The organism is Pseudomonas sp. CC6-YY-74, assembly GCF_002025205.1.
GTDB classification, from domain to species: domain Bacteria; phylum Pseudomonadota; class Gammaproteobacteria; order Pseudomonadales; family Pseudomonadaceae; genus Aquipseudomonas; species Aquipseudomonas paeninsulae.
Genome location: NZ_CP019947.1, coordinates 4235172 through 4292509, shown reverse-complemented (window position 1 = coordinate 4292509; position 57338 = coordinate 4235172). Strand labels below are relative to the sequence as shown.

Genomic DNA, 57338 nt, shown 5'->3' with positions numbered 1-57338 from the left:
CTGGTGCGCACAACCCGGCACCCCGGCCTCGCCGAATAGGCGCTGCCATTCGTAGGCAGGCTTGGTTTGGAATGCCGCTTTCATCCTGTTGGAGACCAGGTCTGCCCATTCCCGCGACAGCGGATAGGACAAGAGCGTGCATTCGGCGCCATCCGGCCAGTCGGCAACGTCCAGGTAGGGACTGTGGGTCGGTATGCCCGCCGCCCTGACTGCGTCCCAAAGGCCCAATACTTTCAGGCAGCCGATTGGGTGGCGGGAGTGCGAGCAGCAGACGGCATAAAAGGGCCGGCCATCCTGGCAAACATAGGTGCGGTAGAAGGGGTCGAGGAATTCCTGCAGATCGGCATAGTGCAGGTTCAGCGGCAGGTCATTAGTCCGGCGGCGCTCGATCTCGCGTTCCCGCAGCGACTGGTAGCGCTCGGGCAAGCCTTCTATGTGCATGGAGTTGTAGGCCAAGCCTTCCATGAGCGCAGCGGCGATTGGCACTTCGATCCGCTCACCCTGACCCGTTTTGATCCGATCAAACAGCGCCAAGGTCACCGCTGTAGCGCCCAACACCGAGGCATAGGCGGATGCCAGGGGCAGCGGTGAAAACGACGGAGTGATCCCCATCAGTACTCGGCTAAGACCCATGTCGGTGAACTGCCCGACTGCCGCGGCGATAATGCCTTCCCAGGCAGGTAGCCCTGCATATTCGAGGTCCTGCTCGGCAAACCCTGGCAGGGACAGGTAGACCAGTGACGGATTGATCAGCTTCACCTGTTCGACACCCAGGCCCAGCCTGGCCATCACCCCTGGGCGGAAGTTCTCGACCAGCACATCGGCGTGTCTGATCAGATCCAGCGCCAGCTGCAGGTCTTGCTCGCGGTGCAGATCCAGACTGACCCGCTGCTTGCCCCGATTCAGTATGGCGTCCGCCGGGTTATCCCAACGCGGGCCCTGGGGCGGGTCGATGTGCACCACCTCGGCGCCCTGGTCGGCCAACATCATCGCCACGGCCGGCCCGGCAATGTACTGACCGAAGTCGACAACCCGGTATCCACTTAAAGGGCGCTGCTGAATCGCTTTCATATACACCTGCCGCTATCGATGAATTGAACAGCTGCGAGCCTAAGAAATCGCTGACGGGAGGCATATCGGATAGTTTCGGACTGAGTGTTTGATTTTTTTGTACACTCCAACACCGCCAACTTCGCCGACCCTAAAACAGTCGACGCCAGGGGACTCCATTGGACCTGCAAGCGATCAAGACCTTCCTCACCCTGGCCGACCTGAAACGCTTGAGTCTGTGCGCCGAACAACTGTGCCTGACCAAGTCGGCAGTCAGTTCGCGGATCAAGCAGCTTGAAGAACAGCTGGATCAACCGTTATTCGTGCGCAGCAATGAAGGCATGTCATTGACCCCGGCCGGGCGCCAGTTCTATCACCATGCCATCGCCATGCAGCAGCGCTGGCAACGCGCCAAGCGCGAGCTCGCCCAGCAGCAAACCAGCAGCGGTCGACTGCGCCTCGCTGCACATCCCAGCCTGGCCGGCGATCTACTGTTTCGTTGGGGCAGCGTCCTGCACCAATACGATCCACACCTGAACCTCCACCTGGAGGCCGATTATTCGGGGGCCATCGTCCGCCAGATCGCCGCGGGAGCCCTGGATATCGGCCTTATCTTCGTCGCCGACGCCACGGCCGGCCTAGTGGTCGAGCAGGCTGCAGAAGACCGCTTGCTGATGGTGTCCAGCCGCGCCACATCGCTGGACCAAGTAACCGCCGACAACTACCTGTATATCGACTGGGGCTGGGGCTATAACGCGGCGCACTCGGAGCGCTTGCCGCAGCTGCAGAGCAGCCGACTGACCTGCGGCTTTGCTGCGTTGGGTCTGCCCTGGCTGCAGCGCAACGGAGGGTGCGCCTACCTGGCGGAGCGCCAGGCGGCACCCCTGTTGAAGTCCGGCGAGCTGCACCAGGTGGCGGATGCGCCGGAGTTCAAACGGCCCATCTTCGTCACCTATGCCAGCGATGCGCAGGACCCACGGCTACTGCAGGTGGCCCTGACCAGCTTGCGCGAGGTTCTGGCGCAGCCCTGAAACGGCACGGGCCTCCCGTAGGAGGCCCGTGCCTTGCAGCGCACCGCTAAGGACGCTTAGGCGTTATCCGCCTGGATCTTAACGTCTGCGCCTGCGACTTCGCCCGAGTCCATGATCAGCGACTTGAGCACGCCAAGGGTCATCAGCAGGATCACCACACTGAGCGGTAGCGCCGCTGCGATATTGGCGGTCTGCAGCGCACTGAGGCCGCCGGCGACCAGCAATACCCCGGCGACGAAGCCGATCACGGTGCCCCAGAAGATGCGGAAGATCTTCGGCGGTTCCTCGTTACCCAGGGACAGGATGGTGGTCAGCACCAGGGTGCCGGAGTCGGACGAGGTGACGAACCAGCTGACCAGCAGGAACACCAGCATGGCCGACAGCACCCAACCCATGATGCCGGTACCGGCGATGCCGTCGGCCGTGGCGAACAGTGCGGCCGGCAGGTTCCAGGCATTCACCAACTGGATCAGCTCGCCAGTGCCGGCACCCCCCGCGGCATTCAGTTCCTGATAGAGCGCCGAACCGCCGAAGATGCCCAGCCAGACGAAGATAATCAGGGTCGGTACGCAGACCACGCCGATGACGAACTCACGCAGGGTGCGGCCACGCGAGATGCGCGCGATGAACAGCCCGACGAAGGGTGCCCACGCCAGCCACCAGCCCCAGTAGAACACGGTCCAGCCGTTCTGCCAGGCCGCCGGCCCTTCTTCTTCGGGGAACCACAGGCCCATCGGCATGAAGTTGACCAGGTAGCTGCCCAGCGACTCGCCGAACATACTCAGCAGCCAGGCGGTAGGCCCGCCGAACAGGAAGAAGGCCACCACCAGGGCGGAGATGATGATGTTCCATTCGGAAAGGATCCTGATGCCGCGGCCCACACCGGACAGCGCCGACATGATCGAGACGATGGAGATCAGACCGATCAGCACCAGCTGGGTAGTGGTGCCCGGGTCCACGCCAATCAGGCGCTCCAGGCCCACGGCCATCTGGCTGACGCCCAGGCCCAGGGAGGTGGCGATGCCGAATACGCAACCGAGCACGCCGAACAGGTCGACGATATGGCCGATCGGCCCGTAGATGCGATCGCCAATGAAGGGATGCAGCGCCGAACGCAGGGCCAGCGGCAGCTTCTTGCGGTAGGCGAAATAGGCCAGCGACAGACCGACGATGGCGTACACCGCCCAGCCATGAAAACCCCAGTGAAAGTAGGTCACCCGCAGGGCATCCACCGCCCGCGCATGGCCGATGGCAGTAGCGCCGGCCAGGTCGGCGTAGGGGTTGTTCGGGTAGCCGAAGGCGCCGCTGTTATCCAGGTAGAAGATCGGCTCGGCCACGCCGAAGAACAGGATGCCGATGCCGATGCCGGCGGAGAACAGCATGGAGAACCAGGCAAAATTGCTGAAGTCCGGCCTACTGTCATCGTCGCCGAGGCGCACGCTGCCGTAGCGGGTGAACACCAGCACGACACAGATCGCGATGAAGAACACCATGACCACCAAGTAGTACCAGCCGAAAATCCCTTCGATCCAGCTGCGAGTGGCACCGAACAGGGTCCCGGCCAATTCGGTATTGAACCCGGCAAACAGCACGAAGGCCAAAACCATGACCGCGGACACAATAGTCATGCCCTTGTGCATGCCTTTGAACAGGCCCGTTTTACACAGCAAATCTTCTTTGAATACGGTGGTGCCAGGGGCGCCACCGAATTTTTCTTTTATGGTCGACATTTACGTGTTCTCCACGGAGAGCTACGGCTAATTTTTGTATTTGTTATGCGTGTCGCTATTTCTTCAATTCACTGAAGAGATTCTTCTCAGCCGACGGCTGATCCGCCTGGCGCCAAGTTTCGCCGCCCAGGTTGTTGATCTTTCCGCAGTACTTGGTGTCGTTCGACGCGTTCCATTGCGGCCTGAATAAACACGTGCGAGGCATTCGCTGCTAGTCACGCGTGTGCGTGGTTTGGGTAATCCGTCCTTCAAGTCTGCGGCTGCAGTTCGAAGCGGCCGTATCAGGCAAAATTCGGCCAAAACGATACGAAAAGCATTGTTATGAAGCGGCAACGTCAGCGAAAGCAATAAAAACACGGCCTTTGCCCTCGGTATATTTATCCGTTTCTGGCCAGAGTCATAAACGGGCGCCGCTGCACGCAGATCGCAGGACAGGGTTATGCCTGGCCTGCGCGTTAGCGCCCTAGCGTTGCAACACATGAATCCGCGAGAGCAGCTCGTCGCGATCGACATAACAGCCCTTGAAGTGACGGGCACCGCTGGCCGGGTCGAATTCAGTGCGGGCATGCAAGGTACGGCGGTTGTCGAAGCACCAGAGTTGCCCCGCATCCAACCTGCGCTGCACACGGAAACGCGGTTCGCGGGTCATCTCGATGAACCGCCGGTAAGCGCTATACAGCGCCGGCATGCGCTCTGCCGGTGCATCGAAGGCGCCCCGCAGGAAGTTGCCCATGCGGATCTCACTGATCACGCCGTAGGCGTCCAGGCCGATGATCGGCGCCATACGGTGGTAGTCGCTGGTGCGGCTCCTGTTGCGGAACTCGATGGGCGTGTCACAGAGGATTTGGAACAGCTCAGGCGCCTCCTGCTGTAAGGCCGCGGCGATGGCGAAACCGTCGACGAAGACACTCTCGCCGCCCGTGGCATCGTTGACCAGGCAATGCAGAAACTGCAGACCCGGCTGCAACTCGCGGGTCGGCAGGTCGGTGTGCAGCGGCAGGTTGAAGGAGGTGTAGGCATTGCTGTCGGCGTCGGCCTTGGACTGCACATCGAACAGCACGCCGAAGTTGCTCTGGCGAATGAAGGAGATGCGCTTGGCGAGCACTGGCAAGACGTCCTCGGAGGTCGGCACACCGCGTAGCTGGGTCAGGCCGATGTCACGCACCGCCAGCAGCCACTGCAGCAGCGCGGCGTCATCTTCCATCACCGCCTGGTAGTCGAACTGCGGCAGTTGCTCGCCCATCTCGGCGCCCCATAAACGGCTCTGTGGGCGCAGCGCGCGACGCTCGGCCCGAGAGGCGTCGTCGTAGGCATGGGCGCGCAGCCAGCCGGGATGGAAGCGACTGTGGTGACCATCCTGCCAGTCGATCAGCAGGTGCCCCTGTTGGTCGATGCGGGTGCGCTGGGGATGCAACTCTGGCGGCACATCGACGATCTCGAACAGCTGCTCGCGGGTCACACTGTAAACGCACTGGCTGCAGGTGCAGTTATCACGCAGCCACTGGTGATGGAAGGGGCTGGTTCGAGCATCGCTCCAGGTGACCTCCAGGCTGTCGCTAGTGGAGCTAAGGCCAACCAGGCCGGTACTGATCGGGTAGCTGCGCCAATCGGCGATTGGCGCAGCGTCGAGGGAGGGGTCTACAGCGTTCATGGCGATCTCCGGGCGGGATGCTTCAAATAGTGTGGTTGTTCACGCTGCTGGGATAGAAGGACTCAGGCTCGATCGCGGGTCTATGCCCTGGCCGGCGGCAGGCCGATCACCCGGCCAACGCAGGCAGGGGACGGCAGATCACGATGGGTCTCGGCCAACGCCAGTACCTGCTGCAGCACCTGCTCGTCGAAGGTCGCCGAGCGCGAAGTGCGGGTGTCGATGTTCATCAACATCTGCTCGCTCTCGGCCAGCGCAGCGGCCACGCCTACCCGGTGCAGGCTATGGTGGATGTGCATACGTTTACGGTCGTGAGCCAGCAGTTGAGTGCGCACTTCGACCGCCTCACCGAGCTTGACCTCGTCGAGGTAGTTCAGGTGGCACTCCAGGGTATACAGGGTATGCCCGGTGCGCGTGCGACCCGCTTCGTCGAGGCCCAGCTGATCCATAAGCGCGTCGGTGGCGAAGCTGAAGACCAGCAGGTAGAAGGCATCACGCAGATGGCCGTTGTAATCCACCCACTCCGGAAGAATCTCGGTCTGGTAAGTGGTCAGGGGTTGAGCGCTGGACATCGGTTAGGCTCCTGGGCCGGCGGCGGCTTGCCGCACGGCGTGGTAATAGTTGGACTAAAGCCGGTGCGGGACTCAGGCATTGGCCAGGGTATGGGTGTCACCATCGACGCTCAGGGCTTGGCCGGTGATCTTGGCGCCAGCCTTGGAGCTCAGGAACAGGATCATGGCGGCGATGTCCTCGGGGTCGATGAAGGTCTTCAGCGAGCATTGGCTGACGTAGGCGGCCCGCACGTCATCCGCGCGCTTGCCACTGGCCTTGGCCTCGCGCTCGATCACCCCGTCCATGCGCGCGCCACTGATCGAGCCAGGGCAGATGGCGTTGACCCGGATACCGAACTCGCCCACCTCCATGGCCAGGGATTTACTCAGCCCGGTGACAGCCCACTTCGCCGCTGCATAGGCCGTGCGCAACGGGTAGCCCATGATCCCGGCGCTGGAGGAAATGTTGATGATGCAGCCGCTGCGCGCGGCCTTCATCAGCGGTAGCGCGAGCTTGCAGCAGTAGAAGGTGGAGTGCAGGTTGACGTCGAAGGTGCTGCGCCAAGCCAGGCTGTCGAGCCCTTCGAGGTGGCCGGCAGGACCGGCGATACCGGCATTGTTGACCAGCACGTCGATTCCGCCCAGGGCATCCAGGCCCTCACTGAAAAAACGCTCGACCTGAGCCTCGTCGCCGACGTCGATCAGCGAGCCGCTGAGCTGCGGATGTTCGCTGAGCAGCGCTTCCAGCGCCTGAGCATTGATATCGCAAAGATGCACCCGGGCGCCGGCGGCGAGAAACGCCAGGGCCGTCGCCCGGCCGATACCCGAGGCACCGGCAGTGATCATCACTCGCTGTTGTTGCAGATCCTCAAACATCACGCCTCCCGCATCAGAAATGCGCGTGGTAGCACCACGCGGCAACTGCCGAGCCGGCCCCTGGATTCAACCCAGGGGCCGCGCACCTTAATCAGCGAAGTCGAAGCCGTGCTTGGCCTTGGTTGCTTTGATCGCGTCCATCACCGCCATCAGGCAATCGTCACGGTAGCGCTCCAGCTCGGCGATGCTGCGCTGGCCCTGCTGCTCAGTGGTGCCTTCCACCACGCTGTCGATCAGGCCGTCGGTCAGCTCCGGCGCTTCCAGGTAGGTCCAGGGCAGTTTCAGCGCCGGGCCGAACTGGGCCATGAAGTGACGCATGCCGGCATTGCCGCCCGCCAGGGTGTAGGTCAGGAAGCTGCCCATGAACGACCAGCGCAGGCCGGCACCGAAACGGATCGCATCGTCGATCTCGCCGGTGGTGGCGACGCCATCGTTAACCAGGTGCAGCGACTCGCGCCACAGCGCCTCGAGCAGACGGTCGGCGATAAACCCCGGTACTTCCTTGCGCACGTGCAGCGGGCGCATGCCCAGGCTGGTATACACCTGAATGGCGGCCTGTACCGCTTCCGGCGCGGTCTTCTGGCCGCCAACCACTTCCACCAGCGGCAACAGGTACACCGGGTTGAACGGGTGACCGACCACACAGCGCTCGGGGTGCACGGCGTCGGCGTAGAACTCGCTGGGCAGCAGGCCCGAGGTGCTCGAACCGATCAGCACGTTGGGCCGCGCCGCGGCGCTGATCTTGGCATGCAGGTCGAGCTTCAACTCCAGACGCTCGGGAGCGCTTTCCTGGATGAAGTCGGCGTTCTTCACACACTCGTCGATGCTGTCGACGAAACGCAGGCGCTCGGGCGAAGCACCGGGCACCAGGCCTTGCTGCTTGAGCGCCGGCCAGGCGTTGGCGATGCGCTCACGCAGCGCCGCTTCGGCGCCAGGTGCCGGGTCCCAGGCCACAACGTCGAGGCCATGGGCCAGGGCGCGGGCGATCCAGCCGGCGCCGATCACGCCGGTGCCGAGGGCGGCGAAGGTTTTCAGTTCGGTGACAAAGGCCATGATGGCTCCTGCTTGGCTTGCCCGAATTGGATTCGGGCGGGGCGATTCAATTTGTTTGGGATGCTATCCGGGCGGCGAATAAGTCCGGGGCGACCGCGATCGCCCCGTCTAGATCAGCTCAGCCGCGCGGCTTGAGCTTCATCTTGGCGCGGCCTTCGGCCGGGGTCAGAACCCTGCCACCGAGGCGCTGGATGATTTCGACGACGCGTTCGACCAGGCTGCCGTTGGTCGCCGGTACTCCTTTGTCCAGCCAGATGTTGTCTTCCAGGCCGACCCGCACGTGACCACCGAGCAGCATGGCTTGGGCGGCCATCGGCATCTGCAGGCGACCGATGCCGAAGCCGGCCCAGGTGGCGCCCGCCGGCAGGTTGTCGGCCATGGCCTTCATGGTGGTGGTGTCGGCCGGAGCGCCCCATGGGATGCCCAGGCAGATCTGGAAGATCGGATCGTCCAGCAGGCCTTCCTTGATCATCTGCTTGGCGAACCACAGGTGACCGGTGTCGAAGATTTCCAGCTCGGCCTTGACCCCCAGCTCGGTGATGCGCTTGGCACCGGCACGCAGTTGCGCCGGGGTGGCGACGTAGATGTAGTCACCGTCGCCGAAATTCAGGGTGCCGCAGTCCAGGGTGCAGATCTCCGGGCGCAGCTCCTCGATATGCGCCAGGCGGGTCAACGGGCCGACCAGGTCGGAGCCGGCGCCAAACTCCATGGGCTGCTCGCCCGGACCGATCTCCAGATCACCGCCCATGCCGGCGGTAAGGTTGATGATCACGTCGGTGTCGCTCTCGCGGATGCGCTCGACTACCTCGCGGTACAAGGCCAGATCGCGGCTGCCCTTGCCAGTCTTGGGGTCACGCACATGGCAGTGGGCGACGGTGGCACCGGCCTTGGCGGCTTCGATGGCGGCGTCGGCGATCTGCTTGGGGGTGACCGGAATGGCCGGATGACGGCCAACGGTATCGCCGGCGCCGGTGACTGCACAGGTGACAATGACTTCGTAGTTCATGGAGTTTCCATCCTTATTCGAGGCGAATGGGTGCCGGGCGCCCAGGAGGGGCGCACGACACGGCGATTGATTGGGGAGTGTGTGGAACGGGCCGGTCTTACTTGAGCGCGGCCTGCACGGCGGCGACGCCATCCTTGCCATCGAAGGTGGTCACCCCGGCCAGGAACTTGCGCAGCTCCTGCGGGTTTTCCTTCAGCCACTTGCGCGCGACGTCCTTGGGCTCTTCGCGGTCCATGATCGGCGCCATCATCTGACCCTCCTGGGCGGCGGTGAAGCGCAGATTGCTCAGCAGACGGTCGATATTGGGGCAGCGCTGGGCGTAGTCTGGCGCGGTGACGGTCCAGACGGTGGCCAGGCCTTCATCGGCGCCGAATACGTCCTCACTGCCGGTCAGGTAGGTAACGTCCATCTTGATGTTCATCGGGTGCGGTGCCCAGCCGAAGAACACCACCGGCTTCTTGCTCCGCGTCGCACGGCTGACCGCGGCGAGCATGGCCGACTCGCTCGACTCGATCAGTTCGAAGCCGCCGAGGCCGAACTGGTTGCTGTCGATCATTTTCTTGATCGTGGTGTTGGCCCCGGTACCCGGATCGATGCCATAGATCTTGCCGTCCAGTTGCTCCCTGAATTTGGCGATATCGGCGTAGGTCTTCAGGCCCGCCTCGGCGGTATAGCTGGGCACCGCCAGGCTGGAGATGCCATCGGAGAGACCCGGTTCGCTGAGCACCCGGACCGACTTCTTGGCGAGAAACGGCGCAATGTTGTCGTCCATCAACGGCTTCCAGTAACCGAGGAAGAAGTCGAGTTGGTCACGCTGGATGCCGGAAAAGACAATCTGCTGTGAGGCTTGGGTCTGGGTGGTTGCATAGCCCAAGCCTTCGAGCAGGGTACTGGCCACGGCGGTAGTGGCGACCACGTCGGTCCAGCCAACCATGCCGATGCGTGCCTTCTGGCAGCTGGCCTGTTCGGCGGCCAATAGCGACGAGCTGAACAGACCGAGCAAACAGCAACCGGCGATTACCTTGAAACTTTTCATCAATGCGCCCTCGTATGGCGTTAGGGTTTTCCTTGTTGTTCTCCCGGAGCGCTGACGCCCCGTCCCGTACTCAGGCCTGAGTGCGCCCGATGGGGTCAGATTACGCAGCGCTACCGGTTAAAAAACGAACTAGAACGACCAGCTGTTGAACAGTAACGACCTTATTGCTTGTACTGAGAGCTCTTCTGCCTTTTAGTAACGACCAGCCTTCGCGGAACCCAGCCATGCCCCAGACCCTGTGCTTTCTCCTGCTGCCCGGCTTTTCCATGATGGGCCTGATGTCGGCCATCGAGCCGTTGCGCGTGGCCAATCGCTTTCGCGGCGAGCTCTATCGCTGGCGCCTGCTCAGCCTGGATGGCGCCGCGGTGGAGGCCAGCAACGGCATGTCGCTCAACGTCGATACCGCCCTGGAACTGCCGGCGGCCGGCGACAGCCTGTTCGTGGTCGCCGGCTTCCAGCCCCTGGCGACTTTCGACCACCGCCTGTCACTGTGGCTGCATCGGGTCGAGCGCGAAGGGGCAACCCTGGGCGGCATCGACACCGGCAGCTTCGTCCTGGCCGAAGCCGGGCTGTTTGCCGGGCAGCAGCTGACCCTGCACTGGGAAGCCATCGAAGCCTTTCAGGAGCGCTATCCACGCTTGGCGGTCACCCAGGAACTGTTCGAAATCGACGGTAAGCGCATCACCAGCGCCGGCGGCACCGCCAGCCTCGACCTGATGCTCACCCTGATCGACCGCGACCACGGTGAAGCGCTGGCGCTGGCGGTGTCCGAGCAATTCGTCCTCGGCCGCATCCGCACGCGCCAGGATCATCAGCGCATGCAGATCGCCAGCCGCTATGACGTGCACAACAAGAAGCTGGTACAGGTCATCGGTGAAATGCAGCGCCACAGCGAAGAACCACTCAGTTCCCAGCAACTCGCCGAACTGATCAAGGTCACCCCGCGCCAGCTGGAACGCCTGTTCCGCCAGCACCTGAACGAAACCCCGTCCAACTTCTACCTGGCCCTGCGCCTGGACAAGGCGCGCCAGTTGCTGCGCCAGACCGACCTGAGCGTACTGGAAGTCGGCCTGGCCTGCGGCTTCGAATCCTCCTCGTATTTCTCCCGCTGCTATCGCGTGCGCTTCGCCACGTGCCCCAGCCAGGATCGTCACGAGCATCCGGCGGCCTCACTCCCTTAAGAGCGGGCTTCAGCCCGCGTTCGCTGCTCGGCTGTCGGTGGGCGAAAGCCCACCCGACACAAGCGGCCTTGCCGACGGCTTATCCGTTCGCGACCTGGCATTGACGCTTTCGGCAATACCCCAGTCGTTTTTGCACCGGGTCGCCCCGCCCCCCAGGGATATGCTCCCCACAAAGCGCCAACACCGGGTTTGGCGACAGCAGACAAAGGGGACAGCCGAATGAGCCCAGCACAAGTGCACGCCGACAGCATCGTTATTGATGGCCTGATCATCGCCAAGTGGAACCGTGAACTGTTCGAAGACATGCGCAAGGGCGGCCTGACCGCGGCCAATTGCACGGTTTCGGTATGGGAAGGTTTCCAGGCCACGGTCAACAACATCGCCGCCAGTCAGAAGCTGATCCGCGACAACAGCGACCTGGTGATCCCGGTGCGTACCACCGCCGACATCCACGCGGCCAAGGCCCAGGGCAAGACCGGCATCCTCTTCGGCTTCCAGAACGCCCACGCGTTCGAGGACCAGATTGGCTACGTCGAGGTGTTCAAGCAGCTCGGCGTGGGCATCGTGCAGATGTGCTACAACACCCAGAACCTGGTTGGCACCGGCTGCTACGAGCGCGACGGCGGCCTGTCCGGCTTCGGCCGCGAGATCGTCGCCGAGATGAACCGGGTCGGCATCATGTGCGACCTGTCCCACGTCGGCAGCAAGACGTCCGAGGAAGTCATCCTCGAGTCGAAGAAAGCCGTGTGCTACTCGCATTGCCTGCCGTCCGGGCTGAAAGAGCACCCGCGCAACAAGTCCGACGCCGAGCTGAAGTTCATCGCCGACCACGGCGGCTTCGTCGGCGTGACCATGTTCGCGCCGTTCCTGGCCAAGGGCATCGACTCGACCATCGACGACTACGCCGAGGCCATCGAGTACGTGATGAATATCGTCGGCGAAGACGCCATCGGTATCGGCACCGACTTCACCCAGGGCCACGGCCAGGACTTCTTCGAGTGGCTGACCCACGACAAGGGCTACGCCCGCCGTCTGACCAGCTTCGGCAAGATCGTCAACCCGCTGGGCATCCGTACTGTTGGTGAATTCCCCAACCTCACCGAGACCCTGCTCAAGCGCGGCATGCCCGAGCGCACCGTGCGCAAGGTCATGGGCGAGAACTGGGTCCGCGTATTGAAAGACGTCTGGGGCGAATAAACCCCTACACATGGCACGAACGAATGTGGGAGGGGCTTTAGCCGCGACTTGCCCCGAAGGGGCAGCGCTCTTGAGAGCAGCGCGGCTAAAGCGGAACGCCGCCCGGCCCCTCCCACAAATCAAACAAGATTCTGGAGTACTGAACATCATGACCACCCACGCACCCGAAATGCCCATCGAAGTCGACAGCGAAACCGGCGTCTGGACCACCGACGCCCTGCCGATGCTCTATGTGCCGCGGCATTTCTTCGTCAACAACCACATTGGCATCGAGGAAGTGCTGGGCGCCGACGCCTATGCCGAGATCCTTTACAAGGCCGGCTACAAGTCCGCCTGGCATTGGTGTGAGAAGGAAGCCGAGTGCCACGGCCTGTCCGGTGTGGCGGTGTTCGAGCATTACATGAAGCGCCTGTCGCAACGCGGCTGGGGCCTGTTCAAGACCCAATCGATCGACCTCGACAAAGGCACCTGCGAGGTGCGCCTGGATCACTCCGCTTTCGTCTACGTCTACGGCCAGTGCGGGCGCATGGTCGACTACATGTTTACCGGCTGGTTCGCCGGCGCCATGGATCAGATCCTGGCCGCCCAGGGCAGCTCGATCCGCACGGTGGCCGAACAGGTCCACGGTGCTTCGCAAGAAGGCCACGACCACGGCCTGTTCATCGTCAAGCCACTCTGATCAAAACAACCGTCCGTGGGAGGGGCTTTAGCCGCGACAGCATCGCCGCTAAAGCGCCTCCCACAGAGACCGCTAGGCCGCTTACCGTGAGGATGCCGTAATGGCTTTTGAAGCAATGTTCCAGCCGATCCAGATCGGTAAACTGACCATCCGTAACCGTATCGTGTCCACCGCGCACGCCGAGGTCATGGCCACCGACGGCGGCATGACCACCGAGCGTTACGTCAAGTACTACGAAGAGAAGGCCAAGGGCGGCATCGGCCTGGCCATCTGCGGCGGCTCCTCGGTGGTCTCCATCGACAGCCCCCATGGCTGGTGGAGCTCGGTGAACCTGTCCACCGACAGGATCATCCCGCACTTCCAGAACCTGGCCGACGCCATGCACAAGCATGGCGCCAAGATCATGATCCAGATTACCCACATGGGTCGTCGCTCGCGCTGGGATGGTTTCGACTGGCCGACCCTGATGTCGCCGTCCGGCATCCGCGAACCGGTACACCGCGCGACCTGCAAGACCATCGAGCCGGAAGAGATGTGGCGCATCATCGGTGACTTCGCCCAGGCCGCGCGCCGGGCCAAAGCAGGCGGCCTGGACGGCGTCGAGTTGTCGGCCGTGCACCAGCACATGATCGACCAGTTCTGGTCGCCACGGGTCAACAAGCGTACCGACGAATGGGGCGGCACCTTCGAGGGCCGGATGAAATTCGGCCTGGAAGTGCTCAAGGCCGTGCGCAAGGAAGTCGGTGACGATTTCTGCGTGGGCCTGCGCATCTCCGGCGACGAGTTCCACCCGGATGGCTTGTCCCACGAGGACATGAAGCAGATCGCCAAGTACTACGATGACACCGGCTTGCTCGATTTTATGGGCGTGGTGGGTTCTGGCGCCGACACCCACAACACCCTGGCCAACGTTATCCCCAACATGAGCTTTCCGCCCGAGCCGTTCCTGCATCTGGCGGCCGGGATCAAGGAAGTGGTCAAGATTCCGGTGCTGCACGCACAGAACATCAAGGACCCGAACCAGGCCACCCGGATCCTCGAAGGCGGTTACGTCGACATGGTCGGCATGACCCGCGCGTTCATCGCCGACCCGCACCTGATCGCCAAGGTCAAGATGGGCCAGGTCGACCAGATCAAGCAGTGCGTCGGTGCCAACTACTGCATCGACCGCCAGTACCAGGGCCTGGACGTGCTGTGCATCCAGAACGCCGCGACCTCGCGTGAATACATGGGCCTGCCGCACATCATCGAGAAGACCACCGGCGTCAAGCGCAAGGTGGTGGTAGTCGGTGGTGGTCCAGCCGGCATGGAAGCGGCGCGCGTCGCGGCCGAACGTGGCCACGATGTCACCCTGTTCGAGAAGAAGGACCAACTTGGCGGGCAGATCACCACGGCCTCCAAGGCGCCACAACGTGACCAGATCGCCGGCATCACCCGTTGGTATCAGCTGGAACTGGCGCGCCTGAAAATCGACCTGCGCCTGGGCACTGGTGCCGATCACGCGAGCATCATGGACCTGCGTCCGGATGTAGTAGTGCTGGCCAACGGCGGTCATCCGTTCCTCGAGCAGAACGAGCACTGGGGCGCGGCCGAAGGCCTGGTAGTGAGCAGCTGGGATGTCCTCGACGGCAAGGTCGCACCGGGCAAGAACGTGCTGGTGTACGACACCATCTGTGAATTCACCGGCATGTCGGTCGCAGACTTCATCGCCGACAAGGGCAGTCAGGTCGAGATCGTCACCGACGACATCAAGCCGGGTGTAGGCATGGGCGGCACCTCGTTCCCGACGGCCTACCGCAGCATGTACCCGAAGGGTGTGATCATGACCAGCGACATGATGCTGGAAAAGGTCTACCGCGAGGGCGACAAGCTGGTGGCGGTGCTGGAGAACGAATACACCGGCGCCCAGGAAGAACGCGTGGTCGATCAGGTGGTGGTGGAGAACGGCGTACGTCCGGACGAAACCCTTTACTACGCTCTGAAGGAAGGTTCGCGTAACAAGGGCCAGATCGACGTTGAAGCGCTGTTCGCGATCAAGCCGCAGCCTTGCCTGTCCGAGACCGGCGACGGCTATCTGCTGTTCCGCATCGGTGACTGCGTGGCCCAACGCAACACCCATGCGGCGATCTACGACGCCCTGCGGTTGTGCAAGGACTTCTGACCTAGCCGCCTACCTCTGTGGGAGGGGCTTTAGCCGCGACGGCTTGATCGCAAAGCGTCGCGGCTAAAGCCCCTGCCACGGGAACTGTCTCCAGCACGGGCTCCGTGAGGACCATCAGATGTTGAACACCCTACTCCCTATTCTGCTGTTCGCCGCACTCGGCCTGGCCGTACTCGGTGCCGGCAAGCGTTTCCTCATGTGGCGCCGCGGCAAACCGGCCAAGGTCGATTGGCTCGGTGGCCTGCTGGCCATGCCACGCCGCTACCTGGTGGATCTGCACCATGTGGTCGAGCGCGACAAATACATGTCCAAGACCCACGTGGCCACCGCCGGTGGCTTCGTCCTGGCTGCCGCACTGGCGATCCTGGTACACGGCTTCGGCCTGCACAGCCGGATCCTCGGTTTCGCCCTGCTGGGCGCCTGCGTGCTGATGTTCGTCGGTGCGCTGTTCGTCGCCAAGCGCCGCCTCGACCCGCCCGCGCGGCTGTCGAAAGGCCCGTGGATGCGCCTGCCGAAAAGCCTGCTGATGTTCGCCGTGAGCTTCTTTATTGCCACCCTGCCGGTGGCCGGGATTCTTCCGGAAGGTTTCGGTGGTTGGATCCTCGCCGTGATCCTCGCGGTCGGCGTGGCCTGGGGCGTGTCCGAGCTGTTCTTCGGCATGACCTGGGGCGGGCCGATGAAGCACGCCTTCGCCGGCGCCTTGCACCTGGCCTGGCACCGCCGCAGCGAGCGCTTCGGCGGCGGCCGTTCGACTGGCCTGAAAGCCCTGGACCTGAACGACCCCAAGGCCTCGCTGGGCGTGGAAAAACCCAGCGATTTCACCTGGAACCAACTGCTCGGTTTCGACGCCTGCGTGCAGTGCGGCAAGTGCGAGGCAGCCTGCCCGGCCTTCGCCGCCGGCCAGCCGCTGAACCCGAAGAAGCTGATTCAGGACATGGTGGTCGGCCTGGCGGGTGGTACTGACGCCAAGTTCGCCGGCTCGCCCTACCCTGGCCAGGCCATTGGCGAACACAGCGGTGGCCCGCACTTGCCGATCGTCAACCTCAACGGCAAGGCGCTGGTCGATGCAGAAACCCTGTGGTCGTGCACCACCTGCCGCGCCTGCGTCGAGGAATGCCCGATGATGATCGAGCACGTCGATGCCATCGTCGACATGCGCCGTCACCTGACCCTGGAAAAAGGCGCCACGCCGAACAAGGGCGCCGAGGTGCTGGATAACCTGATTGCCACCGACAACCCCGGCGGCTTCGCTCCCGGCGGCCGCTTGAACTGGGCAGCGGACCTCAACCTGCCACTGCTGAGCGAGAAGAAGTCGGTAGACGTGTTGTTCTGGGTTGGCGACGGCGCCTTCGACATGCGCAACCAGCGCACCCTGCGCGCCTTCGTCAAGGTACTCAAAGCGGCCAACGTCGACTTCGCCGTACTCGGCCTGGAAGAACGCGACAGCGGCGACGTAGCCCGGCGCCTGGGCGACGAAGCGACCTTCCAGACCCTGGCCAAACGCAACATCGCCACCATGAGCCAGTACCAGTTCAACAAGATTGTCAGCTGCGACCCGCACAGCTTCCACGTCCTGAAAAACGAATACGGCGAACTGGGCGGCCACTATCAGGTGCTGCACCACAGCACCTACATGGACGAGCTGATCAGCGGCCAGAAACTCAATCTCGGCCAACACAAGGGCGGCAGTGTCACCTATCACGACCCCTGCTACCTGGGCCGTTACAACGGCGAATATGAAGCCCCGCGCGCGGTGCTCAAGGCGATTGGCATCGAGGTCAAGGAGATGGAGCGTTCCGGCTTCCGTTCGCGCTGCTGCGGCGGTGGTGGCGGCGCGCCGATTACCGACATCCCCGGCAAGCAGCGGATTCCCGACATGCGCATGGTCGACATTCAGGAAACTGGCGCCGAACTGGTCGCCGTGGGCTGCCCGCAGTGCACCGCGATGCTCGAAGGCGTGGTCGAACCGCGGCCACAGATCAAGGACATCGCCGAGCTGGTGGCAGACGTGTTGCTCGAGGCCCCCGCCCCGGCAAAAAAGCCCGTTCCGGCCAAGCTTGAAGCTCTGGAGGTGCACTGATGAGCGACATCATCCGCCGCGACCCGCGGGCCGAATGGATCGCCCGCAACCGCCTGCATCCGCTACACGCGGCCATGCAGAAGGCTGAGACCAGCTGGATGGGGCCCAACGGCCTCGTCCGCAAGAACCCCCACGCGCTCGGATTCATCGGCCCCAACGGGCTCAAACGGATCGACCGTAGTGGCGCCCAACAAGGCGGCAGCGGCAAGCGCACAACCGCCAGTGCAGTGGTGCAACTACCGCTGCATGTGATCGAGCAACCGGCGTTTTATATCGCCGTGGTGCCGGACATGATCGGCGGCCGCCTGAGCAGCCACGACAAGGACCTGCTCGGCCTGGCCAACAAGCTGGCCGGCAGCGATGGCGCCGTGGTCGCGGTGGTGTTCGGCGAGCACAAGGAAAGCGCCTTCGACAGCGCCGGCGTCGACCGCCTGCTGCACATCGAAGGCGAGCTGTACGAAGGCTATGCCCCCGAGCAACGGGTGCTGGCCCTCAGTGCGCTGGAAAGCCAATTGGCACCACGCCACTGGCTGCTGCCGGACAGCCGCACCGGCGGCGGCGAACTCGGCCGCCGGCTGGCCGCCAAACTCGCCGAGCGTCCGGCCACGCGGGTCTGGCAGGTCACCGAGGGCCAGTGCATCGGTCGCGCCGGGGCCGGCCGCGAAGACCTGGTGCGCAGTGCGCCGCGGCTGATCCTGGCCGCCGTCGAATGCGCCGAGCCGGTCAGCGACACCCGCCATGCAGTGCAGCGGGTCGAACTGCGCGACCCGATCGCGCGCAACCTGCCGCGCATCGAGGACCTCGGCGCCGTGGCAGTCGACCCGGCATTGATCCCCATGGCCGAAGCCGAGTTCATCCTCTCCGGCGGTAATGGGGTCAAGGACTGGACCCAGTTTCACAGCGCCGCCGTCGCCCTCGGCGCCACCGAAGGCGCGTCGCGGGTGGCGGTGGACGACGGCTTCATGCCACGCAACCGCCAGGTCGGTGCCACCGGCACCTGGGTCACCGCGCGGGTCTACATGGCCGTGGGCATCTCCGGCGCCATCCAGCACCTGCAAGGCATCGGCGCCTGCGACAAGGTAATCGCGATCAACCTGGATCCGGGCTGCGACATGATCAAACGGGCCGACCTTTCGGTAATCGGCGATTCGGCGGCGATCCTCGCCGCGCTGATCGAGCGGGTTACCGCCTATCGCCAAGGAGGCGCACGTGATGCTGCCTAACAACCTGAACATCATCACCCTGGTTTCCATCGGCGCGCATCCGACCTCCGGCCGCGCTCGCCGCGCCGAGCAGGACGCGCGCGCGGTCGAGCTGGGCCTACGCCTGGCCGGCGACAAACTGCAGGTGCTGCACGCGGGCGACCCGGCGGACGAAACCCTGCGCGCCTACTTGGGCATGGGCCTGAGCGAGCTGACCGTACTGGAGCAACCCAGCCACGGCGATGCGCTGCCGTTGCTGAGCAGTTACCTGCAGGATGCCGGCGCCCAACTGGTGCTCACCGGTAGTCAGGCGGAAACCGGCGAAGGCTCGGGCATGCTGCCTTTCCTCCTGGCCGAACAACTGGGCTGGCCACTGGTGGTCGGCCTGGCGGAAGTGGAGAAGATCGAGAACGGCATGGCCCAGGTGCTGCAAGCACTGCCCCGCGGCCAACGCCGTCGGCTGAAGGTGCGTTTGCCGTTTATTGCCTGCGTCGACAACGCCGCGCCGGCTGCCCGCCAGAGCGCCTTCGGCCCGGCCCGGCGCGGCCAGCTGCAGGCTTGCGAACAGACCATCGTCGACGATAGCCTGCTCGCCGAAGCCCGCTTCCAACCCGCCCGGCCGCGACCGAAACGGCTCAAGGTGATCAAGGCCAAGACCGGCGCCGAACGGATGAAAGCGGCAACCGCCAAGGCTTCCGGCGGTGGCGGCCAGGTGCTCAAAGATGTCTCGCCGCAAGCTGGCGCCGAGGCTATCTTCAAGCTATTGGTCGAGGAAGGCATGCTGCGCTAAAGCATTGCCGCCACTACCTGCACTATCCAGGATGGGATCGGGCCGCGCAGGTTGAGCGCAGCGCGACCCATGCCGAACCGACGCAGCGCCAACGGAGAATTGAACCATGATGCATGCCGACCTGATCGACCAAGAGGATTTTCGCGAGCGCCTGGTCGCCCTGGGCTTTCCCATCCCGCATGGCGCCAGCGCCGAGCAAGCCTGCCAACAGGCGGTGAGCGGCCTCAACCCGGAGCGAGCGCTGGCCCTGCGCCGTCTGGTCGAGCAACTGCTGGGCGGCAGCGCCACCCTGCTGCCGACCGTGCGCGAGGCGATCTCGCGCACCCTGCTGCCAGCGCTGGTGCCGCGCTGAGAGCAAGGTGCAGACATGAAAAAGGGGCGCTTTGAGCGCCCCTTCGGCTTTCCGGCAAACCGTCATTACATAAGTCGGGACGGCCACACCTATCGCTGACCACCCATCCTACGCAGGACCTCCCGCTACAACCGCACGCTGGCGAAGGTCGACTCGCCCTGGGCGCGGGTCAGTGCCTCCATAGCGCTGGACGAGGAAGGTCGCATCAGGTCTTCCGGCAGCGGCACCAAGGCCACTACGTTGCCCGAGCGCTGTCCGGAGCGCTCGTCGCGCGGCGGGATGCCGAAGTATTCGCGGTAGCACTTGGAGAAGTGCGGAGTGGAGACAAAACCGCAGACCGAAGCCACTTCGATGATCGACATCGAGGTCTGCTTGAGCAGCTGACGCGCGCGGATCAGGCGCAGCTTGAGGTAGTAGCGCGACGGCGAGCAGTGCAGGTATTTCTGGAACAGGCGCTCGAGCTGGCGACGGGATACGTCGACATACAGCGCCAACTGGTCGAGATCGATCGGCTCTTCCAGGTTGGCTTCCATCAGCGCGACTATTTCCTGCAGCTTTGGCTGGTTGGTGCCGAGCATGTGCTTGAGCGGCACACGCTGGTGATCCTGCTCATTGCGGATGCGCTCGTAGATGAACATCTCCGAGATGCCGGCCGCCAGCTCGCGGCCATGCTCACGACCGATCAGGTGCAGCATCATGTCCATCGGCGCGGTGCCGCCGGACGAGGTATTACGCTTGCGGTCGATGGAGAACAGCCGGGTGGTCACGGCCGCACGCGGAAAAGCTTCCTGCATGGCGGCAAGGAATTCCCAATGCACGCTGCAGTCGTGGCCATCGAGCAGGCCGGCCTTGGCCAAGGCCCAACTACCGGTGCACACCGCACCCATTTGCCGACCGTGGCGCGCCTGCACCTGCAGCCAGTGCAGGTGCTCGCGGGTAACGCTGTGCTGGATATCCACGCCGCCGCAGACGATCACCGCATCCAGCACCGGAGCATTGCTCAGGCCGGCGTCCGGGGTGATCTGCAGGCCGTCGCTGGCGCGCACCGGCAAGCCACTCTGGGTCAGGGTATGCCAGCGGTACAGCTCCTTGCCGGAGAGCTGGTTGGCCATGCGCAGGGGCTCGACCGCCGAAGCCAGGGAAATCAGGGTGAAGTTATCCAGCAGGAGAAAACCGATGGCCTGGGGAACAGGGTTCTGGGGCTGCGCCCCTGGAGCGAACTGCGACATAAATCAAACCCTCACGCAAAGCAAAGCACGGTGTTGAGCCTTCAATCATGGCGAGGCTCTATTTTTCTGATTCTGGTAAACGGCAGCCCCAGATCGGCTCGATTAACTACGCAAAGGCCGTGCCTAGATTGTTGGGGCGTTCAATATAAATTCGAGGCTTTATCCAAGGCCCGTGCCACAGGGCTTTGGCAGGAGCGACATAAGCATTCTGTTTGCGACCGCGAGAACCCGTGGGACGAGCCTCATGAGCATTTCGGTAGCACTTGCCGAAACCCTCGATGTCACCGCGTTACTTGTGGGAATAACCGCAGTAACCAACCGGTAACAGGCCACGTGACCTGGCGGTCACGGTGGCCAGCGCACGCGTCCAGGCGGACGCGCACCAAAAGCGCGCAAGCGCCCCTCAAAGGGACGCGAGCGGGCTGGTCATGGCCGACATCGACCCCGCCTAGCCAGCAGGTCGAGCAGCAGCACTCAACACTCGATGGCGCTGACCGCCAGGCCACCGCGTGAGGTTTCCTTGTACTTATCGTGCATGTCGGCGCCAGTGTCGCGCATGGTACGGATCACCCGGTCGAGCGAGATAAAGTGCTCGCCGTCGCCGCGCAAAGCCAACTGTGCGGCGTTGATCGCCTTCACCGCGGCGATCGCATTGCGCTCGATGCACGGCACCTGAACCAACCCGCCAACCGGGTCGCAGGTCAGTCCGAGGTTGTGTTCCAGGCCGATCTCGGCGGCGTTTTCCAGCTGCTCCGGGGTGGCACCGAGAATCTCCGCCAGGCCAGCCGCGGCCATCGCGCAGGCCGAACCGACCTCGCCCTGGCAACCGACTTCGGCGCCGGAGATCGAGGCGTTCTTCTTGCACAGGATGCCCACAGCCGCTGCGGCCAGCAGGTAGTCGACCACATCGGCTTCGCTAACGGCCGGACTGAAGCGCACGTAGTAATGCAGCACCGCCGGGATGATGCCAGCCGCGCCGTTGGTTGGCGCGGTGACCATGCGCCCACCAGCGGCGTTCTCCTCGTTGACCGCCAAGGCAAACAGGTTGACCCACTCCATGCCACTGAGGGTCGAGCCGATCACGTTGGGCTTGCTCATTTCCTGCAGGCTGCGGTGCAGCTTGGCGGCGCGGCGCTTGACGTTGAGCCCGCCGGGCAGAATGCCCTCGTGCTTGAGACCCTGTTCGACACAGTCGCGCATGGCTTGCCACAGGCGCATCAGGCCGCTGCGGATCTCCGCCTCACTGCGCCAGGCCTTCTCGTTGGCCATCATCAATTCGGACACACGCAGCCCATGCTCTTTGCACAGGCGCAGCAATTCGTCGCCACTGGAGAAGTCGTATGGCAACAGGGTGTGATCCTGGTCCAGCTGACCGGTGGCCGCCTGCTCGGCATCGACCACAAAACCGCCGCCGACCGAATAATAGGTGCCGCTGCTCAGCTCGCTGCCGTCGGCCGCGAAGGCCGTCAGGGTCATGGCATTCGGGTGATAGGGTAGGTTTTCTTCGAGCAGCAACATGTCGCGCTGCCAGTCGAAGGCAATCGGCAAACGGCCATCCAGCTGCAAGGTGCCACTGCTGCGCAGTGCTTCAATCCGTGGCGCAATGTTCGCCGGGTCGATCTGGTCCGGCCAGTCGCCCATCAGGCCCATGATCACCGCGGTGTCGCTGCCGTGACCGATGCCGGTAGCCGACAACGAGCCATACAGGCGCACTTCCACGCGTTGCACCCGCTCAAGCTGGTGACGCTCACGCAGCGCGCCAGTAAATAGCGCGGCGGCGCGCATGGGGCCGACGGTATGCGAGCTGGAAGGCCCGATACCGATCTTGAATAAGTCAAACACACTGATAGCCACTATTAATCTCCCGCTCGCATTCCCGCTTTGCGGCCATCATCGGGATTTGCACGAACTACCGACGTCCCACACCGACTCGTTCATGTCCAAAGCCGTCAGGGTGACTAGCCGGGTGCCGAATGGAGGCGCACTCGGCATACCTGACGCAGATGGATTAACCCAGTAACAGCTGGACGCCTGCTGGGCGGCTGCACAACGCCGCGAAACCGCCACCCCGTGACTCGGCGCACAATTTCCGGGCGGCGCATTGCCGAATGCGACAGCAGCGTCCCAGCCGCGACCTGCCACATAGGCAACCATCCGACTCTGGCGTAATGATCCGATGCCCATGTGCCGGTCAGAAGCCGTGTGTTTCACCAGGTGCATGCTCAGGGATCCCGAAGGGACCCCGTCACCCGGCTAATGGATATGCCCATGAAATTGCACAAGCACTGTCTGCTCACGCTCGCATTGAGCACCCCACTGCTGGCCCATGCCGTTGAACCCGTGACCTGCGACCTGGTGCGCTTCGCCGACGTCGGCTGGACCGACATCACCGCCACCACCGCCGTCACCCGCGTGGTACTCAACGACCTGGGCTACCGCACCCAGGTCAAGCGCCTGTCGGTACCCGACACCTACAAAGCCTTGCAGGACAAGCAGATCGACGTGTTCCTCGGCACCTGGATGCCCACCTCAGAGGCCCACATCAGGCCTTACCTGGACAGCGGCGCGGTGGAAACCGTGATCGCCAACCTGGAGGGGGCCAAGTACACCTTGGCGGTCAATCAGCCAGCCTACGAAGGCGGGCTGAAAAGCTTCAGCGACCTGGCCAAATTCAACAAGGAACTCGACGGCACGCTGTACGGCATCGAGCCGGGTAACGACGGCAACAAGCTTATCCAGTCAATGATCGACAAGAATGCCTTCGGCCTGGGCGATTTCAGCCTGGTGGAGTCCAGCGAATCGAGCATGCTCGCTCAAGTCAAACGCGCCGAGCACCTCAATCAATGGGTGGTGTTTCTCGGCTGGGAACCGCACCCGATGAACAATCAGGTGCAGATGCACTACCTGAGTGGTGGCGACGATTACTTCGGCCCCGATTACGGTGGCGCCACGGTCTACACCAGCGTGCGCAAGGGCTATACCGAGCAGTGTGCAAACGTCGGTCGACTGTTGCACAACCTGCGCTTCAGTCTGGCGATGGAAAACCACCTGATGGAGGGCATTCTCAACCAGAGCACCAACCGCAGGCGCGAAGCCAAGGCCTGGCTGGCGGCCAACCCAGAGGTGGTCAGTCAATGGCTGCAGGGGGTCACTCGGCGCGACGGCAGTGCGGTAAAAATGCCGTCGAGTAGCAGCAAAGAGCCATAGTTTTCAAATATTTACGATTCCGCCACAGCCCCCAGCGCATGGTGGCTACCCCCCCCTTTCATGGCTGTAATGCAGGCCCGGCGCGGGTTGTGGCTTGGGTCTATAGTTAATTAGTTGTGGTATGGTTTTTAAAGCGATCGCCATGTCGCCGCGCAACACGTCAGGGTCGCAAACCGACAATCGCGGCGATTCGAAGACTATATCGTTGAGCCAGCCGATTTCGTCACTGTCGACTCTTAGCCGGGTCGACAGACCAGAGCTCCCACACTCTGGACCGAAGATTACATAGCGCTGGCCACCTCAATCGGGTGCCAGCCCAACAAGAAAATTTCGGATGTACGCGCATTTCAGGAAGAGATGTGAAATCCCAACGGATTGGCCTTCGTTACTCTGCCAGAGGGTTTGGAAAGCAGTTTGCGACACGGCACAGCAATGCTCATTCATCAGCATGACCAAGCAACGCCTATGACCTTTCGAGTTCATGGTGTGCCACTTGACGTGCGTCTGAATGCGCAACAGCTAGCCGCGAAACAGAACGCTGTCCAAACCTTGGAACCGCCCACACTCACACAGGCAAGAACAGTCGACATCACCTGAAGAGCGCCGTTCGGCGTGCGTCAGGTCCCGTGTAACTGATCTGGATGTCTACTGAAGGGGAACTCTCCCATGAAAGCTGGAAAAATAGTGGTCGAAAACCTGTACAAGGTTTTTGGCAACAAACCGCAAGAAGCCATCGAGCAGAGCAAGCAAGGCTGGAGCAAGGATAAAGTCCTTGCCGAAACCGGCGCGGTGATTGGTGTTAGCGATGTGTCGTTCAGTGTCGAAGAAGGCGAGATTTTCGTCCTCATGGGTCTTTCCGGCTCCGGCAAATCAACCCTGATTCGTTTGATCAACCGGTTGATTGAGCCTTCCGGCGGCGATGTGTTCATCGACGGTCAGAACGTCGCCAAGATGTCCAACGCGGAACTCATCAGCCTGCGTCGCCGCGACATGAGCATGGTATTCCAGTCCTTCGCCCTGATGCCTTCGCGCACCGTGCTGGACAATGCGGCCTTCGGCCTGGAAGTGGCAGGAGTAGGCCGCAAGGAGCGGGAAGCACGCGCCATGCAGGTACTCAAGGATGTGGGCCTGGATACTTTTGCCCAGATGCACCCGCATGAACTCTCCGGCGGCATGCAGCAGCGCGTCGGCTTGGCCCGCGCCTTGGCCGTCGACCCCTCGATGATGATCATGGACGAGGCGTTTTCCGCCCTCGATCCACTCAAGCGTCGCGAAATGCAGGACTTGCTGCTCGAGCTGCAAAAGATCCACCGCCGCACCATCATCTTCGTCTCCCACGACATCGAGGAGGCCATGCGTATCGGCAACCGTATCGCCATCATGGAAGGCGGCAAGCTGGTGCAGGTCGGCACCCCGCAAGAGCTGGTCGACAACCCAGCCAATGATTATGTGCGTAACTTCTTCGACACCGTCGACACCAACCGCTACCTCACCGCCGGCCAGCTCATGGCTAACAGCGTGCCGATCTTCGTGCATAACGGCGTTGCCCCGGACGCCCAGGTCGTCTCGCAAAAGCTGCAGGAACTGGACAAGCATTACGCCTTCATTGTCGATGAGAACAACCGCTTCTACGGTTCGATCAGCCTGGAGAAAATCGCCCTGCTGGTCGAAGGTGGCCAGTCATGCAAGCTTGACCAAAGCGTGGTGAAGCAGATCACCCCGGTGCCGGAAGACATGCCCCTGGATAAGGTCATCGCGCGCCTGGTGGACAACGAAGGGCCGATCCCGGTTGTCGGTGGCAACGGCCAATACTCTGGCGCTATTAGCAAGGGTCGCCTGCTGACCCGCATGCAGGGAGAATGACATGAGTGAGAAGCAACTCGACCTAGGCACCTGGGTCAACGACGGCGTTGAGTACCTGCTGAACAACTACAGCAACGGCTTCGACAGCATCGGTGGCGTGGTCAGCGCGTTTTCCGAAGGCATCGAGGCCATCCTCATGCTGCCACCGGCGTGGCTGCTGATCGCCATCTTCGTCGGCCTCGGCCTCTGGCGTATCGGCGCCCGGTTTGCCGCCTTTACCGCCGTATCCTTCATTCTGATTGTCCTCACCGGCTTCTGGGAACAGACCGTGGTGACCCTCGGCCTGACCTTCTCCGCGACGCTGATCAGCCTCTTGTGGGGTATCCCCCTGGGCATCTGGGCGGCCAAGAGCGAGCGTGTGGCGACCATCATCCGCCCCATTCTCGACTTCATGCAGACCATGCCGGCGTTCGTCTACCTGATTCCGGCGGCCATGCTGTTCGGCCTCGGTCGGGTGCCGGGGATCATCGCCACGGTGATTTTCGCCATGCCACCAGCCGTGCGTCTGACCAGCCTGGGTATTCGCCAGGTCAACAAGGAAATCGTCGAGGCCGGCCAATCCTTCGGCTGCAGCAAGACCCAACTGTTGCTCAAGGTCCAACTGCCTAGTGCCATGCCGTCGATCATGGCGGGGGTCAACCAGACCATCATGATGGCCCTGTCGATGGTGATCATTGCCTCGATGGTCGGCGCCGGCGGCTTGGGTAACGACGTACTCGCGAGCATCCAGCGTCTGGATATCGGTCTAGGCTTCGAAAGCGGTATGGCCGTGGTACTGCTGGCAATCATCCTCGACCGCATTACCGAAAGCTTTGGCACCAAGCAAAGCGAGAAACGCAGCACCCTGATTAGCTGGGTGAGTGCGAAATTGCAGCGCCAGTAAGACCTTCACCTTATCCATTCACAGAGGGAGCGATAAATGAACAAGTTGAAAACTATTGCTGGAGTTAGCTTGCTGTCCTGCACGCTGCTGCAAAGTGCCTGGGCCCAGGAGCCGGAAAGCTGCAAACAGGTACGCTTCGCCGAAATCGGCTGGGCCGACATCGCCGCCACCACCGGCGTGGCCATGACCCTCAGCGAAGGCCTGGGCTACCAGCCCCGCAAGATCATGGCCTCGGTGCCGATCGCCTTCACCGGCGTGAAAAAGGGCCAGATTGATGTGTTCCTCGGCTACTGGGCACCCTCGATGGATGCGGTGATCGAGCCGTTCACCAAGGATGGCGGCGTCAAGGTGCTGCCGACCGCGAACCTGGAGGGCGCCAAATACACCCTGGCGGTACCGACCTACCTGGCTGAGGCTGGCCTGAAAAGCTTCCAGGACATCGCCAAGTTCAAGAAAGAACTCGACGGCAAGATCTACGGCATCGAACCGGGTAACGACGGCAATCTGCTGATCGAAAAAATGATCAAAGAAGACCAGTTCGGCATGGGCAGCTTCCGCATGGTCGAGTCCAGCGAAGCCGGCATGCTGGTGCAGGTGCAACGCGCGGTACGGAAGAACAAGCCGGTCGTGTTCCTCGGCTGGGCACCACACCCGATGAATACCCAGTTCGACCTCACCTACCTGTCCGGCGGCGATGACGTGTTCGGCCCGGATTACGGCGCGGCCAAGGTCTACACCGTGGTACCGCCAGAGTACGAAGCGCGCTGCCCCAACGTCGGCAAGCTGCTGAACAACCTGCAATTCAGCGTCAAGATCGAAAGCCAGCTGATGGAAAAAGTGCTGGAGAAAGAGGACCCGGCTGTGGTGGCCAAGAATTGGATCAAGGCTAATCCGGAAGCCCTCGACAAGTGGCTGGCTGGCGTCACCACCTATGACGGCCAGGATGGCCTCGCCGCCGTGAAGAAATACGTCGGCCTCTGAGGGTCCGACACAAACTCGGCACGCCCGGCTTGAACGCTGGGCGTGCCTGGTAAAGCCGCAGCAAGCGCAGCCACAACTACCGCGCTTATTGCGCCGGGAGGTTGCGGCACTTGCCCGCGACTGCCTCGCGGCCCGCGCATTAGCAGAGCATTTTTCATTCTGCCCAAGCAGAGCACCGCAAGGCCCGCAATCAGAACGAGCCAGTAACACAGTTGAACTGCCACTCTCACTGATGGAGCACCAAATTTATGCGTAAATTATCCACCTTCTGCCTGAAAAGCCTTGGCGTTGCTGCCCTCGCGCTGGGCATGTCCACGGCCATGGCGGCGGAAAAACCCACCCTGACCATCGGCTACGTCAACGGCTGGGACGACAGCGTCGCGAGCACCCATGTCGCCGGTGAAATCCTCCAAAGCAAGCTCGGCTACAAGGTCGATCTGAAAGCCGTCGAGCCGGCCATCATGTGGCAGGGCGTGGCCCGCGGCGACCTCGATGCGACCCTCACCGCCTGGCTGCCGGTCACTCACGGCGAGTACTACGCCAAGATGAAAGACAAGGTGGTGGTACTCGGCACCAACTACGAGGGCGCGAAAATCGGCCTGGTGGTTCCCGACTACGTCGAAGCCAAGAGCATCGCAGACCTGAACAAGAACAAAGAAGCTTACGACGGCAAGATCACCGGCATCGACGCCGGCGCCGGCGTGATGCGCCGCACCGAAGAAGCCATCGAGAAATACAAGCTGGACTTCAAGCTGATGCCGAGCTCCGGCCCGGCCATGGCTATCGCTCTGGCCCGTGCCGAGAAGAAGAAAGAAGCCATCGTGGTCCCCGGCTGGATTCCACACTGGATGTTCGCCAAGTGGAAACTGCGCTTCCTCGAAGACCCGCAGAATGTCTTCGGTGAAGCCGAGCACGTCGACACCGTGGCCAGCATGGGTATGGAAGCCAAGGCTCCAGAAGCTGCCGCATTCCTCAAGAAGTTCTCCTGGAACGCAGAAGAAATTGGCGCAGTGATGCTGGCCGTCAGCGAAGGCGCCAAGCCGGAGCAGGCTGCCAAGGACTGGGTCGCCGCCAACCCCGAGCGCGTGGCGGGCTGGTTGAAGTAAGCACTGTTACAGCAACAACAGAAAGCGGGCTTCGGCCCGCTTTTTCGTGGCCCGCATTTACCGCACGCCGGCTGGGCAAGGACTCGCTGGCCTCCTCCCTGGCCGTCGCCCGGCTGCTGACCCAGGCATTGCCGCGCATAGCGGTGGTCGGATTCGCGGGCAAGGGACGCATGAGCCCGAGCACCCACCCGCAGCGGGTCAACCAGACGCTCTATCGCGTCCTCGCACGGAGCTGAACAGTATGGCGGTGGAAAACGCTCCGCGGGTTTTTCACCCTCGGCAGCCCGGCAAGCTGTCCGCCCTGCTCCCTGCTCCCTTCAGGAGCGTGGCCGATTCGGCGGTTAAAAATGGATCTCGGCGTGCTTGATCCCCAGCTCGCGCAACTCGTCGATCAAGTCATCCAGATGGATAAATGATTCGACCTCCTCGCGCTCATCGACCAGGAAATAGCTTCTCCCCGCATCTTTCTTGAAGAACACGATCCACTCTTTGAGGTTGGTCGGGTTGGCGATCACATGGGTGTCAAAGGTGACGCCCTCGGCATGTCTGGTTTTGACGTCGTTACGGTTCATCTCGCTCACCCGCTGGTTGGTGCTCGCGCACACCCGTGCTCTCAGTCGCCGGCGCCGCTACGCTTCAGCCAGAAAAGCTCTGGCACGAGTCTCGGGACGGTCGATCAAAGAGCCGCCTCATTATCACCACATGATAATATCATGCACATGCACTCGCTGATGAGGAGTTCGCCATGATTGCAGTACGTGAAGCGTGGAAGGCCGGTTTGCTGGGGCGCAAGCACTGGCTGAACAATCTGGTCTCCGGAGTAATCGTCGGGATAGTTGCGCTGCCACTGGCAATGGCCTTTGCCATTGCCTCGGGGGTCAAGCCGGAGCAAGGCATCTATACGGCGATTATTGCTGGCGTGCTGGTATCCCTGTTTGGTGGCAGTAGGGTGCAAATCGCCGGGCCAACCGGCGCTTTCATCGTGATCCTGGCGAGCATCACGGCCGCGCACGGCATCGACGGCCTGCAGATCGCCACCATGATGGCCGGCGTCATGCTGCTATTACTGGGCATTACCCGGCTTGGTTCAGTGATCAAATTCATTCCCGCCCCGGTGATCGTCGGCTTCACGGCCGGGATCGGGGTGATCATCTGGGTCGGCCAATGGCAATACTTCTTCGGCTTGCCCGCAGTCGGCGGCGAGCACTTCCATGAGAAGTTCTGGCATTTGCTCCAAGTGCTACCGCAATTGCACCCGGCAACCACGCTGCTGGCCCTCCTCAGCCTGAGCCTGGTGCTGCTGTCGCCAAAGTTACCGGGGCTCAAGCGCGTGCCCGGCCCGCTGGTGGCGATGCTGCTGGTCACGTTTATCCAGTCGTTTTTTCACTTCGATGGCGTGGCCACGATCGGCAGTGCCTTTGGCGGCATCCCCCAGGGCCTGCCGGATTTCGGTCTACCTGAAGTCACCTTGCCCCGGATTATCGAGCTGATCGGCCCGGCCTTTGCGATTGCCATGCTGGGGGCGATCGAGTCGCTGCTGTCGGCCGTGGTAGCCGACGGCATGACGGCCACCAAGCATGACTCCAACCAGGAACTGGTCGGCCAGGGCATTGCCAACCTGCTCACCCCCTTATTCGGCGGCTTCGCTGCCACTGGCGCGATTGCGCGCACGGCAACCAATATCCGTAACGGCGGCACCAGCCCACTCGCCGGCATCATGCACGCGGTCACCCTGCTGCTGATCATCCTGTTCCTGGCCCCGCTGGCCGCGGACATTCCGCTGTGCGCACTGGCGGCGATCCTCTTCGTGGTCGCCTACAACATGAGCGAACTGCGGCATTTCAAGCGCATGGTGCAGCGTGCTCCACGGGCAGACGTGGCGATTCTGCTGATCACCTTCGGCCTGACGGTATTCAGTGACCTGGTGGTTGCCGTGAACATCGGCGTGATCCTGGCGATGCTGCATTTCATGCACCGCATGACCACCTCCGTGGAAGTGCAGCAGGTCGTCGAACAAGAGCTAGAGGCGGAGTTACGCATCGGCGGTCATAGTCGCCTGCCCGCCGGCGTGCTGGTGTACACGATCGAAGGGCCGCTGTTCTTTGCGGCAGCAGAGACCTTCGAGCGTGCGCTGGCACAAACCCACACCGATCCACGCTTGCTGGTGATTCGCTTGAACCGCGTGCCGTTCATGGATATCACCGGCCTGCAAACGCTGGAGGAAGTCATCCAGCAACTGCACAAACGCAAGATCGTGGTGAAGCTCTGCGAGGCGAACCGCAAGGTGCTGGCCAAGCTGGATAAGGCGGGCATCCTGCAGGAGATCGGCGCGGCGCATTATCACGCCGACTTCAACGCCGCGCTGGGCGCCTACGAGGAGAGCGAGCAGGCACCGGACCAGAGCTGAGCCAGCCAAGCCGTGGCCGAGCGGCAGGCTGAGCCGCTCGGCGGATCACGCCTTGGCGCTTGGCCCATGCTTGCTCTGGGTGGCGTAGGTGACGCCGTGGCTCTCGAGGTAATCGCGGATCAGTTGGCGCACGACCTGGGACGGGGTCAGGTCCTGCCCGGCGCACAGTTCCTCGAACGCCTTCTTCTTGACCGGATCAATCAGCACGGTGAGACGCGCAGTCTTGCTTTCCATAAAATCGCCAATCGCTTAAATTTGATGTTAATTAAATTGTAATGCTAGAGCCCGCGGCTGTCACGGCACGGGTCTCTGCCAACCCGGCCAGAGGGGTTGCTATCTGCCCAGCCACACCGGCGCGTCATGGGCAAAACGGCATATTTGTTTGATCGTTCAATAAAAACCGTCCTAGACTGCGCTCCACTCAGAAAAAACCCTCAACCCACGGAGACACCGATGCCCAAGGTCGGAATGCAACCGATCCGCCGCTCGCAACTGATTGCGGCCACCCTCGAAGCCGTCGATCAGGTCGGCATGGGCGATGCCAGCATTGCCTATATTGCCCGGCTGGCTGGGGTTTCCAATGGCATCATCAGCCACTATTTCAAGGACAAGAACGGCCTGCTCGATGCCACCATGCGCCACCTGATGCAGGCCCTGAGCAATGCGGTGCGCGCACGCCGGGCCGCGCTCAAGGACAACAGCCCGCGTGCACACCTACGGGCAATAATCGACAGTAACTTCGACGCCAGCCAGGTCAGCGGCCCGGCCATGAAAACCTGGCTGGCCTTCTGGGCCAGCAGCATGCATCAGCCTGCACTACGGCGCTTACAGCGGGTCAACGACCACCGCCTGTATTCCAACCTGTGCGGCCAGTTCCGCCGCGCCCTCCCCGTGCAGCAGGCCCGCGCTGCCTCGCGCGGCCTGGCCGCCTTGATCGACGGTCTATGGCTGCGCGGGGCGTTGTCCGGCGGCAGCTTGGACACCGAACAGGCGATCCAGATCGCCTACGACTATCTCGACCAGCAATTGGCCAAGAAGCAACCCGAGCACCGCGCCGCCTGAGCCTGCGTGTTCGCAGGCAAGCCGGGCACGCTCGAAAAGCTCGGTAATTGCCCTGAACCGCAGGCGCAGAACACTCGGCCGGCGCCAGCACGCGTTGCGCAATGCCCACCCCGTCTCAACCGCGCGTTTGTCGCATCCAGACCGCCACAGGTCGCTCTCGATTATTTTTATTGATTGAGCGTTCAATAAAAATAACGTAGGCTGATTCTCACTCTTTCCGGCCTGGAGATTGTCGCCGCACGCGACATTTGAACCTGCCGATCCATCTGGCCAAGGCGCACTGAAGCCGCCAGCCAGCCTTGCGAAGACCACAGACACGAGAGGATTCAACCATGGCCCGATTCGACGAACAGAAGCTCTACATCGGTGGTCGCTATGTCGACTCGACCAGCGGCGCCACCTTCGAAAGCATCAATCCGGCCAATGGTGAAGTGCTCGCCAACGTCCAGCGCGCCAGCCAGGCCGACGTCGAGCGTGCGGTAGCCAGCGCCACCGCCGGGCAGAAGGTGTGGGCCGCGATGACCGCCATGCAGCGTTCGCGCATCCTGCGCAAGGCCGTCGACATCCTGCGGGAACGCAACGACGAGCTGGCCGAGCTGGAAACCCTCGACACCGGCAAGCCGCTGTCGGAAACCCGCGCCGTCGATATCGTCACCGGCGCCGACGTGCTCGAGTACTACGCCGGCCTGGTGCCCGCCATCGAAGGCCAGCAGATTCCCCTGCGCGACAGTGCGTTCGTCTACACCCGCCGCGAGCCGCTGGGCGTGGTCGCCGGTATTGGCGCCTGGAACTACCCGATCCAGATCGCCCTGTGGAAATCCGCCCCGGCCCTGGCCGCCGGCAACGCGATGATCTTCAAGCCCAGCGAAGTCACCTCGCTGACCACCCTCAAGCTGGCCGAGATCTACACCGAAGCCGGCCTGCCGGATGGTGTGTTCAACGTGCTCACCGGCAGCGGCCGTGAAGTCGGCCAGTGGCTGACCGAACACCCGGGCATCGAGAAGATTTCCTTCACCGGTGGCACCGTTACCGGCAAGAAGGTCATGGCCAGCGCCTCCAGCTCCTCGCTGAAGGCAGTGACCATGGAGCTGGGCGGCAAATCGCCGCTGATCATCTTCGAGGACGCCGACCTCGACCGCGCCGCCGACATCGCGATGATGGCCAACTTCTATAGCTCCGGTCAGGTCTGCACCAACGGCACCCGGGTGTTCGTGCCGCGCATGCTGCAGGCACGCTTCGAGAGCAAGGTGCTGGAGCGGGTCAAGCGCATTCGCCTGGGCAACCCGCAGGACGACAACACCAACTTCGGCCCGCTGGTCAGCGTGGCCCATATGGAGAGCGTACTCGACTACATCGCCAAGGGCCGCAGCGAAGGCGCACGCCTGCTGATCGGCGGCGAGCGGGTCAGCCACGGTGAATTCGCCCAGGGCGCCTATGTCGCGCCGACCGTGTTCACCGATTGCACCGACGCCATGACCATCGTGCGCGAAGAAATCTTCGGCCCGGTGATGAGCCTCCTGGTCTACGACAGCGAAGACGAAGTGATCCGCCGCGCCAACGACACCGACTACGGCCTGGCGGCTGGCGTGGTGACCCGTGATTTGGCGCGCGCACACCGGGTGATCCACCAGCTGGAAGCCGGTATTTGCTGGATCAATACCTGGGGCGAATCGCCGGCGGAAATGCCAGTGGGCGGCTACAAGCAGTCCGGGATCGGCCGCGAGAATGGCCTGAGCACCCTGGAGCATTACACCCAGACCAAGTCGGTCGAGGTCGAACTGGGCGACTACGCCTCGGTGTTTTGAGCGTCGGCTCACTTTGCGGGAGGGGCTTCAGCCGCGACAGCCTTGCGCGGCTAAAGCCCCTCCCACGGCTTGATCCCCATCTACAGGGCAGCCCGATCTGTCGGCACGTTTTTTCAGGTACTGCATATGTCCCAAGAGTTCGACTACATCATCATCGGCGCCGGCTCGGCCGGTAACGTGCTGGCCACTCGCCTGACCGAGGATGCCGACGTCAGCGTGTTGCTGCTGGAAGCCGGCGGCCCGGACTACCGCCTGGATTTCCGCACCCAGATGCCCGCGGCACTGGCCTTCCCGCTGCAGGGCCGCCGCTACAACTGGGCCTACGAGACCGAGCCGGAACCCTTCATGAACAACCGGCGCATGGAATGCGGGCGCGGCAAAGGCCTGGGTGGCTCCTCGCTGATCAACGGCATGTGCTACATCCGCGGTAACGCCATGGACTACGACGGCTGGGCCAAGGACAAGGGCCTGGAAGACTGGAGCTATCTGGACTGCCTGCCGTATTTCCGCAAGGCCGAGAGCCGCGACAGCGGCGCCAACGCTTACCACGGCGGCGATGGCCCGGTCAGCGTGTGTACGCCGAAGACCGGCAACAATCCACTGTTCCACGCCATGGTCGAGGCCGGCGTGCAGGCGGGTTACCCGCGTACCGACGACTTGAACGGCTTCCAGCAGGAAGGCTTCGGCCCGATGGACCGTACCGTGACCCCCAAGGGCCGGCGCGCCAGTACCGCGCGCGGTTATCTCGACCAGGCCAAGGGCCGGCCGAACCTGACCATCGTCACCCACGCCCTGACCGACCGCATCCTGTTCAGCGGCAAGCGCGCCATCGGCGTCGACTACCTGCAGGGCGACAGCACTACCCCGACCACCGTCAAAGCGCGCCGCGAAGTGCTGCTGTGCAGTGGGGCCATTGCCTCGCCGCAGATCCTCCAGCGCTCGGGCGTCGGCCCGGCCGCGCTGCTGCGCGACCTGGACATTGCGCTGGTACACGAGCTGCCCGGCGTCGGCGAGAACCTCCAGGACCACCTGGAGATGTACCTGCAGTACGCCTGCAAGCAGCCGGTCTCGCTGTACCCGGCGCTGCAATGGTGGAACCAGCCGAAGATCGGCGCCGAGTGGATGTTCCTCGGCAAGGGCACCGGCGCCAGCAACCAGTTCGAGGCCGGTGGTTTCATCCGCACCAGCGCCGACTTCGAGTGGCCGAACATCCAGTACCACTTCCTGCCGGTGGCGATCAATTACAACGGCAGCAACGCGGTCAAGGAACACGGCTTCCAGGCCCATGTCGGCTCCATGCGCTCACCAAGCCGCGGTCGCGTCCAGGCCACGTCGAAAGACCCGCGCCAACACCCGAGCATCCTGTTCAACTACATGGCCAACCCACAGGACTGGCAGGAGTTTCGCGACGGCATCCGCATCACCCGCGAGATCATGAACCAATCGGCACTCGACCCCTTCCGCGGTCGCGAACTCAGCCCCGGCGCCGCGGTGCAGAGCGACGCCGAACTGGATGCCTTCGTCCGCGATCATGCAGAAACCGCCTTCCACCCGTCCTGCTCCTGCAAGATGGGCGAAGACGCCATGGCGGTGGTCGATGGCCAGGGCCGCGTGCACGGCATGCAAGGGCTGCGGGTGGTCGATGCGTCGATCATGCCGCTGATCACCACCGGCAACCTCAATGCACCGACCATCATGATGGCCGAGAAGATCGCCGACAAAATCCGCGGGCGTACTCCGCTGCCACGCAGCACTGCGCCCTACTATGTGGCGGGCAGCGCAGCGGTGCGCCAAACCCCGCAGCGCAGCTGAAGACGACCGCGTACCTCAATAGCCGGTCATTTCCAGGTAGCCAACACCCTGGTGGCTGCCGCTGAAACGGATCGGCCCCTCCCAGTAGGGAAACCGGGTGGCCATCCAGGCCTGCTCCTGCAGCGCCGTGGTGTCGATGGCGAAAGCCTTGGCCGCGATGCGCAGGGTCCAGGCGGTCGGCAGGCGCCGACCGGCAACGCGGCTGAAGCGCACGGGCACCATTTCGATGTCCTCCTGGCTCAGCGGCTGGGCCAGGCCGTCCGCACCGATCCAGGTGCCGGCGCGGTAATGCGCGCCGCCGGCCTGGCGCAACTGGAACAGCATCAGCTTCTCGCCCGTCTGCAGATGCAGGGAGAACCAGTCCCAACCCAGTTGATCGGGCGCAAGCGGCTGGCTGCTCCATTCGCGGTCGAGCCAGGCCTGGCCCTTGACCGCATGGCGCTGGCCATCCAGCAGCAGGCTGCCCTCGGCCTGGAAGAACGGCTGACTGTAGTAATACGAGGCCTGGCCCTGGCCGGACTTCTGGCTGAACCCCTGTATCCCCTGCAGTACCGGCGGACGCGCGCTGGTGAGGCGCAGACGATAGCTGAAGCCCTCGCCGCGGGCGTGCAACTGCAGCTCGCCCAGGCCACCATTAGCCGGACTGCGACTGCGTAGCTGCCAGTCGTCGATCCAGGCCTGCAAGGGTGCGGCCACCACCCCGGCCTGGCCGATACCGCCACGGGCGAATGTCTCGGCATAGCGATGGCCGTCCGCACCCGTCAACGCGGCATGGCCCATCCACAGGTTCTGGTTGCGCCAGTCCGTCTCCTGCGAGCCAGGCTGCAGGGCATTGCGAAACAGCGTCCACTGCACGCCCCAGGCGCGGCCCTGCGCGTCCTCCAGGTTGGCGGTGAGGTACCACCACTCGATGCGGTAGTCCGGATGCGCGCCGTGGTCGGCCGGGAACGCAAACACCCGCCCCGGCTCGACCCGGGCGAACGCTGTCGCCGAGCTGCCCAGCCCGGCGAAGCCCTCGACCGGCGGCGGCGTTTCGGCTTCGCAGGCGGCGAGCAGCAGGCCGGTGAGCAGCGCCAGGCAGGCGCTGGCACAGCCTCTCTCGCCCCCACGGGCCATGTGCTTGTGGAGGAGCGGGCCACGCCCGCGAAAACCGTCGCCGCGAAAGTCTCGCGGGCATGGGACTGGGCGTCCCTCCTCGCTCCTCCAGTTCCGTGAGCGCACGCAATCCATCACCGAGTCCTCCTAGCGTTCACCGGCAAAGCTGCGCAACAGGGCCGCCGGGGTGCTGCGGCCGAGTTGCCAGAGCGGCCAGGCGGCGGCCAGCAGGGTGGCGAGCAACGCCAGGCCGAACAGTTGCAGGAGCTGGCCGGGGAAGACATGCAGCGGCAGGCGCCAACCGAAGGCCTGCACATTGATCACCGCGACCAGGCACCAGGCCAGCAACAGGCCCAGCGGCAGCGCCAGGAGCAGGGTCAGCACGGCCAGCAATAGGGTCTGGCCGAGGCTCAGCCAGGCCAGTTGCGTGCGGCCGACACCCAGTGCCCAGAGCGGCGCCAGCTGGCTCAGGCGGGTCTGGCCGAGGGTCAGCAAACTGATCAACAGGGCCACCCCGGCCACTCCCAGGGTCAGGCTGTTGAGTGCGGCGGTGGCGGCGAAGGTGCGCTCGAATACCCGGCTCGACCAGGCCTTGAGCGCGGCCTGGTCGATCAACCGGCTGTCGTCCAGGGCAAAGCGCGCCTGCAGCGCCTGGATCAATCCGGGCACCTCTGCGGCCGGCAGGCGCAGGCTGAAACTGCGCGGGGCCAGCCCCGGCCAGTGGCGTTGCAGGCCCGCCGCTTCGACCAGCAGATGACCCTTGGGATTGCCGTAGTCGGCATAGATGCCGAGCACCTCCAGCTCCCAGGCGCCACTCGGGGTGGGCAGGCGCAGACGCTCGCCCAGCTGCAGATCGAGGCGCCGCGCCAGTTGTTCGCTGAGCATCAGGCCCTGCTGCCGCTCCAGGCGCTCCCAGGCCCCGGCACTGGCGCTCAGCAGCGGCCAGTGCTCGCGGTAATGCGCCTGCGCGCGGATGCCGCTCAGTTGTGCCGGCCAGCCCTGCAGTTGCAGCTCGACCCGCCAGCTCGGCAGCAGCGCGCGCACCTGCGGCTGCTCGCTCAGCCAGGCCTCGATGGCCGTGGCCTGGCTGGCGTTGGCCGGGGTCAGGTAGAGCTCGGCGGCCAGACGCTGGTCGAGCCAGCCACTGAAGGTCTGGCGAAAGCCCGCGGTCATGCTGCCGACGCCGATGTTCGCCGCCAGCGCCAGCAACAGGGCCATCAACGCCAGCGCCAGACTCGGCAGTTGCTGGCGGCTGTCGGCGACGAACCACTGGGTCAGCGGCGTACGGCAATGTGCTAGCCAGGCCTCGAGCAAGCGGCTCAGACCCACCGGCAACGCCAGGGCCGCGCCCAGCAGCAAGGCGGCGAGCAGGACGAAGCCGGCCGCCAGGCTGTCGCCGAACCACAGCGCGAGCAGCGCCACACCGCCAAGCAGCGCCGCCAGCCAGCCCTGACGGCGCAGCCAGCGCGCCTGGGCCTGCCGCCAGGCCTCGGGCTGAGCCAAGGCCAACAGCGGCAGACGCGCGGCGCGCAGCAGGCTGCCGGCGCCCGCGCACAACGCCCCGAGCAGGCAGACCAGCAGCCCGCCCAGCCACCACTGCGGCGCCAGGCTGAGCCGCCCGGCCACCTCGGCGCCATACAGGCTACGCAGGCTGGCGGCGACATCCGGCAACAGCCAGGCCGCCACGGCATAGCCGCTGAGCAACCCGGCGACCGCGCCGAGCAGCGCCAGCACGCCGAGTTCCACCACCAGGGCGACCAGCAGGCCACGCAGACTCACTCCACAGGTGCGCAGGTTGCGCAGCAACACCCGACGCTGCTCCAGGGCCAGACCGATGGCGGCGTGGACGATGAACAGGCCGACGACGAAGGCCAGCAGGCCGAGGGCGCTGAGGTTGAGGTGGAAGCTGTCGGTGAGTTGGGCCAGATCGGCCCCCTCGTCACCGCGCTGCATCACCAGCTGCGCGGCCAGTGCCGGCGGCAGCGGCGGCGCGGTACGGGCGAACTCGGCCGGCAGCAACAACCGCGAAATCTGTCCGCGGCCGTCGAGCAGGCGCTGGGCCACGCCGATGTCCACCAGCAGCACACCGGGCGCCAACTGCGGCCACACCGACAGCGGCGGCAGGCGCTGGCCGGATTCGCTGAGCGGCTGCGCGCCGGCTGGCAGGCCAAGCTCGGCCAGGGTGTCGGCGGCAATCCAGCTGCGTCCGGGCCGACCGAGAAACGCCGCCAGATCCAGACGCTCGAACGCTTGCCCGGCCAGCGCGCTGCCGGGCGGCAGGGTCAACGGTTCGATGCCGATCAGTTGCAGGCCTTGTTCGGTCTGCCCGTGCAGGCGCAGGCGCCCTTGCAGCAGAGGCGAGACCGGCCAGCCGGCGCGGCGCAATTCGATGAAGTGCTGCTGGGCGAACCAGCTGCCATCGCGGGCGACCAGGCTGTAGCGGTCGGCGCCGCCGAGCAGCTGACTGGCGCGGGCATAGCTGTCGCGGGCCTGGCTGTTCAGCGCCTGCACCCCGGCCCACAGGCTGGTGGCCAGCCACAGGCCGGCCAGCACGCTGAACAACTGCAGCGGATGGCGCCGCCAGTGGCTGAGCAGGGCACTCAGGGTCCAATACAGGCGGCGCATCTCAGGCCGCCTCCAGCAGACGCCCGCCCTGCAGGCACAGGCAACGCTGCAGACGGGCCGCCAGGCTGGCGCTATGGGTGACCATCAGCAGGCTGGTCGGGCTGCCAGCGAGCAGCTCCAGCAGCAGCGTCAGCACCTCGTCGGCGCTGCGTTCATCCAGGCTGCCGGTGGGCTCGTCGGCCAGCAGCAGCGGCGGTCTGCCCGCCAGCGCCCGGCCCAGCGCCACCCGCTGCTGCTGGCCGACCGAAAGCTGTTCGGGGTAGCGCCCTAGCAGGGTCGCCAGACCGAGCCGCTCGACCAGTTCGGCCTGCCAGAGCGGGTCATGCCGGCCGGCCAGGCGCGCCTGGAAGGCCAGGTTGTCGGCGACGCGCAGGCTGGCGATCAGGTTGAATTGCTGGAACACCAGGCCGATGCCGCTGCGCCGCCAGGTCGCCAGTTGACCCTCATGGAGGTCGCCCAGCACGCGGCCGTCGACCTCGATACGCCCGGCGTCGGCCCGATCCAGCCCGGCCAACAGGTGCAGCAGGGTGCTCTTGCCGCTGCCGGACTCGCCCATCAGGGCCAGGCTCTCACCCGTCGCCAACTCCAGGTCGATGCCGCGCAACACCGCCAGCGCCCCCTGCGGCGTCGCATAGCTCTTGCACAAGCCCTGGACTTTCAGCATCGGTCTGCCACCTGAGTGCGGGGAGTGGTGCCGCAAAGAAGCCCCAGGCATCCGGCCGGACGAGGGCCACTCCTCTCTCAGTAAAGCAAAGCAAGCGTTACCTGCAGCGGCAGTTGCCGCCATGCGGCACTGGCGTCTGGACCGGCTGCCTGCAGCGATCCTCGGCGCGCGCGGCTGGCCTATGCGGCTGAGCGCACTCGCCATGAGGTGACGACATCAGGCGTCCCCGGCGGCTGGGTCTTGATCCAACATAGGCGCCCTGCGGCGACATGCCGTTGACCTAGATAAAGGCATGCCGCGGATTAGTCGATCGTCTACACAACCACCGGCCAGCGCCTGGATAGCGCGCGGACTATTTCAAGCCCAGGCGCCGGGCCAGACGGATCAGGTTGGCGCGATCGACCCCCAGCTCGCGGGCGCTGTCGGCCCATTTGTGCTGGTGACGGGCCAGGGTCTGGCTGATCAGCTGCTTCTGGTAAGCATCCAGGGCCTCGCGCAGCGGCACGCCACCGGCAACTTCGGGCAGCGCCAGCGCCAGCGGCGTCGGTTCGGCATGGCTTTGCTGCTGTGGCAGGTCCAATGCCTGGCTGTCGATGCTGAGGATGCGCGGGCGCTCGGCGCAGGCCGACAAGGCCTTGAGCGCGGCCCGGCCGATCAGGTGCTCGAGTTCGCGCACGTTGCCCGGCCAGTCGTGGGCCAGCAGGGCTTTTTGCGCATCGCTGGTCAGGCGCAGGCTGCGCAGCCCCAGGCGCGGGCGATTGTCCTCGAGGAAGTAGCCGGCCAGCAGCAGCACGTCGCGGCCGCGCTCGCGCAGCGCCGGGACTTTCAGCGGGTACACACTCAGGCGGTGATAGAGGTCGGCGCGAAAACGCCCGGCGCGCACCTCTTCGGCGAGGTCGCGGTTGCTCGCCGCCAGCACCCGCACATTGACCCGGTGCTCGCGGTCCGAGCCGACCCGTTGCAACTGCCCGCTCTGCAGCACCCGCAGCAGCTTGGCCTGCACCACCACCGGCAGCTCGCCGACCTCATCGAGAAACAGGGTGCCGCCGTCGGCCAGCTCGAACTTGCCGCTGCGCTCGCTGACCGCACCGGAGAAGGCGCCCCGCACGTGGCCGAACAACTCGCTCTCGACCAGGGTCTCGGGCAAGGCCGCGCAGTTGAGGCTGATCAACGGGCGCATGGCGCGCGCCGACGCGGCATGGATAGCTTCGGCGACCAACTCCTTGCCGACTCCGGTTTCACCGCTGATCAGCACCGTCAGCTCGCTGTCGCCGACCAGCGCGATTTCCTCCTGCAGGCGCTTATGCAGCGGGCTCTGGCCGATCAGCTCGCGGGGCCGGTGCTGGTCGGCAGCCTGCTTGTAGACCTCGGCCAGCTGGTGCTCGTCCTCGACCCGGCGCAGCAACTGGGCGATGCGTTCATTGGCCATCACGGTGGCGGCGGCCAGGCTGGCGAATGCCGCCAGGGTGTCCAGGTCGACCCTGCCGAAGCTGGCCGGGTCCAGCGAATCGAGGGTCAGCAGGCCCCACAACTGATCCTGCAGATACAGCGGACACCCCAGGCAGTCATGCACTTCGAGGTGGCCGCGATGGCCTTCGACCAGCCCGTCGTAAGGATCCGGTAGGTCGCAGTCGGTGGCGAAGCGGGTCGGCCCGCGCTGCGCCAGCAACGCCTGCAGGCGCGGATGCTCGCCAAGCTTGAAACGCCGGCCCAGGGTATCGGCGCTCAAGCCGTCTACCGCCAGCGGCACCAGCACCTCGCCCTCGAGCCTGAGCAAGGCCACCGCATCGCACGGCAACAACTGGCGCAGCGCCAGCAACAGGCGCCGATAGCGCTCGGCCTCGGGCAACTCGCGGGACAGGTCGGCAACCAGGGGGATCAATGCCGTCAGCAGCGGATTTGCTGTCATAAAGACTACTCGATGTCATTAGGACTCGACTCTGCACGCAGTCATAAAGACAGCACTGCATGTAAGTCATTGAAATAATTAGACTATAAAAGTGGCACGAGTTGTGTAACAGCCTAGACACCATGAACTTAGCACGCCTGAGCGCGGCGACCGAATGCTTCTCGATGATTGCCCGGCGCACCTCATGCTGCACAGCCACCCAGGAACCACTCAATGCTCACTGCCCAACAACGCACCCTGATCAAGGCCACAGTGCCGCTGCTGGAAACCGGCGGCGAAGCCCTGACCCGCCACTTCTACCAATTGATGCTCGGCGAATACCCGCAGGTACGCCCACTGTTCAACCAGGCGCACCAGGCCAGCGGCGAACAGCAACGCGCGCTGGCCAACGGCGTGCTGATGTACGCCCGCAATATCGACCGCCTGGAGGCCCTCGGCCCGCTGGTCGGGCAGATCGTCAGCAAGCATGTGTCGTTGCAGATCCTCCCCGAGCACTACCCGATCGTCGGTAGCTGCCTGTTGCGGGCGATTCGCGAGGTGCTCGGTGAGCAGATCGCCACCGACGCGGTAATCGACGCCTGGGCCGCCGCTTATGGCCAACTGGCGCAGATCCTGATTGATGCCGAAGAGGCCACCTATGCCGCCAACGCCGAAGCCACTGGCGGCTGGCGCGGCGCGCGCGGCTTCCGAGTGGCGCAAAAGATCGTCGAAAGCGAGGAGATCGTCTCCCTGCACCTGGTGCCGGAAGACGGCGGCGCGCTGCTCGACTTCCAACCGGGCCAGTACATCGGCCTGCGCCTGCAGCTGGATGGCGAGGAGGTCCGCCGTAACTACTCGCTGTCGGCCTGCGGCAATGGTCGCGACTACCGCATCAGCGTCAAGCGCGAGCCCGGCGGCAAGGCCTCCAACTACCTGCACGATCAGGTGCAGGTCGGCGACCGCCTGGAATTGTTTCCGCCAGCCGGCGACTTCGTCCTGCGTGAGTCGACCAAGCCGCTGGTGCTGATCAGCGCAGGCGTCGGCATCACCCCGGCGCTGAGCATGCTCGAAGCGGCACGCGAGCATGGCCGGCCGATCCATTTCATCCACTGCGCCCGCCATGCCGGCGTGCATGCCTTCCGCAGCTGGGTCGACGCCCAGACCGAGGCCCACCCACAGGTGCAGCATTTTGTCTGCTACAGCGAACCGCGCAGCGAAGACCAGGGCCATGCCGAGGGCTTCCTGACCCGTGAGCAACTGGCCGAGTGGCTGCCGCAGGAACGCGACCTGGACGCCTACTTCCTCGGGCCAAAGCCATTCATGGCCCAGGTGAAAAAGCACCTGCGCGAACTCGGCGTACCGGAACAGCAGAGTCACTACGAGTTCTTCGGCCCAGCCAGTTCGCTGGAGGCCTGAGCGGTTGTGAGAGAACTAGCGCCGACTGCGAACGCCTGGAATTGCGCTCGCGATGGCGCTCGTGATGTTCACACCCGCTGAGTTCGACCCGTCCGGCGCGGTTGCGCCGGGCGGCTTCCGCAACAGGAGCACCGTGATGAATCTATTCGATTGCCCGCAACGCCTGCTGCGCCTGTCCAACCAGCTGCTGTCGATCGGTGGCGCCGCCCTGCTGCTGGGCGTGCTCGGCGCCTACGGTTGGGCCGAGCACCTCAGCCTGGGCACGCTGATAGGCGCACATAGCCTGACGATCCTCGGCCCGACGCTGCTGAAAGTCGGCTACGTGATGCGCCTGCTCGCCGAAAAACCAGCGCGAGCTGGCGCCGCCACGGCCTGCTACTGCGCGGCCTGAAACCGGACGAACGGCTGAATTGCCCACCCGGCGAGGATGCGCCGCGCGCACGCTAAGGGTCGCAGCAGCGTGGCCATGATCGGCAGAGAACGGCAGAGGCTGTGTAAAAACGCCGCCGCTGTTTTGAGGTCTGGCCTGCTACGTGAAATCTGCCAGCGTGTAGCTAATCAGCAGATGCGGAATTTGCGTAGAGGCGCGATTTGCGTACTGACGCTGCCCCACGAACCTGCTCAAAAACGTTTTTACACACTCTGGGCCAGAAGCGGTCGTTCAAGCATAGACCGGGGATGTCTACCAGAGCGGGGTAGTCCAAGCAGTCATTCAATGCGTCTACAAAAGTAGGGTCCATTCAGCTCGATGCGTTTTTTTGATTTCAAACCCTTGCGAAGGGTAATAGATTACTTATTGAACATTTCGTATAAAAGCGTAACATTGCCGACCATGATACTCGAACAGCTCAAAGCCCTGGGCAATGACACTCGCATGCAAATGATGGAGTGGCTCAAAGACCCACTCAGTAATTTCCCACCTCAGGATCATGGCGATCCTGCGATTGGGGTGTGCGTAACCCATTTGCAGCACAAGGCCGAGCTTTCACCTTCTACCGCGTCTGCACACTTAGCTATCTTGCAACGTGCAGGCTTCGTGCTAACCACCCGCATCGGAAAATGGACTTACTACCGGCGCAATGAGCAGGCGATTGATGACTTTGCGGCTAGATTGATCATCGAATTGTAATTTTTAAACTTTCATTTCGTTATTTCGCGTAATTAGAAAATATAAGGAACCCCCTATGAGCAGCAAAACTATCTTCGTCCAACCCGGTGGCGGCTATGAACAGGTTGTGGTTGGCAGCAGCGAAGTCCGAGCCGCAGCGCGTGGCGAAATCACCGTACGCCTTCACGCCAACTCGCTCAACTACCACGACTTCGCGGTGGTCAGCGGTATGTGGGGCCCTAGCGAAAAACGCATCCCCATGGCCGACGGTGCAGGTGAAGTCATTGTTGTCGGCCCAGATGTCACTGAATTCAAGGTGGGTGACTCGGTCGTCAGCACCTTCTTCCCGGAGTGGATCAACGGTGCGCCACTGGTTGAAGGCTTTGTTAGCGTGCCAGGTGATGGCATTGACGGCTACGCTCGTGAGCAAGTGACGGCCAAAGCCACATCGTTCACCCTCGCGCCTACTGGCTACAGCCATGCTGAAGCGTCGACGCTTACCACCGCCGGACTTACTGCATGGCGCGCCCTGATGGCCGATGACTCACTCAAGCCGGGCGACACCGTACTCGTCCAAGGCACTGGTGGCGTTTCAATTTTCGCCCTTCAGTTCGCTAAAATGGCCGGTGCTACCGTCATTGCTACCTCTTCAAGCGACGAAAAACTTGAACGTCTGAAAGCGCTAGGCGCTGATCATGTGATCAATTACCGCAAAGACCTTAACTGGGGCGAAACTGCACGCGCCCTAACGGGTGGGCGTGGCGTTGACCACATCATCGAAGTCGGCGGCCCTGCGACGCTTGAGCAATCGATGATTGCAATTCGGGTTGCTGGTCACATCTCCGTCATCGGGATATTGAGTGGCGTAAGCGGTGCAATGAATTTTGTACCGGCACTGATCAAGCAAGTGCGTCTGCAGGGTGTATTGGTGGGCAGCCGCAGCCAGCAGCAAGACATGATCCGAGCCATCAATGCTAATGGCATGCGCCCGATTATTGATCGTCATTTCCCTTTGAGCGAGATTGTCGAAGCGTTCAAGTATCAGGAAACCAACCAGCATTTCGGCAAAATTTGCCTGGATATCTAAGCGCGCATGAATGGGCATGATCCGTATGCCTATCTCAACGATGTGCTGATGCGCCTGCCGACGCAACAGGCGAGAGAGATTGGCCCATTGCTGCCTGTCGCAACCGGCAGCAATGGGTCGCTCTCTGCCGGTCATGACCACGAAGCGTGCTGGTCAGATCCGCTGCAAATGACTGGTCAGGTCGAATGCAAATGGGTGGGCAAGTCTGGGCAATTACCCATTAAGTCCGACAGGTTCCTAGAGCACTCCCGCCTGACGCAGTTGGTCTATCTGCTCCAGGCTCAAACCCAGCCATTGCTGCAACACCTGCTCGGTGTGTTCGCCGAGCAGCGGTGGCGCATTGCGGTATTGCACCGGGGTCGCCGACAGGCGAATCGGGCTGGCCACCTGCGGCACGCTGCCGGCCAGCGGATGGGGCAGCTCGACGCGCAGGCCACGGGCCTGTACCTGCGGGTCGGCGAAGACCTGCTGCAGATCATTGATCGGCCCGCAGGGCACGCCGGCCTGCTCCAGGGCCGCCAGCCATTGGCCGGTGGTCTTGAACACGGTGGCCTGGCGGATCAGCGGAATCAGTTCGGCGCGATGGGCGACACGGGCCTGATTGGTGGAAAAACGCGAGTCGGCGGCCAAAGCCGTAAGGCCGGCGACCTCGCAAAACTTGCGGAACTGGCCATCGTTGCCGACCGTGAGGATGATATCGCCGTCCGCCGTGGGAAAGTCCTGATAGGGCACGATGTTCGGGTGGGCATTGCCCAGCCGGCGCGGCGCCACGCCGGTGGTCAGGTAGTTCATCGCCTGGTTGGCCAGGCAGGCGACCTGCACGTCGAGCAGGGCCATGTCGATGTGTTGGCCATTGCCGGTCTGGTCGCGGCTGGCCAGGGCGGCAAGAATCGCCGCGGTCGAATACAGGCCGGTAAGGATGTCGGTCAGGGCCACGCCGACCTTGACCGGCCCAGCGCCCGCTTCGTCGTCGGCGCGCCCGGTCAGGCTCATCAAGCCGCCCAGGCCCTGGATCATGAAGTCGTAACCGGCGCGCTTGGCGTAGGGGCCGTCCTGGCCGAAGCCGGTGATCGAGCAGTAGATCAGTTGCGGATTCAGCTCCTTCAGCGCGGCATAATCGAGGCCGTAGGCGGCCAGGCCGCCGACCTTGAAGTTCTCGATCAGGATGTCGGCCTTGACCACCATCTCGCGCACCAGACGCTGGCCTTCGGCTTGGGTGAAGTCCACGGTGACCGACTGTTTGTTGCGATTGGCCGACAGGTAATAGGCGGCCTCGCTGGTGTTCTCGCCCGCGGCGTCCCGCAGGAACGGCGGACCCCAGTGGCGGGTGTCATCGCCGACGCCTGGGCGCTCGATCTTGATCACCTCGGCGCCGAGGTCGGCGAGGATTTGCCCGGCCCAGGGCCCGGCAAGCACGCGGGAGAGGTCGAGCACACGGATATGCGATAGGGCGCCGGGCATGGGAAGCCTCGTTGAAAATGAACAACCGGGAATAGGTTTAAGATCGTCGCGAGCGCAGGTCAGGCAAGGCGAAAACAGGTGAGGAAGCGGAGTTGACTGTAGTCAATGAGCATTACTCGTTTCACTCGCCATGCGGGTCGCGCTAAAGCGCGCTAGCCGCAAGGGCTTACCGAACCTGCTTTCAACGCAGCATCACCAAGCGCAGCCGATATTCCACCGAGTCTAGAAAAACGCCTGAATGCCGGTCTGCGCCCGGCCGAGGATCAGCGCATGCACGTCGTGGGTGCCCTCGTAGGTGTTGACCACTTCCAGGTTGACCAGGTGGCGGGCCACGCCGAACTCGTCGCTGATGCCGTTGCCGCCGAGCATGTCGCGAGCCAGGCGGGCGATGTCCAGCGACTTGCCGCAGCTGTTGCGCTTCATGATCGAGGTGATTTCCACCGCGGCGGTGCCTTCGTCCTTCATTCGGCCCAGGCGCAGGCAGCCTTGCAGGGCCAGGGTGATCTCGGTCTGCATGTCGGCCAGCTTCTTCTGGATCAGCTGATTGGCCGCCAGCGGGCGGCCGAACTGCTTGCGATCCAGACAGTACTGCCGCGCGGTGTGCCAGCAGTCTTCGGCGGCGCCCAGCGCGCCCCAACTGATGCCGTAACGGGCGGAGTTGAGGCAGGTGAACGGACCTTTCAGGCCACGCACATCGGGGAAGGCGTTCTCTTCCGGGCAGAACACGTTGTCCATGACGATTTCGCCGGTGATCGAGGCGCGCAGGCCGACCTTACCGTGAATCGTCGGGGTGCTCAGGCCCTGCCAGCCTTTTTCCAGGACGAAGCCGCGAATCTCACCGGCATCGTCTTTCGCCCAAACCACGAACACATCGGCGATCGGCGAGTTGGTGATCCACATCTTGGCGCCGCTCAGGCGGTAGCCGCCGTCGACCTTCTTGGCGCGGGTGATCATCGAGCCCGGATCGGAGCCATGGTCAGGCTCGGTGAGGCCGAAGCAGCCGATGGATTCGCCGCTGGCCAGCTTGGGCAGGTATTTCTGCTTGGTGGCTTCGTTGCCGAACTCGAAGATCGGCACCATCACCAGGGAGGACTGCACGCTCATCATCGAGCGGTAGCCGGAGTCGACGCGCTCCACTTCGCGGGCGATCAGGCCGTAGCACACATAGTTGAGGCCGCTGCCGCCGTAGGCTTCGGGAATGGTCGCGCCGAGCAGGCCGGTTTCGCCCATCTCGCGGAAGATCGCCGGGTCGGTCTGCTCGTGGCGGAAGGCTTCGATCACCCGTGGCGCCAGTTTGTCGGCGGCGAACTGTTGCGCGCTGTCGCGCACCATGCGCTCTTCTTCGGTCAGTTGCTGATCGAGCAGCAGCGGGTCGATCCAGTTGAAGCTTGCCTTGGCCATCGCGAAAACCTCGAGTTGAGACGGGGGATAATCATCGCGGCCTGGGCCGCGCCCACGGGGTGCATGGGATTGATCCTAGGCCGCATGAGCACTCGGGGCAAACGAGGATTTCGCATTCTGTTGTGCTTTTTACGCACTCCGAGGTAGCTTTGAACGCTATTTAATCCAGATCAGAGTGAGAGTGCCGCACAGATGCGCCGCAAAATCCCCAGCACCACGGCCCTGATCGCCTTCGAGTCGGCGGCCCGCCACCAGAGCTTTACCCGCGCGGCCGAAGAACTGGCCCTGACCCAGAGCGCGATCTGCCGGCAGATCGCCGGGCTGGAGGAGTTTCTCAACGTCGAACTGTTTCGCCGTTCGCGGCGCGGGGTCAAGCTGACTGAGGCCGGCTTGTCGTACGCCCGACGGGTGGCCGCGCAACTCGACGCGGTGGAGCGCGACACCCTGGCGGTAATGGGCCAGCAAGGCGCCATGAGCATCGAACTGGCGGTGGTGCCGACCTTCGGCACCCAGTGGCTGCTGCCGCGGCTGAAGGATTTCCAGCGCCTGCACCCGCAGGTCACGGTCAACCTGACCAACCGCACCCGGCCGTTCCTGTTCGCCGATACCCAGTTCGATGCCGCGGTGTACTTCGGCGACGCCGACTGGTCAGGCACTGCCTCGCACCTGTTGATGCGCGAAAACCCCATGCCGGTGTGCAGCCCGGCGCTCCTCGCCGGGCAAAGCAGCCTCAGCGCCGAGCAGATCGCCGGCCTGCCGCTGCTGCAGCAAACCACCCGGCCCTATGCCTGGCGCCAGTGGTTCAGCTCGCTGGGGCTGAATGTTGCCCGGGACATGAGCGGGGCGCGTTACGAGCTGTTCTCGATGCTCGCCCAGGCCGCCATGCATGAGATGGGCGTGGCCTTGATTCCGCCCTTTCTGATTCAACGGGAACTGAGCGAGGGCCGCCTGGTGCTGGCGCTGGAACATGCCTACAGCAGCGACAAGGCCTATTACCTGATGATTCCCGAGCGCAAAGTGGAATCCGCCGCGCTGCAAAGCTTTCGCGACTGGCTGGTTCAGCAAGCACGGGACTATGCCCAGGCGAGTGATCTGGAATAAACGACAGCAAGCGAAGTAATTCGCTCTTACTTCAAGCGCCCCGGCAGGGCGCTCCTTTTTCCCGTCAGCCGCGCAAAGCCCTTTTAGGATGAACAAATCAAAGCAAGCTGACCCCGTAGTCAGCATCTAAGACAACTACACGTCGCTGCCTGCTAGCGAACTAAGCTGTCCAATTTATTGCACAGCTAAGCGTGTGTAACCCCCTGAATGCCGGCGCTGGAGGCCCTATTCGTCAGGAGTGCGGCCATTTGATGGACGGCTATTCATAGCGCGCATGCCGACGGCGCGAAAAACACCCTCCAATGACCTTGGCAGCCACGCCCAGCAAGCCTTTGCCGGAAATAATGGTTCACAAGTCGCAGAGTGACTTGTAGTTGTCGCAAGGTTTTACTCCATAACACCTTGAAGGACTTATGCTGCGCCTGCAAAATGCCGCCCCCCGCCCACTACATAGCTTCTGCTAGGGTGATTTGTGCTGATCCTCCCTTCGCCGGTGCGCCATCCGCAGTGTGCCGGTTCACTAAAAAAGATCACGCAGGAGATTTGACGTGCACATCGGTGTTCCTCTCGAAACCCATGTCGGCGAAACGCGAGTAGCCGCCACGCCAGAAACCATCAAGAAACTGATCGGCCAAGGCCATCAGGTCACCGTGCAGAGCGGAGCCGGCGTCAGCGCCAGTATCCCCGACAGCGCCTATGAGGCAGCCGGCGCAAGCATCGGCAGCGACGCCGCCGCCTTCGGTGCCGAGTTGGTACTCAAGGTAGTGGCGCCCACGGATGCTGAACTGGTCCACATGCAGACCGGCGCGGTGCTGGTCGGCATGCTCAATCCGTTCAGCAACGAGACCATCGCGCGGATGAACGCTCGCGGTATCACCGCCTTCGCCCTCGAAGCCGCGCCGCGTACCTCGCGCGCGCAGAGCCTCGATGTGCTCTCGTCGCAGGCCAACATCGCCGGCTACAAGGCCGTGCTGCTGGCTGCGTACCACTACCCGCGCTTTATGCCGATGCTGATGACCGCCGCCGGTACGGTGAAGGCCGCGCGCGTGCTGATCCTTGGCGCCGGTGTCGCCGGCCTGCAGGCCATCGCCACGGCCAAACGTCTGGGCGCGGTGATCGAAGCCTCGGACGTACGCCCGGCGGTAAAGGAACAGATCGAATCGCTCGGCGCCAAGTTCGTCGATGTGCCGTTCGAGACCGATGAAGAGCGCGAATGCGCCCAGGGTGTCGGCGGCTACGCGCGGCCGATGCCGGCGTCGTGGATGGAGCGTCAGGCCAAGGCGGTGCACGAGAAGGCCAAGCTGGCTGACATCGTCATCACCACCGCGCTGATTCCGGGCCGCAAGGCACCGACCCTGCTGCATGCCGCCACAGTGGCGGAAATGAAGCCAGGCTCGGTGATCATCGACCTGGCCGCTGCGCAAGGCGGCAACTGCCCGCTGACCGTCGCCGAACAGGTGGTGGTGCAGCATGGCGTGACCATAGTCGGCCACAGCAATCTGGCGGCCATGGTGCCAGCCGATGCCTCGGCTCTGTATGCGCGCAACCTGCTGGATTTCCTCAAGCTGGTCATCGACAAGGATGCTCAGTTCCACCTCAACCTCGAAGACGACATCGTCGCCGCGTGCCTGATGTGCCGCGACGGCCAAGTCGTCCGAACCAACGGCTAAGGAGCAGGGACATGGATATGATTTCCGATGGCATGTACAACCTGATCATCTTCGTGCTGGCGATTTACGTCGGCTACCACGTGGTGTGGAACGTCACCCCCGCCCTGCACACCCCGCTGATGGCGGTGACCAACGCGATTTCCGCGATCGTCATCGTCGGCGCCATGCTGGCAGCGGCGCTGACCGTCACCCCGCTGGGCAAGACCATGGGCACCCTGGCCGTGGCCCTGGCCGCCGTCAATGTGTTCGGCGGTTTCCTGGTAACCCGGCGCATGCTGGAAATGTTCAAGAAGAAGGTACGCCCTGCCGCAAGCAGCAGCGCACCCGCGGAGAAGCACTGACCATGAGCATGAACCTGATCACTGTTCTCTACCTCGTCGCCTCGATCTGCTTTATCCAGGCGCTCAAGGGTCTGTCGCACCCGACGTCGTCGCGGCGCGGCAACCTGTTCGGCATGCTCGGCATGGGCCTGGCCATCCTCACCACCGTCGGCCTGGTGTACAAACTCGGCAGCGAACTGGCCACCCAGGGCCTCGGTTTCGTCATCTTCGGCCTGCTGGTGGGCGGCAGCGTTGGCACCCTGATGGCCAAGCGCGTGGAAATGACCAAGATGCCCGAACTGGTCGCCTTCATGCACAGCATGATCGGCCTGGCCGCGGTGTTCATCGCGATTGCCGCGGTGGTCGAACCGCAGTCGCTGGGCATCGTTGCCAGCCTCGGCGATCCGATCCCGGCCGGTAACCGCCTGGAGCTGTTTCTCGGTGCGGCCATTGGCGCCATCACCTTCTCCGGTTCGGTGATCGCCTTCGGCAAGCTGTCGGGCAAGTACAAGTTCCGCCTGTTCCAGGGCGCACCGGTACAGTTCGTCGGCCAGCACAAGCTCAACCTGGCGATCGGCCTGGCGATTCTCGGCCTCGGCCTGGTGTTCACCCTGACCGGCAACCTCGGCGCCTTCGCCCTGCTGCTGGCCCTGTCCTTCGTCATCGGCGTGCTGATCATCATCCCGATCGGTGGCGCCGACATGCCGGTGGTGGTGTCGATGCTCAACAGCTACTCGGGCTGGGCGGCGGCCGGTATCGGCTTCTCGCTGAACAACTCGATGCTGATCATCGCCGGTTCCTTGGTCGGTTCCAGCGGTGCGATTCTCTCGTACATCATGTGCAAGGCGATGAACCGCTCGTTCTTCAACGTCATCCTCGGCGGCTTCGGCGGCGCGACCAACGTCACCGGCCCGGCCACTGACAAGGAAGCCCGCCCGGTGAAATCCGGTTCGGCCGACGATGCCGCTTTCCTCCTGACCAATGCCGACACCGTGATCATCGTGCCCGGCTACGGCCTGGCGGTGGCCCGCGCCCAGCACGCGCTGATGGAGCTGGCGGAGAAGCTGAGTCACCGTGGCGTCACCGTCAAGTACGCGATCCACCCGGTGGCCGGGCGCATGCCTGGGCACATGAACGTGCTGCTGGCCGAGGCCGAAGTGCCTTACGAGCAGGTGTTCGAGATGGACGACATCAACTCCGAGTTTGGCCAGGCCGACGTGGTGCTGGTGCTCGGCGCCAACGACGTGGTCAACCCGGCGGCGAAGAACGATCCGCAGTCGCCGATCGCCGGCATGCCGATCCTCGAGGCCTACAAAGCCAAGACCGTGATCGTCAACAAACGCTCGATGGCCAGCGGCTATGCCGGCCTGGACAACGAACTGTTCTACCTGGACAAGACCATGATGGTCTTCGGCGACGCCAAGAAGGTCATCGAAGACATGGTCAAAGCCGTCGACTGACCGCTGCAGCGCATGACAAGACCCGGCCACTGCGTGCCGGGTTTTTTCTGCGCGCAGCAACGCCGCCTTCTCGCCCGGTGACTGCTCTGCAGGGCCTCATCACCGATACAGATCGGCCCCGACCAGCCACAACATGGGATAAAAAGCTGAACTAGAGATCAGCGGTGCCCGGCAATCAATTTACAACTGTACCCGTAGATAACCACTACCTTTCTATTAAGTAGCGAGATAAAGAACTGCCTAATGCACTAAAGCACGGCAATTCACTTATCACCGGTACAATTGTTGCAAAAAACAGCACAACAGTTACTAAGCACGCTATCTAATAGCTCAACAATTTAACCCAGCTGTGGCTATTGCACTGCTGGTAAGAAGCGGAATATGGGCACCAGGCAAAACACTCTCTAGTCCCGCCACAAGCGGAAGGATGTCACCATGGAACGTACACTCAGTTCCGACCTGCTTTTTGAAACTAACTCCTCCAACGCCACCAGCGGTTTGCCGCTGCGCATGGTTGCCGCACTGCTCATCTGGCAGCGCCGCGTCACCAGCCGTCGCCAACTGGCGCGCCTGGATGCCCGCCTGCTGGCCGACGCCGGCATCAGCGAGGCCCAGCGTTACGCTGAGTTGAGCAAGCCGTTCTGGCGTTAAGCCTGGCGGCGCAAGCCGCTCAGCACGCACTGACAAACCCGCCCACGCCCAGCGTTGGCGGGTTTTTTCGTTCTGCGCCCGGGCGAACAGCACAGCTTGCCGCGCCACAAGCAGAACAGTTTTATAAAAACAGCAATTGACCCCGTACACTTTTACCTGACTGTGACTGCCACGCTAGCCTGTGCCACGCGACCATGGATGCTCATATACCGCCACGCCCGCCCTGTACGGGAAGGATCATTACCATGGAGCGCATTCTCAGCGAGATTCCAGCAGCACTCGACCAGCCACGCATCGACCCGCTCCCCAGCCTGCGCGCGACCCTCAAACGCTGGCAGCTGAATACCCGCACCCGCCGCCAGCTGGCCAGGCTGGATCCACACCTGCTGGCCGATGCCGGCATCAGCCCCGGCGAACGCCTGGCAGAACTGGATAAACCGTTCTGGCGTTAAGCCAGCATGGTGCGTCGACTGGTCCCTGAGCTAGGCTTCAATAAGATGGCGTGGCCGGTTGCCACGCCTGTGCAAACCGGCTCAGGAGTTTCACGATGATCACCTTGCGTGCACTTGGTTTTTCCGCTTTGTGGGTGCTGGCCACCAGCGCCTCGGCGTCCAGTTTCGTCGCCACCACCGATACCCTGGCCGGCGCCCTCATGGGCACCTCGGACGCGACGTCCGATGCCACCTCTTCGTTGCGTGACGACAAGCTCGTGTTGGCCGCCCGTAGCGACGCCGCCAGCTTCATCGCCAGCCAGGGTGCTATCCGTGGCGTGCGGCTGGAGGCGGCGCTGCAGCACATCCGTCAGCAAGCCCCTGAACTGGCCGCCGACGATGAGCAACTGGCGCAGGCGATTCTTAGCCGCTGAAGCAGCGGGCACACCGCTAATTAGCCGCACTGGCTCAGGCCTGATGCAGTAGGCGGCCATGTGCAGGAACTGTCCGCGCGGATAGCCATCCAACCCTCATCATCTGGTTTCCCGGAGATTGCCATGCCTCGTTCCTTGCTTGTCGCTGTCGCCCTGCTTGCCTTGTTCGTCGGCACTGCCCAGGCGCAAACCCTGGTTGCCACCAGCAATATCATCGTGCAGGCGCTTGACCGTACGTTCGACTTCACCTCGGACACCACCACCTCGGTGCGTGACTCGAAAATCGTCCTTGCCGCACGAGACGATGCTGCCAGTTTCGTCGCCAGCCAGGGCGCCATCCGCGGCGCGCAGCTGGAAGCGGCACTCGGCACCATTCGCAGCCGCGTGCCGGAAGCGCAGCACGCCTCCGATCAGGTACTGGCCGAAGCCATTCTCGCCAGGTGAATCTGACCCGCGCCTGGCTGCTGGCCCTTAGTCTACTGACCAGTGTCGGCAGCCATGCCGAGCTGCGCCTGGCGCTGGATAGCGATGCGCTCAACCGTAGTGAACGGCAGGCCAGCCAGGCGCTGTTGAATGAAGCGCTCGCGGCCCTGCCAGCAGGCTTCAAGCAACACCTGGACCGGCGCGTCAAGGTACGCTGGCGGCCGATGCAGGCCGAGGTGTACGGTCGCGCGGGACGCTTCAGCGGCATCGAACTGAACAGCCAGCTGCTGCCGTCACTGCGCGATGGCAGCGCCGCCACTACGCCAACCCAGCGCCCGCATGGCAACGTGCGCCGCGAGCTGCTGGCCACCGTGCTGCACGAACTGACCCACCTGTATGACCGTGCACAGCTCTGGCCGCAGGACGAAAAACGCCTGCTGCAACGCTGCCGACAGCGTCGCGCCAGCCTCGGCCCAATAGGTTTGCCCGACGCCTGCCGTGGCCAGACCGCAAGACGCTTCACCCTCAGCGACGACCCGCGCCTGCTTGACCTGGCTGGCTGGCCGCAACAGGTCGGCCGGCGCGGCGCGCGCGAGCAGGCCAACGGCCAGGTGGCGCGCAGCCCTGACGCCTACGAGCTGCACAACCCGCGCGAATTCGTCGCGGTGAACCTCGAGTACTTCCTCCTCGACCCCAGCTACGCCTGTCGCCGGCCCTCGCTGGCACGCCATTTCAGCGAGCATTTCGCCGGCTGGACAGCGGCCAACCAGCAGCCCTGCACCGGCGGCTACGCCTACCTCAACGCCGGCCGCGATTTCGCCCGCCAACCGCTGGGTACCCTCGACCCGGCACGGGTCTATCAGGTCGACTACCTGCTCGCCGAGGCCAACCAGGAATGGGCCAGCCGCTGGGGCCACAGCATGCTGCGCCTGGTGATCTGCGCCCCCGGCCGGCCACGCGGGCCGGATTGCCGCCTGGATCTGGACGAACACCTGGTGCTGTCCTACCGCGCCTTCGTCGGCGATCTGCAGCTGTCCAGCTGGGACGGCCTGACCGGCGCCTACCCGTCGCGCCTGTTCGTCCTGCCGCTGGCCCAGGTGATCGAGGAATACACCAAGGTCGAACTGCGCAGCCTGGCCTCGGTACCGCTGAAGCTCGACCGCGTGCAGCTGGAGCAACTGGTCACCCGCGCCGCCGAACAGCACTGGAGCTACGACGGCGACTACTACTTCATCTCCAATAACTGCGCGGTGGAAACCCTCAAGCTGCTGCGTAGCGGCAGCCAGCACCCGCGCCTGCAGGCGCTCGACAGCATCCTGCCCAACGGCTTGCTCGAGACTCTGGTAGCGCGTGACCTGGCCGATCGCAGCGTGCTCGACGACCCGCGCGAGGCGCTGCGCCTGGGCTATCGCTTCGACTCCTTCCGCGACCGCTACCAGGCCATGTTCGCGGTGCTGCAACAGCGCCTGCCGATCGCCCAGGCCAACGTCGAGGACTGGCTGGAGCAGAGCGCCGAGGTGCGCCGGCCCTGGTTCGCCAAGGCCGACCTGCGGGCCAGCGCCGCGCTGTTGCTGCTCGAGCAAGCCGCGCTACGCCGCCAATTGCTGTTGGCCCAGGACGAACTCAAGCGCCGCTACCTCACCGGTCGTGCGGCCAAGGATCCGAGCCTGAACAAAGCCGGCGGCGCCTTGGAACAGATCCTCGCCAACAGCGGCTTTCTCAGCCGCCCGGCGGAGCTGCTCGAGGGCGGATACGGCCTGCCGCAACGCGCCGAGTGGCAACGCCTGGAAGCCGAGAGCCGCAACCGCCAGCAGCAACTGCGCCAGCTCAGCGACGACCTCGACCAGGAAGTGCGCAACTTGCTGGAACCGGCGCGCATGGCGGAACTGGAAGCCAACGAAGCCAACCTGGTGCAGCTCGGCGAACACCTGCGCAGGCTGCACAAGGCCAGCGGCGGCTTAATGCTGCCGTAGGCCGTGCCGGACATCGGCGCTCAAGGCTTCGCCATGGCCGCCCTAAGGGATGTGTTCCTGCTGCTCTTGCGGCAACTGCTCGTCCAGCTGCAGCCAGGGCAAACGGTTCTGTACCCAGATATGCCGGTCCGCCGGTGTCAGTTCGGGCTGAT

At 63.6% G+C, this 57338-nt stretch carries 50 protein-coding genes and 1 pseudogene (2 of these 51 cut by a window edge); 32 read left to right on the top strand and 19 right to left on the bottom strand.

Annotated elements, in window-relative coordinates:
- A protein-coding gene (locus tag B2D37_RS19505) for a CoA transferase (protein WP_079204268.1) crosses the window boundary here: on the bottom strand, window positions 1-1071 show its beginning. It extends 1455 nt beyond the left edge of the window; 1071 of the gene's 2526 nt are visible here — the first part of the coding sequence; its start codon is at window positions 1069-1071; the stop codon falls past the left edge of the window.
- 158 nt (window positions 1072-1229) lie between these two features.
- Here B2D37_RS19505 and B2D37_RS19500 point away from each other — a divergent pair, with 158 nt between their 5' ends.
- Window positions 1230-2081 carry a LysR family transcriptional regulator gene (locus tag B2D37_RS19500; RefSeq protein WP_079204267.1) on the top strand — a complete coding sequence of 284 codons (852 nt, stop codon included), beginning with the start codon at window positions 1230-1232 and terminating at the stop codon, window positions 2079-2081.
- A 56-nt stretch (window positions 2082-2137) separates the two neighbouring features.
- Here the strand turns inward: B2D37_RS19500 and B2D37_RS19495 are convergent, their stop codons facing one another.
- From B2D37_RS19495 to choX, 7 genes are all read right to left on the bottom strand, one after another.
- Entirely contained in the window at window positions 2138-3811 is a 1674-nt protein-coding gene (locus B2D37_RS19495; RefSeq protein WP_079204266.1) for a BCCT family transporter, read from the bottom strand.
- Window positions 3812-4274: 463 nt separating this feature from the next.
- Window positions 4275-5462, bottom strand: a complete 1188-nt coding sequence (locus B2D37_RS19490; protein ID WP_079204265.1) for a gamma-butyrobetaine dioxygenase — start codon at window positions 5460-5462, stop codon at window positions 4275-4277.
- Window positions 5463-5542: 80 nt separating this feature from the next.
- Window positions 5543-6031, bottom strand: coding sequence for a thioesterase family protein (locus tag B2D37_RS19485; protein ID WP_079204264.1), 489 nt, complete (start codon window positions 6029-6031; stop codon window positions 5543-5545).
- A gap of 72 nt (window positions 6032-6103) precedes the next feature.
- A complete protein-coding gene (locus B2D37_RS19480) occupies window positions 6104-6886 on the bottom strand; it encodes an SDR family oxidoreductase (protein WP_079204263.1) in 783 nt (260 codons plus the stop codon).
- Window positions 6887-6973: 87 nt separating this feature from the next.
- A complete protein-coding gene (locus B2D37_RS19475) occupies window positions 6974-7939 on the bottom strand; it encodes an L-carnitine dehydrogenase (RefSeq protein WP_079204262.1) in 966 nt (321 codons plus the stop codon).
- 118 nt (window positions 7940-8057) lie between these two features.
- Window positions 8058-8945: a 3-keto-5-aminohexanoate cleavage protein gene (locus B2D37_RS19470; protein ID WP_079204261.1), complete on the bottom strand. Its 888-nt coding sequence runs from the start codon at window positions 8943-8945 to the stop codon at window positions 8058-8060.
- A 97-nt stretch (window positions 8946-9042) separates the two neighbouring features.
- A complete protein-coding gene (gene choX / locus B2D37_RS19465) occupies window positions 9043-9981 on the bottom strand; it encodes a choline ABC transporter substrate-binding protein (protein ID WP_079204260.1) in 939 nt (312 codons plus the stop codon).
- Between the two features lie 224 nt (window positions 9982-10205).
- On the opposite strand from choX, the gene B2D37_RS19460 reads away from it, so the two are divergent.
- From B2D37_RS19460 to B2D37_RS19425, 8 genes are all read left to right on the top strand, one after another.
- On the top strand, window positions 10206-11162 hold the full coding sequence (locus B2D37_RS19460; RefSeq protein ID WP_079204259.1) for a GlxA family transcriptional regulator: 957 nt from the start codon (window positions 10206-10208) through the stop codon (window positions 11160-11162).
- Window positions 11163-11381: 219 nt separating this feature from the next.
- Entirely contained in the window at window positions 11382-12359 is a 978-nt protein-coding gene (locus B2D37_RS19455) for a dipeptidase (RefSeq protein ID WP_079204258.1), read from the top strand.
- A gap of 148 nt (window positions 12360-12507) precedes the next feature.
- The gene (locus B2D37_RS19450) at window positions 12508-13038 is read left to right on the top strand and encodes a 4-vinyl reductase (protein WP_079204256.1); all 531 of its coding nucleotides are present in this window, start codon (window positions 12508-12510) and stop codon (window positions 13036-13038) included.
- 100 nt (window positions 13039-13138) lie between these two features.
- Window positions 13139-15199, top strand: a complete 2061-nt coding sequence (gene dgcA / locus B2D37_RS19445) for a dimethylglycine demethylation protein DgcA (RefSeq protein ID WP_079204255.1) — start codon at window positions 13139-13141, stop codon at window positions 15197-15199.
- Window positions 15200-15317: 118 nt separating this feature from the next.
- Window positions 15318-17279 (top strand): dimethylglycine demethylation protein DgcB, encoded by a 1962-nt coding sequence (gene dgcB, locus B2D37_RS19440; RefSeq protein ID WP_079204254.1) that lies wholly within the window; start codon window positions 15318-15320, stop codon window positions 17277-17279.
- Window positions 17279-18502, top strand: a complete 1224-nt coding sequence (locus B2D37_RS19435) for an electron transfer flavoprotein subunit alpha/FixB family protein (protein WP_079204253.1) — start codon at window positions 17279-17281, stop codon at window positions 18500-18502. Before dgcB ends, B2D37_RS19435 begins: the two co-directional genes overlap by 1 nt.
- Window positions 18492-19271: an electron transfer flavoprotein subunit beta gene (locus B2D37_RS19430; protein ID WP_079204252.1), complete on the top strand. Its 780-nt coding sequence runs from the start codon at window positions 18492-18494 to the stop codon at window positions 19269-19271. The genes B2D37_RS19435 and B2D37_RS19430 overlap by 11 nt, the downstream gene beginning before the upstream one ends.
- Window positions 19272-19377: 106 nt before the next feature.
- A complete protein-coding gene (locus tag B2D37_RS19425; RefSeq protein ID WP_079204251.1) occupies window positions 19378-19623 on the top strand; it encodes a hypothetical protein in 246 nt (81 codons plus the stop codon).
- A 125-nt stretch (window positions 19624-19748) separates the two neighbouring features.
- Here B2D37_RS19425 and B2D37_RS19420 read toward each other — a convergent pair whose 3' ends face one another.
- The gene (locus B2D37_RS19420; RefSeq protein WP_079204249.1) at window positions 19749-20852 is read right to left on the bottom strand and encodes a GlxA family transcriptional regulator; all 1104 of its coding nucleotides are present in this window, start codon (window positions 20850-20852) and stop codon (window positions 19749-19751) included.
- A 474-nt stretch (window positions 20853-21326) separates the two neighbouring features.
- Window positions 21327-22706: an L-serine ammonia-lyase gene (locus B2D37_RS19415; protein WP_079204248.1), complete on the bottom strand. Its 1380-nt coding sequence runs from the start codon at window positions 22704-22706 to the stop codon at window positions 21327-21329.
- A 414-nt stretch (window positions 22707-23120) separates the two neighbouring features.
- On the opposite strand from B2D37_RS19415, the gene B2D37_RS19410 reads away from it, so the two are divergent.
- The 5 genes from B2D37_RS19410 (at window position 23121) to B2D37_RS19390 (ending at window position 28892) form a co-directional block, all read left to right on the top strand.
- The gene (locus B2D37_RS19410) at window positions 23121-24059 is read left to right on the top strand and encodes a choline ABC transporter substrate-binding protein (protein WP_079204247.1); all 939 of its coding nucleotides are present in this window, start codon (window positions 23121-23123) and stop codon (window positions 24057-24059) included.
- Window positions 24060-24725: 666 nt separating this feature from the next.
- Complete coding sequence (locus B2D37_RS19405) at window positions 24726-25922, top strand: glycine betaine/L-proline ABC transporter ATP-binding protein (RefSeq protein WP_079204246.1); 1197 nt, start codon at window positions 24726-24728, stop codon at window positions 25920-25922.
- A gap of 1 nt (window position 25923) precedes the next feature.
- Window positions 25924-26805 carry a proline/glycine betaine ABC transporter permease gene (locus B2D37_RS19400; RefSeq protein ID WP_079204245.1) on the top strand — a complete coding sequence of 294 codons (882 nt, stop codon included), beginning with the start codon at window positions 25924-25926 and terminating at the stop codon, window positions 26803-26805.
- Between the two features lie 36 nt (window positions 26806-26841).
- Complete coding sequence (locus tag B2D37_RS19395; RefSeq protein WP_079204243.1) at window positions 26842-27786, top strand: choline ABC transporter substrate-binding protein; 945 nt, start codon at window positions 26842-26844, stop codon at window positions 27784-27786.
- Between the two features lie 248 nt (window positions 27787-28034).
- Entirely contained in the window at window positions 28035-28892 is an 858-nt protein-coding gene (locus B2D37_RS19390) for a glycine betaine ABC transporter substrate-binding protein (RefSeq protein ID WP_079204242.1), read from the top strand.
- A 341-nt stretch (window positions 28893-29233) separates the two neighbouring features.
- Here B2D37_RS19390 and B2D37_RS19385 read toward each other — a convergent pair whose 3' ends face one another.
- Entirely contained in the window at window positions 29234-29464 is a 231-nt protein-coding gene (locus B2D37_RS19385; RefSeq protein ID WP_079205048.1) for a hypothetical protein, read from the bottom strand.
- Between the two features lie 173 nt (window positions 29465-29637).
- Here B2D37_RS19385 and B2D37_RS19380 point away from each other — a divergent pair, with 173 nt between their 5' ends.
- Window positions 29638-31299 (top strand): SulP family inorganic anion transporter, encoded by a 1662-nt coding sequence (locus B2D37_RS19380; RefSeq protein WP_079204241.1) that lies wholly within the window; start codon window positions 29638-29640, stop codon window positions 31297-31299.
- 45 nt (window positions 31300-31344) lie between these two features.
- Here B2D37_RS19380 and B2D37_RS19375 read toward each other — a convergent pair whose 3' ends face one another.
- Window positions 31345-31533 (bottom strand): ribbon-helix-helix domain-containing protein, encoded by a 189-nt coding sequence (locus B2D37_RS19375; protein WP_079204240.1) that lies wholly within the window; start codon window positions 31531-31533, stop codon window positions 31345-31347.
- 219 nt (window positions 31534-31752) lie between these two features.
- On the opposite strand from B2D37_RS19375, the gene betI reads away from it, so the two are divergent.
- From betI to betA, 3 genes are all read left to right on the top strand, one after another.
- Window positions 31753-32361 (top strand): transcriptional regulator BetI, encoded by a 609-nt coding sequence (betI, locus tag B2D37_RS19370; RefSeq protein ID WP_079204238.1) that lies wholly within the window; start codon window positions 31753-31755, stop codon window positions 32359-32361.
- Window positions 32362-32693: 332 nt separating this feature from the next.
- Window positions 32694-34166 carry a betaine-aldehyde dehydrogenase gene (betB, locus tag B2D37_RS19365; protein WP_079204236.1) on the top strand — a complete coding sequence of 491 codons (1473 nt, stop codon included), beginning with the start codon at window positions 32694-32696 and terminating at the stop codon, window positions 34164-34166.
- A 126-nt stretch (window positions 34167-34292) separates the two neighbouring features.
- The gene (gene betA, locus B2D37_RS19360) at window positions 34293-35978 is read left to right on the top strand and encodes a choline dehydrogenase (RefSeq protein WP_079204235.1); all 1686 of its coding nucleotides are present in this window, start codon (window positions 34293-34295) and stop codon (window positions 35976-35978) included.
- A gap of 15 nt (window positions 35979-35993) precedes the next feature.
- On the opposite strand, the gene B2D37_RS19355 is transcribed toward betA, so the two are convergent.
- The 4 genes from B2D37_RS19355 to norR form a co-directional block, all read right to left on the bottom strand.
- Window positions 35994-37094 carry a lipocalin-like domain-containing protein gene (locus tag B2D37_RS19355; protein WP_079204234.1) on the bottom strand — a complete coding sequence of 367 codons (1101 nt, stop codon included), beginning with the start codon at window positions 37092-37094 and terminating at the stop codon, window positions 35994-35996.
- 126 nt (window positions 37095-37220) lie between these two features.
- Entirely contained in the window at window positions 37221-39698 is a 2478-nt protein-coding gene (locus B2D37_RS19350) for an FtsX-like permease family protein (RefSeq protein ID WP_079204233.1), read from the bottom strand.
- Between the two features lies 1 nt (window position 39699).
- Window positions 39700-40362 carry an ABC transporter ATP-binding protein gene (locus B2D37_RS19345; protein ID WP_079204231.1) on the bottom strand — a complete coding sequence of 221 codons (663 nt, stop codon included), beginning with the start codon at window positions 40360-40362 and terminating at the stop codon, window positions 39700-39702.
- Window positions 40363-40714: 352 nt separating this feature from the next.
- Window positions 40715-42271 carry a nitric oxide reductase transcriptional regulator NorR gene (gene norR / locus B2D37_RS19340; RefSeq protein ID WP_079204229.1) on the bottom strand — a complete coding sequence of 519 codons (1557 nt, stop codon included), beginning with the start codon at window positions 42269-42271 and terminating at the stop codon, window positions 40715-40717.
- Window positions 42272-42484: 213 nt separating this feature from the next.
- Between norR and hmpA the strand changes: the two genes are divergently transcribed.
- From hmpA to B2D37_RS23225, 5 genes and pseudogenes are all read left to right on the top strand, one after another.
- Window positions 42485-43666 carry an NO-inducible flavohemoprotein gene (hmpA, locus tag B2D37_RS19335; protein WP_079204228.1) on the top strand — a complete coding sequence of 394 codons (1182 nt, stop codon included), beginning with the start codon at window positions 42485-42487 and terminating at the stop codon, window positions 43664-43666.
- A gap of 64 nt (window positions 43667-43730) precedes the next feature.
- On the top strand, window positions 43731-44057 hold the full coding sequence (locus tag B2D37_RS19330; RefSeq protein ID WP_371915413.1) for a transmembrane sensor/regulator PpyR: 327 nt from the start codon (window positions 43731-43733) through the stop codon (window positions 44055-44057).
- 441 nt (window positions 44058-44498) lie between these two features.
- A complete protein-coding gene (locus B2D37_RS19325) occupies window positions 44499-44795 on the top strand; it encodes a helix-turn-helix transcriptional regulator (RefSeq protein WP_079204227.1) in 297 nt (98 codons plus the stop codon).
- A gap of 55 nt (window positions 44796-44850) precedes the next feature.
- Window positions 44851-45861, top strand: coding sequence for an NAD(P)-dependent alcohol dehydrogenase (locus B2D37_RS19320; protein ID WP_079204226.1), 1011 nt, complete (start codon window positions 44851-44853; stop codon window positions 45859-45861).
- Window positions 45862-45957, top strand: a pseudogene (locus tag B2D37_RS23225) (transposase domain-containing protein); the annotation flags it as partial.
- A 141-nt stretch (window positions 45958-46098) separates the two neighbouring features.
- Here the strand turns inward: B2D37_RS23225 and B2D37_RS19315 are convergent.
- Both B2D37_RS19315 and B2D37_RS19310 read right to left on the bottom strand, forming a co-directional pair.
- Window positions 46099-47322, bottom strand: a complete 1224-nt coding sequence (locus tag B2D37_RS19315; protein WP_079204225.1) for a CaiB/BaiF CoA-transferase family protein — start codon at window positions 47320-47322, stop codon at window positions 46099-46101.
- A gap of 222 nt (window positions 47323-47544) precedes the next feature.
- On the bottom strand, window positions 47545-48723 hold the full coding sequence (locus tag B2D37_RS19310) for an acyl-CoA dehydrogenase (RefSeq protein WP_079204223.1): 1179 nt from the start codon (window positions 48721-48723) through the stop codon (window positions 47545-47547).
- A gap of 192 nt (window positions 48724-48915) precedes the next feature.
- Between B2D37_RS19310 and B2D37_RS19305 the strand changes: the two genes are divergently transcribed.
- From B2D37_RS19305 to B2D37_RS19265, 9 genes are all read left to right on the top strand, one after another.
- Window positions 48916-49824 carry a LysR family transcriptional regulator gene (locus B2D37_RS19305; protein ID WP_079204222.1) on the top strand — a complete coding sequence of 303 codons (909 nt, stop codon included), beginning with the start codon at window positions 48916-48918 and terminating at the stop codon, window positions 49822-49824.
- Between the two features lie 548 nt (window positions 49825-50372).
- The gene (locus tag B2D37_RS19300; protein ID WP_079204221.1) at window positions 50373-51494 is read left to right on the top strand and encodes a Re/Si-specific NAD(P)(+) transhydrogenase subunit alpha; all 1122 of its coding nucleotides are present in this window, start codon (window positions 50373-50375) and stop codon (window positions 51492-51494) included.
- A gap of 11 nt (window positions 51495-51505) precedes the next feature.
- Entirely contained in the window at window positions 51506-51835 is a 330-nt protein-coding gene (locus tag B2D37_RS19295; RefSeq protein WP_079204220.1) for an NAD(P) transhydrogenase subunit alpha, read from the top strand.
- Window positions 51836-51837: 2 nt separating this feature from the next.
- Entirely contained in the window at window positions 51838-53274 is a 1437-nt protein-coding gene (locus B2D37_RS19290) for an NAD(P)(+) transhydrogenase (Re/Si-specific) subunit beta (protein ID WP_079204219.1), read from the top strand.
- A gap of 435 nt (window positions 53275-53709) precedes the next feature.
- Window positions 53710-53925 (top strand): DUF1127 domain-containing protein, encoded by a 216-nt coding sequence (locus tag B2D37_RS19285; RefSeq protein ID WP_079204218.1) that lies wholly within the window; start codon window positions 53710-53712, stop codon window positions 53923-53925.
- A gap of 245 nt (window positions 53926-54170) precedes the next feature.
- Window positions 54171-54377 (top strand): DUF1127 domain-containing protein, encoded by a 207-nt coding sequence (locus B2D37_RS19280; protein WP_079204216.1) that lies wholly within the window; start codon window positions 54171-54173, stop codon window positions 54375-54377.
- Window positions 54378-54472: 95 nt separating this feature from the next.
- The gene (locus B2D37_RS19275; protein WP_079204215.1) at window positions 54473-54790 is read left to right on the top strand and encodes a DUF2388 domain-containing protein; all 318 of its coding nucleotides are present in this window, start codon (window positions 54473-54475) and stop codon (window positions 54788-54790) included.
- Between the two features lie 123 nt (window positions 54791-54913).
- The gene (locus B2D37_RS19270) at window positions 54914-55234 is read left to right on the top strand and encodes a DUF2388 domain-containing protein (RefSeq protein WP_079204213.1); all 321 of its coding nucleotides are present in this window, start codon (window positions 54914-54916) and stop codon (window positions 55232-55234) included.
- Between the two features lie 2 nt (window positions 55235-55236).
- Window positions 55237-57186, top strand: coding sequence for a DUF4105 domain-containing protein (locus B2D37_RS19265; RefSeq protein WP_371915460.1), 1950 nt, complete (start codon window positions 55237-55239; stop codon window positions 57184-57186).
- A 42-nt stretch (window positions 57187-57228) separates the two neighbouring features.
- On the opposite strand, the gene B2D37_RS19260 is transcribed toward B2D37_RS19265, so the two are convergent.
- Window positions 57229-57338, bottom strand: partial view of a GFA family protein gene (locus tag B2D37_RS19260; RefSeq protein ID WP_079204211.1) — the 3' portion only. It continues 295 nt past the right edge of the window; 110 of the gene's 405 nt are visible here — the last part of the coding sequence; its start codon lies off the right edge, out of view — the gene reads right to left on this strand; the stop codon is at window positions 57229-57231.

What these genes read in the sequence shown, in the direction of transcription:
- B2D37_RS19315 (WP_079204225.1), bottom strand. Translation starts at nt 47,322, where the DNA reads ATGCCCGGCGCCCTATCGCATATCCGTGTGCTCGACCTCTCCCGCGTG.
- B2D37_RS19380 (WP_079204241.1), top strand. Translation starts at nt 29,638, where the DNA reads ATGATTGCAGTACGTGAAGCGTGGAAGGCCGGTTTGCTGGGGCGCAAG.
- B2D37_RS19280 (WP_079204216.1), top strand. Translation starts at nt 54,171, where the DNA reads ATGGAGCGCATTCTCAGCGAGATTCCAGCAGCACTCGACCAGCCACGC.
- norR (WP_079204229.1), bottom strand. Translation starts at nt 42,271, where the DNA reads ATGACAGCAAATCCGCTGCTGACGGCATTGATCCCCCTGGTTGCCGAC.
- B2D37_RS19345 (WP_079204231.1), bottom strand. Translation starts at nt 40,362, where the DNA reads ATGCTGAAAGTCCAGGGCTTGTGCAAGAGCTATGCGACGCCGCAGGGG.
- B2D37_RS19490 (WP_079204265.1), bottom strand. Translation starts at nt 5,462, where the DNA reads ATGAACGCTGTAGACCCCTCCCTCGACGCTGCGCCAATCGCCGATTGG.
- betB (WP_079204236.1), top strand. Translation starts at nt 32,694, where the DNA reads ATGGCCCGATTCGACGAACAGAAGCTCTACATCGGTGGTCGCTATGTC.
- B2D37_RS19290 (WP_079204219.1), top strand. Translation starts at nt 51,838, where the DNA reads ATGAGCATGAACCTGATCACTGTTCTCTACCTCGTCGCCTCGATCTGC.
- B2D37_RS19350 (WP_079204233.1), bottom strand. Translation starts at nt 39,698, where the DNA reads ATGCGCCGCCTGTATTGGACCCTGAGTGCCCTGCTCAGCCACTGGCGG.
- choX (WP_079204260.1), bottom strand. Translation starts at nt 9,981, where the DNA reads ATGAAAAGTTTCAAGGTAATCGCCGGTTGCTGTTTGCTCGGTCTGTTC.
- B2D37_RS19330 (WP_371915413.1), top strand. Translation starts at nt 43,731, where the DNA reads ATGTTCACACCCGCTGAGTTCGACCCGTCCGGCGCGGTTGCGCCGGGC.
- B2D37_RS19395 (WP_079204243.1), top strand. Translation starts at nt 26,842, where the DNA reads ATGAACAAGTTGAAAACTATTGCTGGAGTTAGCTTGCTGTCCTGCACG.
- B2D37_RS19295 (WP_079204220.1), top strand. Translation starts at nt 51,506, where the DNA reads ATGGATATGATTTCCGATGGCATGTACAACCTGATCATCTTCGTGCTG.
- B2D37_RS19355 (WP_079204234.1), bottom strand. Translation starts at nt 37,094, where the DNA reads ATGGCCCGTGGGGGCGAGAGAGGCTGTGCCAGCGCCTGCCTGGCGCTG.
- B2D37_RS19420 (WP_079204249.1), bottom strand. Translation starts at nt 20,852, where the DNA reads ATGTCGCAGTTCGCTCCAGGGGCGCAGCCCCAGAACCCTGTTCCCCAG.
- B2D37_RS19475 (WP_079204262.1), bottom strand. Translation starts at nt 7,939, where the DNA reads ATGGCCTTTGTCACCGAACTGAAAACCTTCGCCGCCCTCGGCACCGGC.
- B2D37_RS19455 (WP_079204258.1), top strand. Translation starts at nt 11,382, where the DNA reads ATGAGCCCAGCACAAGTGCACGCCGACAGCATCGTTATTGATGGCCTG.
- B2D37_RS19450 (WP_079204256.1), top strand. Translation starts at nt 12,508, where the DNA reads ATGACCACCCACGCACCCGAAATGCCCATCGAAGTCGACAGCGAAACC.
- B2D37_RS19375 (WP_079204240.1), bottom strand. Translation starts at nt 31,533, where the DNA reads ATGGAAAGCAAGACTGCGCGTCTCACCGTGCTGATTGATCCGGTCAAG.
- dgcB (WP_079204254.1), top strand. Translation starts at nt 15,318, where the DNA reads ATGTTGAACACCCTACTCCCTATTCTGCTGTTCGCCGCACTCGGCCTG.
- B2D37_RS19390 (WP_079204242.1), top strand. Translation starts at nt 28,035, where the DNA reads ATGCGTAAATTATCCACCTTCTGCCTGAAAAGCCTTGGCGTTGCTGCC.
- hmpA (WP_079204228.1), top strand. Translation starts at nt 42,485, where the DNA reads ATGCTCACTGCCCAACAACGCACCCTGATCAAGGCCACAGTGCCGCTG.
- B2D37_RS19320 (WP_079204226.1), top strand. Translation starts at nt 44,851, where the DNA reads ATGAGCAGCAAAACTATCTTCGTCCAACCCGGTGGCGGCTATGAACAG.
- dgcA (WP_079204255.1), top strand. Translation starts at nt 13,139, where the DNA reads ATGGCTTTTGAAGCAATGTTCCAGCCGATCCAGATCGGTAAACTGACC.
- B2D37_RS19460 (WP_079204259.1), top strand. Translation starts at nt 10,206, where the DNA reads ATGCCCCAGACCCTGTGCTTTCTCCTGCTGCCCGGCTTTTCCATGATG.
- B2D37_RS19305 (WP_079204222.1), top strand. Translation starts at nt 48,916, where the DNA reads ATGCGCCGCAAAATCCCCAGCACCACGGCCCTGATCGCCTTCGAGTCG.
- betA (WP_079204235.1), top strand. Translation starts at nt 34,293, where the DNA reads ATGTCCCAAGAGTTCGACTACATCATCATCGGCGCCGGCTCGGCCGGT.
- B2D37_RS19310 (WP_079204223.1), bottom strand. Translation starts at nt 48,723, where the DNA reads ATGGCCAAGGCAAGCTTCAACTGGATCGACCCGCTGCTGCTCGATCAG.
- B2D37_RS19270 (WP_079204213.1), top strand. Translation starts at nt 54,914, where the DNA reads ATGCCTCGTTCCTTGCTTGTCGCTGTCGCCCTGCTTGCCTTGTTCGTC.
- B2D37_RS19400 (WP_079204245.1), top strand. Translation starts at nt 25,924, where the DNA reads ATGAGTGAGAAGCAACTCGACCTAGGCACCTGGGTCAACGACGGCGTT.
- B2D37_RS19405 (WP_079204246.1), top strand. Translation starts at nt 24,726, where the DNA reads ATGAAAGCTGGAAAAATAGTGGTCGAAAACCTGTACAAGGTTTTTGGC.
- betI (WP_079204238.1), top strand. Translation starts at nt 31,753, where the DNA reads ATGCCCAAGGTCGGAATGCAACCGATCCGCCGCTCGCAACTGATTGCG.
- B2D37_RS19385 (WP_079205048.1), bottom strand. Translation starts at nt 29,464, where the DNA reads ATGAACCGTAACGACGTCAAAACCAGACATGCCGAGGGCGTCACCTTT.
- B2D37_RS19470 (WP_079204261.1), bottom strand. Translation starts at nt 8,945, where the DNA reads ATGAACTACGAAGTCATTGTCACCTGTGCAGTCACCGGCGCCGGCGAT.
- B2D37_RS19425 (WP_079204251.1), top strand. Translation starts at nt 19,378, where the DNA reads ATGATGCATGCCGACCTGATCGACCAAGAGGATTTTCGCGAGCGCCTG.
- B2D37_RS19480 (WP_079204263.1), bottom strand. Translation starts at nt 6,886, where the DNA reads ATGTTTGAGGATCTGCAACAACAGCGAGTGATGATCACTGCCGGTGCC.
- B2D37_RS19410 (WP_079204247.1), top strand. Translation starts at nt 23,121, where the DNA reads ATGAAATTGCACAAGCACTGTCTGCTCACGCTCGCATTGAGCACCCCA.
- B2D37_RS19325 (WP_079204227.1), top strand. Translation starts at nt 44,499, where the DNA reads ATGATACTCGAACAGCTCAAAGCCCTGGGCAATGACACTCGCATGCAA.
- B2D37_RS19285 (WP_079204218.1), top strand. Translation starts at nt 53,710, where the DNA reads ATGGAACGTACACTCAGTTCCGACCTGCTTTTTGAAACTAACTCCTCC.
- B2D37_RS19275 (WP_079204215.1), top strand. Translation starts at nt 54,473, where the DNA reads ATGATCACCTTGCGTGCACTTGGTTTTTCCGCTTTGTGGGTGCTGGCC.
- B2D37_RS19430 (WP_079204252.1), top strand. Translation starts at nt 18,492, where the DNA reads ATGCTGCCTAACAACCTGAACATCATCACCCTGGTTTCCATCGGCGCG.
- B2D37_RS19495 (WP_079204266.1), bottom strand. Translation starts at nt 3,811, where the DNA reads ATGTCGACCATAAAAGAAAAATTCGGTGGCGCCCCTGGCACCACCGTA.
- B2D37_RS19485 (WP_079204264.1), bottom strand. Translation starts at nt 6,031, where the DNA reads ATGTCCAGCGCTCAACCCCTGACCACTTACCAGACCGAGATTCTTCCG.
- B2D37_RS19435 (WP_079204253.1), top strand. Translation starts at nt 17,279, where the DNA reads ATGAGCGACATCATCCGCCGCGACCCGCGGGCCGAATGGATCGCCCGC.